45 protein-coding genes and 1 pseudogene (1 of these 46 running past the window's edge) are annotated in these 57,671 nt (G+C 72.2%); 8 read left to right on the forward strand and 38 right to left on the reverse strand.

Translation table 11 applies throughout. The annotated features are described in order from the left end of the window. The 3 genes from ACFYOV_RS30680 to ACFYOV_RS30690 all read right to left on the reverse strand — a co-directional run. Positions 1–337 (reverse strand): carboxyl transferase domain-containing protein (locus ACFYOV_RS30680; RefSeq protein ID WP_389093271.1); only part of this gene is annotated, 337 nt, incomplete at its 3' end. A 154-nt stretch (positions 338–491) separates the two neighbouring features. Then, a complete protein-coding gene (locus ACFYOV_RS30685; protein WP_389093471.1) occupies positions 492–2,780 on the reverse strand; it encodes a polysaccharide lyase 8 family protein in 2,289 nt (762 codons plus the stop codon). Positions 2,781–2,833: 53 nt separating this feature from the next. Continuing rightward, entirely contained in the window at positions 2,834–3,682 is an 849-nt protein-coding gene (locus tag ACFYOV_RS30690; RefSeq protein ID WP_389093273.1) for an SDR family NAD(P)-dependent oxidoreductase, read from the reverse strand. Positions 3,683–3,984: 302 nt separating this feature from the next. Between ACFYOV_RS30690 and hpnR the strand changes: the two genes are divergently transcribed. Together hpnR and ACFYOV_RS30700 are read left to right on the forward strand one after the other, a co-directional pair. Continuing rightward, positions 3,985–5,484 carry a hopanoid C-3 methylase HpnR gene (gene hpnR / locus ACFYOV_RS30695; RefSeq protein WP_389093473.1) on the forward strand — a complete coding sequence of 500 codons (1,500 nt, stop codon included), beginning with the start codon at positions 3,985–3,987 and terminating at the stop codon, positions 5,482–5,484. A 25-nt stretch (positions 5,485–5,509) separates the two neighbouring features. Next, positions 5,510–6,385: a DMT family transporter gene (locus ACFYOV_RS30700; RefSeq protein ID WP_389093275.1), complete on the forward strand. Its 876-nt coding sequence runs from the start codon at positions 5,510–5,512 to the stop codon at positions 6,383–6,385. Positions 6,386–6,400: 15 nt separating this feature from the next. On the opposite strand, the gene ACFYOV_RS30705 is transcribed toward ACFYOV_RS30700, so the two are convergent. After that, positions 6,401–7,720, reverse strand: coding sequence for a glycosyltransferase (locus tag ACFYOV_RS30705; RefSeq protein ID WP_389093278.1), 1,320 nt, complete (start codon positions 7,718–7,720; stop codon positions 6,401–6,403). A gap of 133 nt (positions 7,721–7,853) precedes the next feature. On the opposite strand from ACFYOV_RS30705, the gene ACFYOV_RS30710 reads away from it, so the two are divergent. Continuing rightward, on the forward strand, positions 7,854–8,480 hold the full coding sequence (locus tag ACFYOV_RS30710) for a YceI family protein (RefSeq protein WP_389093283.1): 627 nt from the start codon (positions 7,854–7,856) through the stop codon (positions 8,478–8,480). Between the two features lie 68 nt (positions 8,481–8,548). On the opposite strand, the gene ACFYOV_RS30715 is transcribed toward ACFYOV_RS30710, so the two are convergent. The 11 genes and pseudogenes from ACFYOV_RS30715 to ACFYOV_RS30765 all read right to left on the reverse strand — a co-directional run bounded on the left by ACFYOV_RS30715 (position 8,549) and on the right by ACFYOV_RS30765 (position 20,180). Next, positions 8,549–9,181 carry a YdeI family protein gene (locus ACFYOV_RS30715; protein WP_389093285.1) on the reverse strand — a complete coding sequence of 211 codons (633 nt, stop codon included), beginning with the start codon at positions 9,179–9,181 and terminating at the stop codon, positions 8,549–8,551. Between the two features lie 131 nt (positions 9,182–9,312). Beyond that, positions 9,313–10,671 carry a hypothetical protein gene (locus ACFYOV_RS30720; protein ID WP_389093288.1) on the reverse strand — a complete coding sequence of 453 codons (1,359 nt, stop codon included), beginning with the start codon at positions 10,669–10,671 and terminating at the stop codon, positions 9,313–9,315. A gap of 94 nt (positions 10,672–10,765) precedes the next feature. Further along, positions 10,766–12,370 carry a citramalate synthase gene (gene cimA, locus ACFYOV_RS30725; protein WP_389093290.1) on the reverse strand — a complete coding sequence of 535 codons (1,605 nt, stop codon included), beginning with the start codon at positions 12,368–12,370 and terminating at the stop codon, positions 10,766–10,768. A gap of 455 nt (positions 12,371–12,825) precedes the next feature. Further along, positions 12,826–13,425, reverse strand: a complete 600-nt coding sequence (locus ACFYOV_RS30730) for a TetR/AcrR family transcriptional regulator (protein ID WP_389093292.1) — start codon at positions 13,423–13,425, stop codon at positions 12,826–12,828. 11 nt (positions 13,426–13,436) lie between these two features. Next, positions 13,437–14,477 (reverse strand): agmatine/peptidylarginine deiminase, encoded by a 1,041-nt coding sequence (locus ACFYOV_RS30735; RefSeq protein ID WP_389093294.1) that lies wholly within the window; start codon positions 14,475–14,477, stop codon positions 13,437–13,439. 84 nt (positions 14,478–14,561) lie between these two features. Beyond that, a pseudogene (locus ACFYOV_RS30740) lies at positions 14,562–15,819 on the reverse strand (urease subunit alpha). Next, on the reverse strand, positions 15,816–16,514 hold the full coding sequence (gene ureA, locus ACFYOV_RS30745; protein WP_389093296.1) for an urease subunit gamma: 699 nt from the start codon (positions 16,512–16,514) through the stop codon (positions 15,816–15,818). The pseudogene ACFYOV_RS30740 and the gene ureA overlap by 4 nt, the downstream one beginning before the upstream one ends. A 195-nt stretch (positions 16,515–16,709) precedes the next feature. Continuing rightward, positions 16,710–17,798 (reverse strand): branched-chain amino acid aminotransferase, encoded by a 1,089-nt coding sequence (locus ACFYOV_RS30750; protein ID WP_389093297.1) that lies wholly within the window; start codon positions 17,796–17,798, stop codon positions 16,710–16,712. Positions 17,799–18,048: 250 nt separating this feature from the next. Further along, positions 18,049–19,092 carry a 3-isopropylmalate dehydrogenase gene (locus tag ACFYOV_RS30755; protein ID WP_389093300.1) on the reverse strand — a complete coding sequence of 348 codons (1,044 nt, stop codon included), beginning with the start codon at positions 19,090–19,092 and terminating at the stop codon, positions 18,049–18,051. Positions 19,093–19,214: 122 nt separating this feature from the next. Continuing rightward, positions 19,215–19,346 (reverse strand): hypothetical protein, encoded by a 132-nt coding sequence (locus tag ACFYOV_RS30760; protein WP_389093301.1) that lies wholly within the window; start codon positions 19,344–19,346, stop codon positions 19,215–19,217. A gap of 288 nt (positions 19,347–19,634) precedes the next feature. Continuing rightward, entirely contained in the window at positions 19,635–20,180 is a 546-nt protein-coding gene (locus ACFYOV_RS30765; protein WP_389093304.1) for an aminoglycoside 2'-N-acetyltransferase, read from the reverse strand. Between the two features lie 139 nt (positions 20,181–20,319). Here ACFYOV_RS30765 and ACFYOV_RS30770 point away from each other — a divergent pair, with 139 nt between their 5' ends. Further along, on the forward strand, positions 20,320–21,207 hold the full coding sequence (locus ACFYOV_RS30770; protein WP_389093305.1) for an alpha/beta fold hydrolase: 888 nt from the start codon (positions 20,320–20,322) through the stop codon (positions 21,205–21,207). Positions 21,208–21,319: 112 nt separating this feature from the next. Here ACFYOV_RS30770 and pruA read toward each other — a convergent pair whose 3' ends face one another. Both pruA and ACFYOV_RS30780 read right to left on the reverse strand, forming a co-directional pair. After that, the gene (pruA, locus tag ACFYOV_RS30775) at positions 21,320–22,951 is read right to left on the reverse strand and encodes an L-glutamate gamma-semialdehyde dehydrogenase (RefSeq protein WP_389093308.1); all 1,632 of its coding nucleotides are present in this window, start codon (positions 22,949–22,951) and stop codon (positions 21,320–21,322) included. 41 nt (positions 22,952–22,992) lie between these two features. Next, positions 22,993–23,919 (reverse strand): proline dehydrogenase family protein, encoded by a 927-nt coding sequence (locus ACFYOV_RS30780; protein ID WP_389093310.1) that lies wholly within the window; start codon positions 23,917–23,919, stop codon positions 22,993–22,995. 139 nt (positions 23,920–24,058) lie between these two features. On the opposite strand from ACFYOV_RS30780, the gene ACFYOV_RS30785 reads away from it, so the two are divergent. Further along, complete coding sequence (locus ACFYOV_RS30785) at positions 24,059–25,306, forward strand: PucR family transcriptional regulator (RefSeq protein WP_389093313.1); 1,248 nt, start codon at positions 24,059–24,061, stop codon at positions 25,304–25,306. 135 nt (positions 25,307–25,441) lie between these two features. Here the strand turns inward: ACFYOV_RS30785 and ACFYOV_RS30790 are convergent, their stop codons facing one another. Then, a complete protein-coding gene (locus tag ACFYOV_RS30790; RefSeq protein WP_389093315.1) occupies positions 25,442–26,017 on the reverse strand; it encodes a TetR/AcrR family transcriptional regulator in 576 nt (191 codons plus the stop codon). A gap of 95 nt (positions 26,018–26,112) precedes the next feature. On the opposite strand from ACFYOV_RS30790, the gene ACFYOV_RS30795 reads away from it, so the two are divergent. Then, complete coding sequence (locus tag ACFYOV_RS30795) at positions 26,113–27,678, forward strand: MFS transporter (RefSeq protein ID WP_389093317.1); 1,566 nt, start codon at positions 26,113–26,115, stop codon at positions 27,676–27,678. 70 nt (positions 27,679–27,748) lie between these two features. On the opposite strand, the gene serA is transcribed toward ACFYOV_RS30795, so the two are convergent. From serA to ACFYOV_RS30825, 6 genes are all read right to left on the reverse strand, one after another. Next, positions 27,749–29,338, reverse strand: a complete 1,590-nt coding sequence (gene serA, locus ACFYOV_RS30800; protein WP_389093319.1) for a phosphoglycerate dehydrogenase — start codon at positions 29,336–29,338, stop codon at positions 27,749–27,751. Positions 29,339–29,594: 256 nt separating this feature from the next. Then, complete coding sequence (gene ilvC / locus ACFYOV_RS30805) at positions 29,595–30,593, reverse strand: ketol-acid reductoisomerase (protein ID WP_389093322.1); 999 nt, start codon at positions 30,591–30,593, stop codon at positions 29,595–29,597. A gap of 118 nt (positions 30,594–30,711) precedes the next feature. After that, positions 30,712–31,236, reverse strand: a complete 525-nt coding sequence (gene ilvN, locus ACFYOV_RS30810) for an acetolactate synthase small subunit (RefSeq protein ID WP_030614411.1) — start codon at positions 31,234–31,236, stop codon at positions 30,712–30,714. 30 nt (positions 31,237–31,266) lie between these two features. Further along, positions 31,267–33,117: an acetolactate synthase large subunit gene (locus ACFYOV_RS30815; RefSeq protein ID WP_389093324.1), complete on the reverse strand. Its 1,851-nt coding sequence runs from the start codon at positions 33,115–33,117 to the stop codon at positions 31,267–31,269. Between the two features lie 229 nt (positions 33,118–33,346). After that, entirely contained in the window at positions 33,347–36,331 is a 2,985-nt protein-coding gene (locus ACFYOV_RS30820; RefSeq protein ID WP_389093327.1) for a putative bifunctional diguanylate cyclase/phosphodiesterase, read from the reverse strand. 420 nt (positions 36,332–36,751) lie between these two features. Continuing rightward, positions 36,752–37,702, reverse strand: a complete 951-nt coding sequence (locus tag ACFYOV_RS30825) for a 2-hydroxyacid dehydrogenase (protein WP_389093328.1) — start codon at positions 37,700–37,702, stop codon at positions 36,752–36,754. A gap of 77 nt (positions 37,703–37,779) precedes the next feature. Between ACFYOV_RS30825 and ACFYOV_RS30830 the strand changes: the two genes are divergently transcribed. Both ACFYOV_RS30830 and ACFYOV_RS30835 read left to right on the forward strand, forming a co-directional pair. After that, positions 37,780–38,778, forward strand: a complete 999-nt coding sequence (locus ACFYOV_RS30830; protein ID WP_389093331.1) for an aldo/keto reductase — start codon at positions 37,780–37,782, stop codon at positions 38,776–38,778. Between the two features lie 184 nt (positions 38,779–38,962). Further along, positions 38,963–40,126 (forward strand): PQQ-dependent sugar dehydrogenase, encoded by a 1,164-nt coding sequence (locus ACFYOV_RS30835; protein ID WP_389093333.1) that lies wholly within the window; start codon positions 38,963–38,965, stop codon positions 40,124–40,126. On the opposite strand, the gene ACFYOV_RS30840 is transcribed toward ACFYOV_RS30835, so the two are convergent. The 14 genes from ACFYOV_RS30840 to ACFYOV_RS30905 form a co-directional block, all read right to left on the reverse strand. After that, the gene (locus tag ACFYOV_RS30840; protein WP_389093335.1) at positions 40,123–40,416 is read right to left on the reverse strand and encodes a DUF6191 domain-containing protein; all 294 of its coding nucleotides are present in this window, start codon (positions 40,414–40,416) and stop codon (positions 40,123–40,125) included. The two genes, ACFYOV_RS30835 and ACFYOV_RS30840, sit on opposite strands and share 4 nt — an antisense overlap. 37 nt (positions 40,417–40,453) lie before the next feature. Continuing rightward, on the reverse strand, positions 40,454–43,504 hold the full coding sequence (locus ACFYOV_RS30845) for an AAA family ATPase (protein WP_389093337.1): 3,051 nt from the start codon (positions 43,502–43,504) through the stop codon (positions 40,454–40,456). Positions 43,505–43,605: 101 nt separating this feature from the next. Then, a complete protein-coding gene (locus ACFYOV_RS30850; protein WP_389093340.1) occupies positions 43,606–43,791 on the reverse strand; it encodes a hypothetical protein in 186 nt (61 codons plus the stop codon). 288 nt (positions 43,792–44,079) lie between these two features. Beyond that, positions 44,080–44,655, reverse strand: a complete 576-nt coding sequence (locus tag ACFYOV_RS30855) for a GNAT family N-acetyltransferase (RefSeq protein ID WP_389093342.1) — start codon at positions 44,653–44,655, stop codon at positions 44,080–44,082. Next, positions 44,633–46,891, reverse strand: coding sequence for an MMPL family transporter (locus ACFYOV_RS30860; RefSeq protein ID WP_389093344.1), 2,259 nt, complete (start codon positions 46,889–46,891; stop codon positions 44,633–44,635). Before ACFYOV_RS30860 ends, ACFYOV_RS30855 begins: the two co-directional genes overlap by 23 nt. A gap of 265 nt (positions 46,892–47,156) precedes the next feature. Then, positions 47,157–47,630 carry a hypothetical protein gene (locus tag ACFYOV_RS30865; protein WP_389093346.1) on the reverse strand — a complete coding sequence of 158 codons (474 nt, stop codon included), beginning with the start codon at positions 47,628–47,630 and terminating at the stop codon, positions 47,157–47,159. Between the two features lie 154 nt (positions 47,631–47,784). Then, positions 47,785–49,299 carry an Asp-tRNA(Asn)/Glu-tRNA(Gln) amidotransferase subunit GatB gene (gatB, locus tag ACFYOV_RS30870; protein ID WP_389093348.1) on the reverse strand — a complete coding sequence of 505 codons (1,515 nt, stop codon included), beginning with the start codon at positions 49,297–49,299 and terminating at the stop codon, positions 47,785–47,787. Between the two features lie 15 nt (positions 49,300–49,314). Then, positions 49,315–49,554 (reverse strand): hypothetical protein, encoded by a 240-nt coding sequence (locus tag ACFYOV_RS30875; protein ID WP_389093351.1) that lies wholly within the window; start codon positions 49,552–49,554, stop codon positions 49,315–49,317. Continuing rightward, the gene (gene gatA, locus ACFYOV_RS30880; protein ID WP_389093353.1) at positions 49,551–51,044 is read right to left on the reverse strand and encodes an Asp-tRNA(Asn)/Glu-tRNA(Gln) amidotransferase subunit GatA; all 1,494 of its coding nucleotides are present in this window, start codon (positions 51,042–51,044) and stop codon (positions 49,551–49,553) included. Before gatA ends, ACFYOV_RS30875 begins: the two co-directional genes overlap by 4 nt. A gap of 6 nt (positions 51,045–51,050) precedes the next feature. Next, complete coding sequence (gatC, locus tag ACFYOV_RS30885; RefSeq protein WP_031117542.1) at positions 51,051–51,347, reverse strand: Asp-tRNA(Asn)/Glu-tRNA(Gln) amidotransferase subunit GatC; 297 nt, start codon at positions 51,345–51,347, stop codon at positions 51,051–51,053. A 123-nt stretch (positions 51,348–51,470) separates the two neighbouring features. After that, positions 51,471–53,726, reverse strand: coding sequence for a putative bifunctional diguanylate cyclase/phosphodiesterase (locus tag ACFYOV_RS30890; protein WP_389093356.1), 2,256 nt, complete (start codon positions 53,724–53,726; stop codon positions 51,471–51,473). A gap of 260 nt (positions 53,727–53,986) precedes the next feature. Beyond that, a complete protein-coding gene (gene ligA, locus ACFYOV_RS30895; RefSeq protein WP_389093358.1) occupies positions 53,987–56,182 on the reverse strand; it encodes an NAD-dependent DNA ligase LigA in 2,196 nt (731 codons plus the stop codon). 14 nt (positions 56,183–56,196) lie between these two features. Then, positions 56,197–57,204: a methionine synthase gene (locus ACFYOV_RS30900; protein ID WP_389093360.1), complete on the reverse strand. Its 1,008-nt coding sequence runs from the start codon at positions 57,202–57,204 to the stop codon at positions 56,197–56,199. A gap of 31 nt (positions 57,205–57,235) precedes the next feature. Further along, positions 57,236–57,671, reverse strand: partial view of an SDR family oxidoreductase gene (locus ACFYOV_RS30905; protein ID WP_389093362.1) — the 3' portion only. 263 nt of this gene lie beyond the right edge of the window; only the last 436 of its 699 coding nucleotides appear in the window; the start codon falls outside the window, past its right edge; the stop codon is at positions 57,236–57,238.

The following is a 57,671-nucleotide window of genomic DNA, read 5'->3' on the forward strand; positions in this document are numbered from 1 at the left end:
GCGCCCCGCCGAAGATCCGGAAGTCATGGGCGTAGACGAAGACCGTGCGGCCCTCCACCGTGCCCCAGCCGGTGATCACACCGTCGGTGTACGGCTTCTTGGCCTCCAGACCGAATCCCGTGGCCCGGTGCCGGCGCAGCTGCTCGACCTCACGGAAGGACCCGGGGTCCAGCAGCAGCTCGATCCGCTCCCGTGCGGTCAGCTTGCCCTTGGCGTGCTGCGCCTGGGTCGCCTTCTCGCTCGGGCCGGCCAGTGCCTGCGCACGGATCTCGTGCAGTTCGGCCACGCGTCCGCGCGCGTCGGTCGGCTCACCCGGCACCTCATCCAAAACGGTCATGTAGTGACCTTACGAAGCCCACCGCGGAATGCGAGCCGTCGACTCCTCACAGTCTCCGGGGGGTTTTCCTGGTGCACCTGAACAGAACCACGGCGGCATGCAGCCGTTCCGACTGCTCAGAGGGCGTCGGCCTTGTACGTTCCCCACAAAGCCGTCAGCCGAGAGTCACCTCACATCGGTGCGTGGCGCATACCTCCCCCGGAGTGACGCGCAGCCTCAGCCGAGGCCCGGTGGCGAGGATCCGCACCGTGTCGTCGGCCCGGACCGCGTCCCCAGTGGGCCGGTCCCAGACGATCTCCAGCGGTTCGCCCGTTCGAGTGGGTCCGCTCACGCAGAGGGTAGCGGTACGGCCCCGGCGGCGGACCAGCACGCTCGCCGCGGACGTCGCGGTGAGCGCCCCCGCGGTGCCCGGCCGCCAGAAGTTGGCGGCGGTGAGGCCGAGGGGAGGGACCGCGACCGCCTGCCGGACGGGGTCGTTGGCGAGGATCCGCAGCCTGCGCCGGTCGGCGGCACGGCGGGCGACGGCGGAGCGGGTGGCGCCGGGCAGGAGGACGTAGGCGTAGCCGGCGTCCACCGGGTCGGTGCCGTGGTTCAGCCAGAGGGTCTGCCAGCGGCGGGTGCGGCGCTCGCGGGTGCCCCCGGTGTTGATGTCCGACCAGGCGCCGGTGCGGTCCTCACGCAGCGTCTCCAGGTCGCCGTCCAGGACGAGCCAGCCGCCATGGCCCTCCAGGTGGGCCCAGTCGGGACCGCGGTGCAGGGCGGCGGTGCCGGACGCGCCCAGGGTGCGGTTGTCGACGATCGTCTCGACCGGGACGCCGTCGGCGCAGGTGATGCCGGCGCCGAGGCAGACCACCGCGTCCGCGAGGCAGAACCAGGACTTGCGGGCCTCCAGGGTGGAGCCGAGGCCCTTGAGGTGCTGGCCGATCGCCGCGTACACCCCGTCGGTGGTGCCGCCGACCCAGCGCACGTCCGGCTTCGGGGCGCCCCACTCGCCGCCGGCCCCGTCGGGCAGGCGCTTGGTGGAGACGGTGGTGCCGGGCAGGCGGTACCAGTCGACGGTGGGCCAGAACCAGTCGGTGTACTGGCCACCGTGGCCGGGGGCCCACCAGGAGACCATGCCGGCGCCGGTGTGCCAGCCGCGCGGGTTCTCGCCGTTGCCGCACTCGTAGTGGGCGATGCGGTCGCTGGCCATGGCGATGTTCACGGTGAAGCCCGGACGGCGGTGCACGGCTCGGTCCATGCCGGCGAAGAGGTGGTGGCCGGTGGGTTCGGGCGCGGCGGGGACCGGCGAGGCGGCGACGGCGTGCAGCCTGGCGAGGTCGCCCACGTCCACCTCGGGTGCCGTGAGGATCGGGGCGACGGTGTCGCGCTCGATCCAGCCCTTGACGCGTGCGTGCCAGCGGTCGCGCTCGGTGGGGCTCGCCGCTTCGGCGAGGAGGGCCACGGCGGCGATGAGCCGGTGGCCGTGGACGTGGTCGGAGCGCGTCAGCGGCCGGTCGTCGCCGGTCTGGGCACCCCGGCTGATGGCACGGCCGTTGACGCTGTCCATCACCAGGCCATCGTGGACCAGCGGGGCGTAGGCGCGCTCGACACTGTCGAGGACGAGTTGCCTGTTCGGGTCCGTGACCTCCCAGTCGGAGCCGGCGAGCAGCGCGAGGAGCCGGCCGAGGCCGTCCAGCAGGACCTGTCCGTACGTGCCCGAGTAGGCGACCCAGGTGTGCTGGACGAAGGAGCCGTCGGCGTGGAGGCCGTCACCGCGGGTGACGTGGGGGAAGACCGGGGAGAGCGCGTCCCGGGCGCGGGCGAGTCCGGCGGCGTCACGGCCGAGGACTCCGCGCAGGGCGACGGAGCGGCACAGGTCGACGCGGTTGGCGCCGGTGGAGGTGCCGGAGTAGTCGGCAAGGACCGAGTCGGGGACGAAGTGGCCGACGGCGGCACAGGCCGCGGACACCCGGTCGGGCCCGAGGTGGTCGTGGAGCGCCGCGGTGATGTCGGTCAGGAGCCGGGGGGTGCCGATCTGCCACTCCCACCAGTTGCCGTAGGGGGTGATGGCGGGGTGGTAGACGGTGGCGGACAGGTGGTCGAGGCCGCGCAGGATGCCGGTCAGGAGGTGCGGGTCGCCGGTCGATCCGGTGCAGCGCCGGACGTACGCCTGCGTCATGGTCCACAGGCGGCCGTAGCCGTGGGTGATCCCGGCGGGCGGGTCGAAGGTGCGGCCGGGCCACAGCGAGTCGGGCGTGGGATTCATGGCCGCGAGGAAGGCCCGGGCCCGCTCCCCCGTCTCGGCGAGCCGTGCGGCGAAGGGCTCGGCGGTGGGGTCGTACCCGGTCCCTAGGGCGAGGTCGAGCCAGCGTGCCCGGAGGGCGTCGTAGGGGTCGGTGCGGCCGGTCGCCGGGGCACGCCGCCACGGGGCCGGGGCCGTCCGACGGCCGACGGCGGTCACGCAGTGGCGCCCGGACAGTTCGTCCGGACGGGTGCCGGCCCGGCCGCGTCCCCTCACCCGAAGCGGTCCAGGAGTCTGCGGTAGACGCCGGGTGCCAGGCCCCGTACGCGTTGCGGCAGCGTCAGCCAGCCGGGGACGTAGGTGTCGTCGCGGTCGCGGCGCACCGCGTCCCAGACGGCGTCGGCGACCCGGCCGGGGGTCGTGGGGCGGGGGTGGGAGCGGGTGTAGGGGCGACCCCGGCGGGTGAAGAAGCCCGTGTCGACCGGGCCGGGGACGACGAGGGTCACGCCCACCCCGGTGCCGCGCAGTTCCTGGCGCAGGGCCTGCGCGAACACGGCGATCCCGGCCTTGGCGGCGGAGTACACCGCCTCTTCCCGCACGCCCACCTCGCCGGCGATCGAGCCGACGAGCACCACCCGGCCGCGCCCGGCCGCCACCATCGAGGGCAGGACCTCGCGGACCAGGTGGAGCGTGGCGTTGAGGTCCAGGGACAGGACGCGGTCGATGTCGGTGTGCGGCATGGTGACGAAGGGCCCCGCCCAGCCGATGCCCGCCCCGGCGACCAGGACGTCGATCCGTCCGGCCGACCGGAGCGCGGACTCGGCGAGCAGGCGCGGGCCCTCGGGGGCGGCGAGATCGGCGGGCAGCACGACCCCCCACGTGCCTGCGGCCGTCTCCTCCAGGCGACGCCGGTCCCGGCCGCTGAGCAGCAGATGCCAGCCCCCGGCGGCGAAGCGCCGGGCGGTGGCCGCGCCGATGCCCGAGGACGCTCCGGTGACGAGGGCCACCGGGCGGTCCGCGCGCGGCACCGGGCCGTGGCCCCGCGTGGCGGTGGCAGCAGTGGCGGGTCGGTGTGCGACGGGGGCCGCGGGACGGGTGGAGCCGGAGCCGGTGTGGGTCACGAGTCGGTCTCCCTGCGCTGTAGTCCGCTCTGGTCGCGTCTTCGCTTCGGGTCCCCCTTCCAGGACAACCCGGTCACCGCGCACCGCGCCAGCGCAGGATCCGTTCGCCCCGGCGGGCTCACCCGACCCGCCCCGCCCGGCAGCCCGCGCCCGGCTCCCGGCCCGGTGTCGCGGGGCCACCCCTGCGGGCCGCGCGGTGCCGCCAGGCGGCCGTACGGGGCGGTACTCCGCCCGGTGTGCCGGGATACGAAGGGGGCACCCATCCGTATCCGGTTCCGTCCGGCTTCCGTGGCGAGGTGACCATGCGCGTGCTGCTCGTCCACCCCAGCGCCCTGATGTACTCGGAGATCTTCCTGCGGCTCGAACCGCTGGGCCTGGAGCGGGTGGCGGCCGCCGCGCGCGAGGCCGGGCATGAGGTGCGGGTCGTCGACCTCCAGGTGCTCGGCACGGGACGGCTGCGTGCGGAGGTACGGTCCTTCCGCCCGGAGGCCCTCGGCATCTCCCTGAACTACCTGGCGAACATCCCGGAGGCGATCGCGCTGGCCCGGCGCGTCAAGCAGGAGGTGCCGGGCTGTTTCGTGTTCCTGGGCGGACACAGTGTCTCCTTCGTCGCCGAGGAGGTGCTCGAACAGGGGCGGGGCGCGGTGGACGCCGTCGTCCGCGGCGAGGGGGAACCGGCGGTCGCTCCCCTGCTGGAGGCGGTGCGCGACGGCGGGGTGGACGGCGTGCCCGGTGTCGTCACGGCCGCCGGGCGCGGACCCGCTCCGCTGATGCTGCACGGGATCGACACACCGCTCCCGGCCCGCGACCTGATGCGCGGCCGGCGGCGCTACTTCATCGGCGAGCTGGACCCGTGCGCGTCCGTCGAGTTCACCCGCGGCTGCCCCTGGGACTGCTCGTTCTGCTCCGCGTGGACGTTCTACGGCCGCAGCTACCGAAAGGCCTCCCCCGAGGCGGCCGCCGAGGACCTGGCGACCGTCCGTGAGCCGAACGTGTTCATCGTGGACGACGTGGCGTTCATCCGGCCCGAGCACGGGGACGCGATCGCCGCGGAGGTGGAGCGGCGGCGGATCCGCAAGCGGTACTACCTGGAAACCCGTTCCGACGTCCTGCTGCGCCACCCCGAGGTGTTCGAGCGGTGGGCGCGGCTCGGTCTGCGGTACATGTTCCTCGGCATGGAGGCCATCGACGCCGAGGGCCTGGACCTGTACCGCAAGCGGATCAGTCCCGACGAGAACCTCAAGGCCCTCGAGACCGCCCGCCGGCTGGGCATCAAGGTCGCCGTCAACCTGATCGTGGACCCGGCCTGGGACGAGGAGCGCTTCCGGGTGGTGCGGGAGTTCGCGCTCGCCGTCCCGGAGATCGTGCACTTCACGGTGATGACGCCGTATCCGGGCACCGAGATCTGGCACACCGAGTCGCGCCGGCTCACCACCCGCGACTACCGCCTCTTCGACATCCAGCACGCGGTGGTGCCCACCACGCTGCCGCTGGAGCGGTTCTACGAGGAGCTGGTACGCACCCAGGCGGTGATCAACCGCAAGCACCTGGGCCTGCGCACGGCGTTCGGCGCGGCCCGGGTGCTCACCCGCAACCTGCTGCACGGGCAGACCAACTTCGCCCGCATGCTGTGGAGGTTCAACCAGGTCTACAACCCGCGCCGGCAGCTCGCCGACCACGCCCGGCCGGTGCGCTACGAGCTGCCGCTCCCCCAGCATGCCGACGTCGGCGACCGGCGCCGGATGTACGTCCACACGCGGGGCGCGACCCTGGGGGCGTCGTCCCGCGGGACGCCCGACTAGCCCGTTCCGGGAAGGCCGCCGCGTCATGGTGATCGCCGTCCTCGCCTCGCTCGCCGCCGGTGTCTGCTTCGCGGTCGCGGGCGTCATGCAGCAGTGGGCGGCGGCGGCCCGGCCGGACGCAGAGGCGTTCACGGCGCGGCTGCTGGGGCGGCTGGTCCGGGATCCGCTGTGGCGGTGCGGGATCGGGCTGGCGGTGGTGGCGTACGGCTTTCAGTCGCTGGCGCTGGCGTACGGGCCGCTGAGTCTGGTGCAGCCGCTGATCGTCGCCGAACTGGTCTTCGCGGTGCCGCTGTCGGCGCAGCTGCACCGGATGCGGCTGGGCCGGCGGGAGTGGCTGGGCACCTTCGCGGTGGCCTCGGGGCTGGCCCTGGCCCTGGTGTCCGCCCGTCCGCACGGCGGCGATCCGCGCACGGCCGGCGCGCCGGCCTGGCTGCTGACCGTCGGCGTGGTCACGGCCGTGGTGTGCGCCGCCCTCGCGACCGCGCGACGGCTGTCCGGACCGTGGCGTGCGTCGGCGACGGCACTGGCGGCCGGGGCGGTGATGGGAACGCAGTCGGTGCTGCTCGCCTCGACGGTGGACCGGCTGCGGTACGGGCTGCCGACCGCCCTGGCCGCCTGGCAGACGTACGCGCTGGTCGCCACCAGCGTGGGCGGGCTGCTGCTGATCCAGAGCGCGTTCCAGCAGGGTCCGCTGGCCGCGAGCATGACGGTGCTCGACGCGACGGAGCCGGTGGTCGCGGTGACCGTGGGCACCCTCGTCTTCGGCGAGGCGGTGCACACGGGCTGGCCGCTGTCCGTGGTGACGATGGCCGGGCTGGCGCTGGTGGGAGCGGGGATCGCGGGCCTGGACTCGTCCCCGGTGATCGCTGCGCTGCACGGGCGGGAGCGGGGGCGGGGCTGACGGCCAGACGGTTCGTCAGCCCGGCCCGCGTCGGCTGCCCGGTGTGGGGCGGCAGCGGCCCGTCCACACCGGGAGGAGGTCCTCCGCCAGCACCCGGTCCCAGGAGGGGTGGCTCTTCCTCGCCGTCGTCGCGGCCCGCCGGCGCACCGCCTCCCGCTGGGCCGGCCGGTCGGCCAGCGCGCCCAGGGCGTCCGCCCAGTGCCGGGGGTCGTCGGGGCGGACGACGACACCGTCGCGTCCCGGTGCGGCGAGCCAGCGGGTGGTGTGCGCGCCCTCGGGCAGGACCACCGCCAGGCCGCTCGCCATGGCCTCGGCGACGACGTTCCCGGCGGTCTCCGTGCGGGAGGGGAACGGGAAGACGTCGCAGCCGGCGTACACCCCGGCCAGCCGGTGCTGCGGGAGCGGCCCGAGCAGGGTGACGTCGGGGCCGAGGGCGCGGCGCACGGCGCCCTCCTCCCGGCCGGAGCCCGCGAGGACGAGGTGGACGGGGCTGCCCCGGGAGCGGAGCAGCCGCACGCTCTCGGTCAGCAGCGGCACCCCCTTCGTGGCGTCCAGCCGGCCGGCGAACAGCAGCAGTACGCGGTCGGCCGGCACGCCGTGCTCCCGGACGAGGCGGGCCCGGGCGGTGTGGTCGGGCCGGAAGAGCTCGTGGTCGATGCCGCGGCGCAGCAGGGCGACGCGGGGCGGGCCGAGGGTGCGGGCGAGTTCGGCGCACCCCTCCGGCGTGGGGGCCAGGATGCGTTCGCAGGCGTCGAGCAACCGGTCCCGGCGTCGGCGCAGCCCGTTCTCCGCACGGGCCGCGAGGAACGCGCCCACCGCGTCGGGGGCACCCGGCAGCCACCGGTCGGCCAGGTAGCGGGCGTAGACCGAGGCGAGCAGCGGCACGTCGGTGTGCACGGAGGCGACCAGGCGCGGGAGCGGGACGCCGGGACGGGTCGCCGCGCGGCGGGCGAGGCGCACGGCGGTGGTGGCGAAGGCGAAGCCGTGCGTCAGGTGCCAGACGTCGTGCCGGGGCAGCAGGGCAGCGAGGCGGGGGTGGTGGGGAGCCAGGTCGCAGACGTCCTCGGCGCCTTCGGCGGAGCGTGCCGCGGCGGAACTGAGCACGGGCCGGAGCGTCATGTACCGCACATGCGGGGACAGGGGTTCGACGTGTTCGCGCTCGCCGAGGAAGTAGACGGTCAGGTCCAGGTCCGGGCCGCCGGGGGCGGAGCCGTCCGCGACGGGTGAGCGGCGCGGGAGTCGGGCGGCGCTCTGCGCGAAGTGCTCCCAGCACTTCACCTGGCCGCCCGAGGTGTCGCGCCGCAGCAGCTCCACCAGGACCGCGACGGAGGTCACGGGGGCCGGGTACCACCCCTTCGAGTGATCCACGCGAAAAGAACGCCCGGAAGATGTTGAAAGTTGAACGGAATAGGTCTACGGTGGATTCCGTTCAGTTAGTTGAACATTCAACGTGATCAGGAGGAACACCATGGGCATCTTCGGCCGCAGGAACGACATCGCCACCGCCACCGCCACGGCCACCGCCACCGCCACGGCCACCGCCGTGAGCCCGGACCTGGCCGCGCTGACCGGCGACTACACCATCGACCCGTCGCACACGACCATCGGCTTCGTGGCCCGGCACGCCATGGTGACCAACGTCAAGGGCAGCTTCCAGGACTTCACCGGCACCCTGCACCTCGACGGCTCCGACCCGTCCCGTTCCACCGCGTCGCTGGACGTGGTCATGGACAGCATCGACACCGGCAGCGCCGACCGTGACGGCCACCTGAAGAGCTCGGACTTCTTCCGGACCGAGGAGTTCCCGACCATGACCTTCCGCTCCACCAAGGCGGAGGCCCTGGGCGGCGACGACTACCGCATCACCGGCGACCTGACGATCCTCGGCACCACCCGCCCGCTGACCATCGACCTCGAGTTCAACGGCGCCGCCAAGGACCCGTTCGGCAACGAGCGCGTCGGCTTCGAGGGCAAGGCGGAGATCCTGCGCTCGGAGTGGGGCCTGACCTGGAACGCGGCGCTGGAGACCGGCGGCGTCCTGGTGTCCGACAAGATCAAGCTGAACTTCGACATCTCGGCCATCCGCAACGCCTGACCCGGCCTGCGGGCCCCGAGCCCGCCGACGGCGTCCCGCGACGCCGCCCCCTGAGCGCGCCCGCCCCCCTACTCCCCCGTACGGGAGGGCGGGCGCTCGGCGTGCCCGCGCCCCGGCTGCCCGTTCTCCGAGGGACCGCCTTCCAGCCTCTCGACCGCCGCCCGCGCCCGGGCCGCCCTGGCGGGCGGGGTCGCCGCACGCAGCACCCCCAGCACGGCGAGGTAGCGCTCGGTGCGTCCGAGCGCCTCGAACCGCGCCGCGGCCCGCGGACTGCGCTCCAGCTCCCGGGCGAACTCCGCCGGCACCACCGCCTCGCTCTGCGACGCATACGCGGCCTCCCAGCGCCCGTCCGCCCTGGCGGCGTCGATCTCCGCGAACCCGGCGGCCCGCATCCGCCCCTCGCCGATCAGCTCCTCGACGCGGCGCACGTTGACCATGGACCACAGGCTCCCGGGCCGGCGCGGAGTGATCCGCTGGAGGAAGTACGACTCGTCGAGCCGCCTGCGCTGCCCGGTGATCCAGCCGTGGCACAGGGCGACGTCGTTGACGTCGGCGGCGGTGACGGAGGCGATGCCCGAGCCCTTCTTCGCGACCTTCACCCACAGACCCGGATGAGGTGCCGGGTGGGCGGACAGCCAGGCGTCGAGCCGGGCGGGCGTCTCGAAGGCGCGGGCGGGTCCGGGGATCTCTGAGGTCGTCATGGCGCTAGACGGGATGGAGGACAGTTCCTGTCCTCCTCGTGCTCCTCGTGCTCCTCGTTCCCCTGGTTCCCCTCGTCCTGCTCGTTCTGCTCGTTCTGCTCGTTCTGCTCGTTCCGCCGTTCCCCTCCGGCTCAGAAACCGCCACCGAAGTCCCCGCCGCCGCCACCGAAGTCGCCTCCGCCGAAGCCTCCGCCGCCGAAATCGCCGCCGAAATCGCCGCCGTCGAACTCGGCACCGGAGACGTCGCCGCCCTCGAAGCCGCCCCCGAAGTCGCCGTAACCGGCGCCGTAGTCGGCCGAGTAGGCCGGGGTGGCCATCATGCCGCCGAGCATCGTGCCGATGAGCAGGCCGGGCAGGATGCCGCCGCCGAAGTAGCCGCCGGCCCAGGGGCCGTAGGCCGGGCCGGCCTCCCAGTACGGGCGGCGGCCGTAGTCGGTGTCGACCTCGCGGATCACCGGGTCCCGGCCCTCGGCCAGGCGCGTGCGGTCCGCCGCGCACACCGGCACCTCGCGCGGGGCTCCGCCCGGTGGGGTCCAGGAGGCGTCGGCGACCGAGGGGCCGTGGCGCGGGTCGAAGAAGCAGGGCGGGCGGCGCTCCGGCAGCGGGCGGCCCTCGCGGCGGGCGGCGAGGCTCGCCAAGGCGAAGCGCCCGTCCTCCAAGGCCTGGGTGACGGCCCGCACGTCCTCGGGCCTGCCCGCGACGGCCATCAGCTGCTTGGACTGCTCATAGGCGTCCAGGGCGTGTTCGTAGTCGGTGCGCATCGCGTCGTCGGCGCCGGGTTCGGCGGGGTGGAAGTCGAGGCGGTCGAGTTCCTCGCCGAAGGCGGTGATGTCCTCGTCGACCACCACGCGCAGCTTCTCCAGCGCGGCCCGCTGCTCCTCCTCGTGGCGCCGCCGGTTGCGCCGCGCCAGGGCGTAGGCGCCCGCGCCGCCGGCTGCCAGCACCGCGCCGACGGTGATCAGACCGCCGACCGGCACGTCACCGCCGCCGCCGTCGCTCCAGCCGCTCGGGGCCGAGCCGCCGAGGTTGCGCAGCGCGTCGTCGACGAAGTCGTTCAGTTGGGCCTTGGCGTCACCGGACCCCTGCACGGCGGTGACCAGGTTCTGCACGCCCTGGCGGCTGAGCACGCTGCTGTCGGCGCGGGCGTCGAACCCGTCGCCGAGGCGGATGCCGTACAGACCGGTGATGCCCGTCTCGGTGCGCAGGTTGCGGAAGAGGTTGTCGGTGGGGTAGTCGGCCGGGAGCACCGCGACGAACACGGGCTTGTCGGCGTCCTCGATCTTGTCGGCCAGGGCCTCGGCGTCGGACTCCGGGAGGATGTCCTGGGCCGCGGGGTCGACGTAGACGGGACTCTCGCGCAGGGCCTGTGCGACCACCGAGATGTCCGTGGCCGCGCCCGCTCCGGGCGCACCCGCCATCAGGACCGCCAGCGCGGCGGCCACCGGCACGATCAGCAGGCGTACGAGGGTACGCGTGGGCGCAGCCTTCATACGTTCGAAGCTACCCGAATACGCCCGGAAACGGGCATGGGGCCCGTATCGGATTTCCAGGTGGGATTCCGACCGGGCCCGGCACCGGTGTCCCCTACGCCGCCGGTTCGACCCCGGCGCGCAGCAGACCGTAGGTGTAGGCGTCCTCCAGGGCCTGCCAGGACGCCGCGATCACGTTGTCCGCGACCCCGACCGTGGACCACTCGCCCGTGCCGTCGGACGTGGAGATCAGGACGCGGGTGGTCGACTGGGTGCCGTGCTTGCCCTCCAGGATGCGGACCTTGTAGTCGACCAGCTCGAGCTTGGCCAGCTGGGGGTAGATCTTCTCCAGGGCGACGCGCAGGGCCCGGTCCAGGGCGTTGACCGGGCCGTTGCCCTCCGCCGTGGCGACGATGCGTTCGCTCTTGGCCCACAGCTTGACCGTGGCCTCGTTCGCGTGGGTGCCGTCGGGGCGGTCCTCGACGATCGCGCGCCAGGACTCGACGTCGAAGTACTTCAGCGGCCGGCCCTCGGCCTCCTCGCGCAGCAGCAGCTCGAAGCTCGCGTCGGCCGCCTCGTACGAGTAGCCCTTGAGCTCGCGCTCCTTGACCCGCTCCACGACCCGGCCCACCAGTTCGCGGTCGCCGCCGAGGTCGATGCCGAGCTCCTTGCCCTTGAGCTCGACGGAGGCGCGGCCGGCCATGTCGGAGACCAGCATCCGCATGGTGTTGCCGACCTGCTCGGGATCGATGTGCTGGTAGAGGTCCGGGTCGACCTTGATCGCGGACGCGTGCAGGCCGGCCTTGTGCGCGAACGCCGAGACGCCGACGTAGGGCTGGTGGGTGGAGGGGGTGAGGTTGACGACCTCGGCGATGGCGTGCGAGATGCGGGTCATCTCGCGCAGCTTGCCGTCGGGCAGGACCTTCTTGCCGTACTTGAGTTGCAGGGCCGCCACGACCGGGAAGAGGTTGGCGTTGCCGACCCGCTCGCCGTAGCCGTTGGCCGTGCACTGGACGTGGGTCGCGCCCGCGTCCACGGCGGCGAGGGTGTTGGCGACCGCGCAGCCGGTGTCGTCCTGGGCGTGGATGCCGAGCCGGGCGCCGGTGTCGGCGAGCACCGTGGACACCACGGCCTGGATCTGGGCCGGGAGCATGCCGCCGTTGGTGTCGCACAGCACGACCACGTCGGCGCCCGCCTCGGACGCGGCGCGGACGACGGCCTTGGCGTACTCGGGGTTGGCCCGGTAGCCGTCGAAGAAGTGCTCGCAGTCGACGAAGACGCGCCGGCCCTCGCCCTTGAGGAAGGAGACGGTGTCGCGGACCATCGCCAGGTTCTCGTCCAGGGTGGTGCGCAGCGCCAGTTCCACGTGCCGATCGTGCGACTTGGCGACCAGGGTGATCACCGGTGCGCCGGACTCCAGGAGCGCCCTGACCTGCGGGTCCTCGGCGGCGGTGGCGCCGGCGCGGCGGGTGGAGCCGAACGCGACCAGCTGGGCGTGCCGGAAATCGATCTCCTGCCGGGCGCGGGCGAAGAACTCGGTGTCACGCGGGTTGGCGCCGGGCCAGCCGCCCTCGATGAACCCCACGCCGAACTCGTCCAGGTGCCGGGCGATGGCGAGCTTGTCGGCGACCGTGAGGTTGATGCCCTCGCGCTGGGCGCCGTCGCGCAGGGTGGTGTCGAAGACGTGGAACGAGTCGTCGAGCTCGCTGGTTGCGGTCATGGTCTTGAAGGCTCCTGTGTTGGATCTCGGTCTACCGGAATGACCGGCTCCACCGTCCCCCCAATGGTCCCTCGCGCTCGGTCCCCGGCCGTGGGTGGGCCAGAAACACAAAAACCTCTCGCGGGTGCGAGAGGTCTGCGCGCGGGTCGAGGACGACGGTGTCCGCCCGTACGTTGTCGTACGTGCGGTCACTGCGGACCGGCGCGCCTGCTGCCAATAATCGTGGCGAACGAGAGCACGGGGGCAGTGTGGCACAAGCCGCCCCCGTGCTCACGGTCCGTCTCAGGATGCGGGCGGTGGGTGTTCGGCGCTCAGCACGTGCCCGGAGTCGACGCCGGACACGTGTTCCCCCGTTTCCCCGGGGGGCTTCCCGCCCGGCGCCGAGGGTCCCGGAGCCGAGGGCATCACCGGCCACCCGGTCGATCCGCCGCATTGCGTACGACCGGGCCGCGGGTTCAGGCGTTTGCGAGGAGCGTCTCGGCGAGGAACTCCCGTATGTGGCCGAGGACGTGGGACCGGTCCGTGCCGCGCAGGCCGATCGCCACGTGGAGGGAGAGACCGTCGAGCAGGGCGCGCAGGCGGGCGGCGAAGCGGTCGGGGTCGACCGGCCGGAACTCGCCCCGGGAAACACCCTCCGCGAGCAGGGCGACCAGGTCGCGGTGCCAGGCGCCCTCGATGGCCGCCTGGCGGTCGCGGGCCGCCTCGTCGGCGTTCTGCGAGCGGTTCCAGACCTCGAGCCACAGCGTCCAGTGCGGGTCGTGGTGGCCGCGGGGCACGTACAGGCCCACGAATGCGTCGAGGCGTTCGCGGGCGGTCTCCGGGCGGGCGAGCAGGCGGGAGCGCTCGACCCCGAGGCGCCCCTCGCTCCACTCCAGGGTCTGGAGCAGCAACTCGTCCTTGGAGTGGAAGTAGTAGACGAGGTGGCCGCTGCTCATGCCGACCTCACGGCCGAGCGCGGCCATGGTGAGCTTCTCCAGCCCGCGCTCGGCGATCATCGCCATGGCGGCGGCGAGCACGTCCTCGCGGGGCGGGGCGTTCCTGCGCGCTCCGGCCATCCGACGGCTCCCTAGATCCTCGGCTGCTGCTGGGTGATGCAGTGGATGCCTCCTCCACCGGCGAAGATCGTACGCGCGTCCACCAGGGTCACCGTGCGGTCGGGGAAGAGGCGGCGGAAGATCCCGGCGGCGATCTCGTCGCGGGGGTCGTCGAAGCCGCAGAGCACCACACCGCCGTTGCAGAGGTAGTGGTTGATGTAGGAGTAGTCGGCCCAGTGGCCGTCGGCCTCCAGCACGGTCGGGGCCGGCACCTCGACCACCTCCAGGCGGCGGCCCCGCGCGTCCGTCTGCGCCCTGAGCAGGCCGATGACCTCCTTCGTCACCTCGTGGTCCGGGTGCGCCGGGTCCGGCTGGTGGTGGGCGACGACCACGCCGGGGCGGGCGAAGGCGGCCACGATGTCGACGTGGCCGAGGGTGCCGTAGCCGTGCGGAGGGTAGTCGGAGGTGAGGCCGCGCGGCAGCCAGATCGCCTTGCGGGTGCCGAGGTGGGCGTGGATCTCCGCCTCGACCCGCTCGCGGCTCCAGTCCGGGTTGCGCTCGGGACCCAGCTGGACCGTCTCGGTGAGCAGCACGGTGCCCTCGCCGTCGACGTGGATCCCGCCGCCCTCGTTGACCAGCTCCGAGGTGTACGTCCGTGCCCCCGCGAGGTCACCGACGTACGCGGCGATCTTCGCGTCGTGCTCCCAGCGGGCCCAATGCTGGGCGCCCCAGCCGTTGAACGTCCAGTCCACGGCGGCCAGTCGCCCCGCGCCGTCGGTGAGGAAGGTGGGCCCGATGTCGCGCATCCACGCGTCGTCGAGGTCCCGCTCGACGGTGTCGACGCCGGGGCCGAGCAGGGCGTGTGCCTGCGCGGACTGCCCGGGGCCGCACACCACCGTGACGGGCTCGAAGCGGCGCACGGCCCTGGCCACCGAGGCCCAGGCGGCCCGGGCGGCGGCCAGTTGCCCGGGGTCGTCGAAGGTGGGGTTGGGGCCCGGCCAGGCCATCCAGGTGCGCTCGTGCGGGGCCCACTCGGCGGGCATGCGGAAGCCGTCGGCGACGGGCGTGTTCATGGGAGGGGTCCTCGGGGATCGGGGAAAACAGGGGTGACAGGTGACGGCCGATGGGCGAGGGGTGACGGATGGCGTCCGGGTGGATCAGAGGAAGTACAGGCGGTTGAGTGACACGGAGTCGGCCGGTTCGGACCGCACCGGGTCGCCGTCGAGGGTGACCAGCCCGGTGCGCTGGTCGACGTCGACCGTTCCGGTACGGGAGTTGAGCCGCAGGTCGGCCGGTCCGATGCCGCGCGTGCCGCGCACGGCGACCCTCCGGCGGCGGGTCGGCATCGTGTCGTTGCCCTGTTCGAGCGCGGCGCGGGCGACGAACGCGACCGAGAGGTCGGCCGGGGTCGCACCGTGCGCCCCGAACTGCGGCCATGGCGGCGTCACCGGGCAGGTCGGTCTTCAGGTCGTGGACGGAGACGATCATGCCGTAGTGCTCGGCCACGGCGTCCCGGCCGAAGGGCAGGGTGGGGTTGGTGGAGGAGCCGATGACGTTCGGGACGCCGGCCATCTTCAGGACGTTGGGCACGTGCCCGCCGCCGCAGCCCTCGATGTGGAAAGCGTGGACGGTGCGGCCCTCCAGCACCCGCAGGGTGTCCTCGACCGACAGGCACTCGTTCAACCCGTCACTGTGCAAGGCCACTTGAACGTCGTGCTCCTCGGCGACGCGCAACGCCGTGTCGAGCGCCCGCGTGTGCGCGCCCATGTCCTCGTGCACCTTGAAGCCGGACGCCCCGCCCTCGGCCAGGGCCTCGACGAGCGGCGCCGGGTGGGACGACGAACCCCGCCCCAGGAAACCGATGTTGACCGGCCAGGCGTCGAACGCGTTGAACGCGTGCCGCAGCGCCCAGGGGGAGTTGACCCCGACGCCCCACACGGGCCCGAACTCCTGCCCGATGATCGTCGTCACCCCGGACGCCAGTGAGGCCTCCATGACGCGCGGCGACAGCAGGTGGACGTGGGTGTCGACGGCGCCCGCGGTGGCGATGAGCCCCTCGCCGGACACGATCGACGTGCCGGTGCCGATCACGACGTCCACGCCGTCGAGGGTGTCGGGGTTCCCGGCCCGCCCGATGGCGCTGATGCGGCCCTCGCGGATGCCGATGGAGACCTTGCGGACGCCCTGCACGGCGTCGATCACCACCACGTTGCTGATCACGACGTCGCAGGTCTCGCGCACGGCCGCGGCCTTCAGGTGCAGCCCGTCGCGGGCGGTCTTGCCGAAACCCGCGAGGAACTCGTCCCCCGGCCGCTGCGCGTCGGACTCGACGCGGATCACGAGTCCCGAATCGCCGAGGCGGATGCGGTCGCCGGCCCGGGGGCCGTGGGTGGCGGCGTACTCGTGGGGGTTCACCGGTCACCTCCCGGAGCTCCGGCTCCCCGATATCCACAGGCGGCAGCCCTGCGCAGGGCCTCTTCCCGGGCGCCCGGCGCGTCCAGCGGCCCGTCGACCAGCCCGGCGAAGCCGATGGCGATCCGGTCGCCGCCGATGGGGACGAGCCCCACCTCGGCCCGCTCGCCCGGCCCGAACCGCACCGACGACCCGGCGGGCACCGCGAGCCGCATGCCGTAGGCGCGCCCGCGGTCGAAGTCGAGACGCGGGTTGGCCTCGAAGAAGTGGAAGTGCGAGGTGACGGAGACCGGCACGGCCGCGGTGTTGACGACCGTCAGCCGCAGCACCGCCTCCGGCTCGCCGCTTCCGGCCGGTCCCGGCAGCAGCGCGCCCGGCGCCCGCTCGCCGAGGCCGCCGCCGATCGGGTCGGAGACCACCGCGAGTCGTGAGCCGTCGTCGAAGACGGCCTCGACGTGCACCTCGGTGACCACGTCCGCGACGCCCGGCAGGACGTCACCGGGACCCAGCACCGAGCGGGCCCGCTCGATCGCCTCGGCGAGCCGGGCGCCGTCGCGGGCCGCCTCGCACACCGTGTCCGCGATCAGCGCGGTCGCCTCCGGCACGTTGAGCCGCAGACCCCGCGCCCTGCGGGCCCTGGCCAGCTCGGCGGCGCCGAAGAGCAGCAGCCGGTCGCGTTCGGTCGGGGTGAGCCGCATGCCGTCTCCTTCCTGACGACGAGGCGTCGGATGAGTTATTAGAGCGCTACTCTAATGCGATCAGCAGGGCGCTGAAAGACTGGAGACGACGTCTTTTGAGCGAGAGTCAAACCTGCTGGGCGGTCGGGAACGCCTCAGGGCCGCCGCCGACCACGGGTCGGCGGCGGCCCTGAGGGAGCAGGGGGACGGGACGCCCTAGCCGAGCGGGCGCATCCAGCCGTGCTTGTCCTCGCTGATGCCGCGCTGGATGTCGAGCAGGGCCCGGCGCAGGCGCAGAGTGACCTCGCCCGGCTCGCCGCCGCTCTGCTGCCATTCGGCACCGGCGCGCTTGACCGTGCCGACGGGGGTGATGACTGCGGCGGTGCCGCAGGCGAAGACCTCGGTGAGGGTGCCGTTCTCCGAGTCCCGCTGCCACTGCTCGACCGAGACGCGCTCCTCGACGGCCTCGTAGCCGAGGTCGCGGGCGACGCTCAGCAGGGAGTCACGGGTGACGCCCTCCAGGATGGAGCCGGTGAGGGTCGGGGTGACGATCCTGTCGCCGTACACGAAGTACAGGTTCATGCCGCCCAGCTCCTCGACCCAGGTGTGCTCCACGGCGTCGAGGTAGCAGACCTGGTCGCAGCCCTTGGCGGCGGCCTCGGCCTGGGCCAGCAGGGAGGCCGCGTAGTTGCCGCCGGTCTTGGCGTCGCCCATGCCGCCGGGGACGGCACGCACCCGGTCCTCGGAGACCCAGATGGAGACGGGCTTCACGCCGCCGGGGAAGTAGGCGCCGGCCGGTGAGGCGATCACCAGGAAGAGGTACTCGTTGGCGGGCTTGACGCCCAGGCCGACCTCCGTGGCGATCATGAAGGGGCGCAGGTACAGGGACTCCTCGCCCCCGTGCGCCGGCACCCACGCCTTGTCCTGCCGGACCAGGGCGTCGCACGCCTCGATGAACGTCTCGACCGGCAGCTCGGGCATGGCGAGGCGGCGGGCGGAGCGCTGGAAGCGCTTGGCGTTCTGGTCCGGGCGGAAGGTGGCGACGGAGCCGTCGGGCTGCCGGTAGGCCTTCAGGCCCTCGAAGATCTCCTGGGCGTAGTGCAGGACGGTGGTCGCCGGGTCGAGGGAGATCGGCGCGTACGGGACGAGCTGGCCGTCGTGCCAGCCCCGGCCCTCGGTCCACTTGATCGTCACCATGTGATCGGTGAAGTGGCGGCCGAAGCCGGGGCTGGTCAGAATCGCCTCCCGCTCTGCGTCGCTGAGCGGATGGGCGGAGGGCTTGAGCTCGATCGTGGGCGTCGTCATGAGTGGTTGTCCTTCACCGGTTGTAGTGACGGGCCGCCTCGCTCGGTACGGCAGCGGGACGGCCAGTGCTAGGACGTCCGAGCATTCCCTCATTTCGCGGCTCCGCGTTCGATTATCGCCCGGAGACGACAGCGGACGGAACAGGGTGAATGCGGCCCGGTGGTCGATGGTGGCACCCGGCGGGGACATGCGGAAGCCGCCGGATGCTGGTGCGACCCGGCGGCTTCGAGGGTGTCGAGGTGCGCGCCGGTCAGCCCGCTACGCGTACGGCGAGCGCGTCGCCGATCTCGGAGGTGCTGCGGGCGGGCAGGTCGCCGCGCTCCGCGAGGTCGGCGGAGACGGCGTCCTCGATGCGGGTCGCCTCGGTCTCGTGACCGAGGTGGCGCAGCAGGAGGGCGACGGACAGGACCGTGGCGCTGGGGTCTGCCTTGCCCTGGCCGGCGATGTCCGGGGCGGAGCCGTGCACCGGCTCGAACATGGACGGGTACGCGCCGGAGGGGTTGATGTTGCCGCTCGCGGCGACACCGATGCCGCCGGAGACGGCCGCGGCGAGGTCGGTGATGATGTCGCCGAAGAGGTTGTCGGTGACGATGACGTCGAACCGCTCGGGCTGGGTGACCAGGTAGATGGTCGCGGCGTCCACGTGGATGTAGTCGGTGGTGACCTCGGGGTACTCCTCGGCCACCTTGTTGAAGATGTTCGTCCACAGGTGGCCCGCGAAGGTCAGCACGTTGTTCTTGTGGACCAGCGTGAGCTTCTTGCGGGGGCGGGCCTGCGCGCGGGCGAAGGCGTCGCGGACCACGCGCTCCACACCGAAGGCCGTGTTCACGGAGACCTCGGTGGCGACCTCGTGCGGCGTGCCCTTGCGGATGGTGCCGCCGTTGCCGGTGTAGGGGCCCTCGGTGCCCTCGCGGACGACCACGAAGTCGATCTCCGGCTGGCCGGCGAGCGGGGTGGCCACGCCCGGGAGCAGCTTGCTGGGCCGCAGGTTGACGTGGTGGTCGAAGGCGAAGCGGAGCTTGAGCAGGAAGCCGCGCTCGAGGACGCCGGAGGGCACGCTCGGGTCGCCGATGGCGCCGAGCAGGATGGCGTCGTGCTGCTTCAGCTCGTCGAGGTCGGCGTCGGTGAGGGTCTCACCGGTGGCGTGGTAGCGCTTGGCGCCGAAGTCGTACTCCTTGGTCTCCAGCTTCACATCCTGCGGAAGGACGGCGGAGAGGACCTTCAGACCTTCGGCCACGACCTCCTGGCCGATGCCGTCACCGGGGATCACTGCGAGATTGATGCTGCGAGACATGCGGGCACCCTACTCCTCGTCCCATGCTCTGACACGGACCGTCCGGGATGCGGACACCCACGAGGCGTACGGCCGTACGACGGTCGCCGGGCCGGCCCGGCGACCGGACCGCCCGGGGGCGCTCAGTGACCGGTGGAGCCGCCGTTGTCCCGGCGGTCGAGGGCGCGCTGGAGGGCGGCTGCGGCGTTCTTGCGGTCGGACTCGCTCGTGCGGGAGAGGTGACGGACGCGGCGGCGGACGGTCGTCTCGGCCATGGAGAATCGACTCCTTCGACGTAACTTCGACGGAACAGAGCGCGGAAAGGGGTTGTCGAGACGCCGGAAAGGGGCGGGGAGCTGCGGGCCGCAGGGGTTGCCTGCACGGGGCCCGGCTCACGACCGCCCATCGCTTGATCGAGCGAGACGTTCGACTCCTACAAAGCTAGGCGAGAGGCACGCTCCTGTCTCCACAATTACTCGGACTTCCTACTATCTGAGACAGTGGAGTGCCTCACACACTGTTGACCTGCGGCGATGTCAGCGGAGTGGTCTACAGCACGTCCTCTACAGCACGTCCCCGTCCCGCCAGTCGAAGAGGAGCTCACCAGCGGCGTCGAGCGGGCCCGCGAGAGCGGGCCGGACGTAGGTGCTCCCCTCCTCGTCCGGCAGGTGCACCACTCCCTGCGGCCCGAGCGCGCACACGCGACCGCCCCACGACTGCCAGCCCCTCGCGGCGTACAGCAGCGCCCCGTCGTCGCTCGCCGACAGCATCCCGGCGTCGTACGCCCGGTCGACGATCCGCTCCAGTTCCTCCATCACCCGCCCGCCGAGCCCGGTGCGCCGCACGTCCGCCCGCACGGCCACCGCCTCCACGTACCCGACCCGCAGCCACCGCTTCCCGTGCCGCACCCGGCGCATCACCACGGCACCGTGCGCGGCGAGCCCGGCCGGGTCGTGCACCAGGACGTGCATGCCCCCGAGCCCGTGCTCCCAGTCCTCGTCCCCGAAGTCCCCCTCGAAGGCAGCGACCAGCAGGGCGCGCACCGCGTCGAGTTCGGCGGACGCGAGGTCGGCGGTGTGAGCGGTGCGCAGGCGTACGGAGGCGGTCATGGACCCAGTATCCGGGCACGCACGCCACCCGGTAACCCCTGAAGCGGGCTTGACGGGTTAGCACCGGCGTGATGCACTCCCCCTAACCATCTAAGTGCATGTCATCGGTTAGAATAGAAGAGAGACGCAAGGAGGGGTCATGTTCACGCACCAGTTGCGCCCCCAGGTGCACCACCGCACGACCACCGTCCGCGGACACGAGATCGCCTACCGCGAGGCCGGACCGGCCGGCGCCCCCGTGCTTCTGCTGCTGCACGGCTTTCCGAGCAGCTCGCACATGTTCCGCGACCTCGTCCCCCTGCTCGCTGACCGCTACCGGGTCGTCGCCCCCGACCACATCGGCTTCGGCCGCTCTGCCACTCCCGCGCACACGGAGTTCACCTATACCTTCGACGAACTGGCCGTCATCACGGACGAGTTCACCGAACATCTGGGGCTGCGCAGGTATGCCCTCTACGTCCAGGACTACGGCGCCCCCATCGGACTGCGCCTCGCCCTCGCACATCCGGAGCGGGTCACCGCGATCGTCACGCAGAACGGCAACGCCTACGAGGAGGGACTGGGCGAGGACGCCTGGGCCCCCGTGCTCGACCTCATCGCCCACCGCACGCCCGAGACCGAGGGTCCGGTGCGGGAGATCTACACCCTGGACGGCATCAAGTGGCAGTACCTGCACGGCGTCGTGGACCCGAGCCTGGTCAGCCCGGACGCCTACGAGCAGGACGCGGCCTTCCTCGCCCGCCCCGGCCAGACGGAGATCCAGCTCGACCTGATCTCCGACTACGGCTCCAACATCGCCCTGTACCCGGCGTTCCAGGAGTACTTCCGCTCCGGGCAGGTCCCGCTGCTCGCCGCCTGGGGCGCGCACGACGAGATCTTCGTCCCGGCGGGCGCCCTCGCCTTCCAGCGCGACCTGCCGCGCGCCGAGGTGCACCTGCTGCCCACCGGCCACTTCGCACTGGAGACCCACGCGGGTGCGATCGCCACGCTGATGCGGGACTTCCTCGCCCGCAACGTCACCCGGTGAGGACCCCGCGACCTCTCCGGTCGGGGACCTCTCGACGTCACCCGCTCGAGGGCCCCGCGGACACGCGAACGGGCCAGGTCGAGGGACCTGGCCCGTGGCGCGCGGACGGATGTCAGCCCATGTGCGGGTACGTGTAGTCGGTCGGCGGGACCAGCGTCTCCTTGATGGCCCGGGTCAGGGTCCAGCGCATCAGGTTCTGCGGGGCGCCGGCCTTGTCGTTGGTGCCGGAGGCACGGCCGCCGCCGAAGGGCTGCTGGCCGACGACGGCGCCGGTCGACTTGTCGTTGATGTAGAAGTTGCCCGCCGCGTAGCGCAGCCTCTCCATCGTGTACGCCGCCGCGGCGCGGTCGTTGGCGATGACCGAGCCGGTCAGCGCGTAGTCGGACACCGACTCCATCTGGGTCAGCATCTCGTCGTACGCGTCGTCCTCGTAGACGTGCACGGCGAGGATCGGGCCGAAGTACTCGGTGCGGAACACCTCGTTCTCCGGATCGGTGCACTCGATGACGGTCGGGCGGACGAACCAGCCCACCGAGTCGTCGCAGGAGCCGCCCGCCACGATCGTGCAGGACGGGTCCTCCACGGCGCGGTCGATCGCGGCCTTGTTCTTGGCGAAGGACCGCTCGTCGATGACGGCGCCGATGAAGTGGGACAGGTCGGTGACGTCGCCCATGGTGATGCCGTCGACCTCGGCGGCGAACTCCTCACGGAAGCCGTCGTTCCAGATGGACGCCGGGATGTAGGCGCGGGACGTGGCGCTGCACTTCTGGCCTTGGTACTCGAAGGCACCGCGGGTCAGCGCGGTCTTCAGGATGGCGCGGTCGGCGCTCGGGTGGGCAACGACGAAGTCCTTGCCGCCGGTCTCGCCGACCAGACGCGGGTAGGAGCGGTACTTCTCGATGTTGGCCCCGACCGTCTTCCACAGGTACTGGAAGGTCTTGGTCGAGCCGGTGAAGTGGATGCCGGCGAGGTCGCGGTGGACCAGGGCGACCTCGGAGACCTCGATACCGTCGCCGGTGACGAGGTTGATGACGCCCTTGGGCAGCCCGGCCTCCTCGAGCAGCTCCATGAGCAGCACGGCGGCCAGGGTCTGCGTCGGGGACGGCTTCCACACCACGACGTTGCCCATCAGCGCGGGCGCGGTGGGCAGGTTGCCGGCGATGGCGGAGAAGTTGAACGGGGTGATCGCGTAGACGAAGCCCTCCAGCGGGCGGTGGTCGAGACGGTTCCACACGCCCGGGGAGTTGGCCGGGGGCTGCTCGGCGAGGATCCGGCGGGCGTAGTGCACGTTGAAGCGCCAGAAGTCGACCAGCTCGCAGGGCGTGTCGATCTCGGCCTGCTGGGCGGTCTTGGACTGGCCGAGCATGGTCGCGGCCGCGATCGTCTCGCGCCAGGGGCCGGCCAGCAGCTCCGCGGCGCGCAGGATGATCGCGGCGCGGTCGTCGAAGGACATCGCGCGCCAGGCCGGGGCGGCGGCGAGGGCCGCGTCGATCGCGTCCTGCGCGTCCGCCCGGGTGGCGTGCCGGAAGGTGCCGAGGACCGCCTTGTGGTTGTGCGGCTGGACGACCTCGAAGGGCTCGCCGCCGCCCATCCGCTTCTCACCGCCGATGGTGCAGGGCAGGTCCCTGGAGTTCTCGGCCAGCTCCTTGAGCCTGGCCTCCAGCCGGGCGCGCTCGGGCGAGCCGGGGGCGTAGCCGTGCACCGGCTCGTTGACGGGGGTGGGGACCTGGGTCACAGCGTCCATGGGTTCCGTAACTCCTTGACTTGAGCGGTGGGTGTCCGGGCTCAGCCCTTGCTGACCATCGAGCGGAGGAAGAACCGCAGGTTGGCGGGCTTCTCCGCGAGGCGGCGCATGAAGTAGCCGTACCAGTCCGTGCCGTAGGCGGTGTAGACGCGCATGCGGTGGCCCTCGGCGGCCAGCCGCAGGTGCTCGTCGCTGCGGATGCCGTACAGCATCTGGAACTCGTACTCGTCGAGCTTGCGCCCGGCAGTGCGGGCCAGCTCCTGGGCGATGGTGATCAGACGCGGGTCGTGGGACCCGATCATCGGGTAACCGTCGCCCTCCATCAGCGTCCGCAGGACGCGGACGTACGCCTTGTCGATCTCGTGCTTCTGCTGGTACGCGACGGAGGCGGGCTCCTTGTAGGCACCCTTCACCAACCGTACGCGGCTGCCGCTCGCGGCGAGGCGGCGCGCGTCCTCCTCGGTCCGGAACAGGTAGGCCTGGATGACGCAGCCGGTCTGCGGGACGTCCTTGCACAGCTCCTCGTGGATGGCGAACATCGAGTCGAGGGTGGTGTGGTCCTCCGCGTCGAGGGTGACCGTCGTGCCGATCTCCGCGGCGGCCTCCACGACCGGGCGGACGTTGGCGAGGGCCAGCTCGTGACCGCCGGGGAGGGCCTGGCCGAACATGGACAGCTTCACCGACATCTCGGCGCGGGTGCCGAGCTCCAGCGGGCGGAGCCGATCGATCAGCTCGAGGTAGGCGTCGCGGGCGGCGGCGGCCTGCTCGGGGGTCGTGATGTCCTCGCCGACGACGTCCATCGTCAGTTCCAGGCCCTTGCCGGTGAGCTCCTGGACGACGGGCAGGATCTCGTCGACGGTCTCGCCGGGGATGAAGCGGTCGACGACCTGCTTGGTCACCGGGGCCGCCGAGATCAGGCGTCGCATCCGGTCGCTGCGCGACGCGGCGAGAATCACGGGACCCAGCACGGGGCACCTCCACAAGCATCGGAATGGCCGCTGCCCGACGCTGCGGGTACGGCACGGAGAACCACCGTGAAACCTAAGGATCCCTCCGATGGTGGGCCATCGACAGCTGTCACGCATCCGTGCCGGAGATCTCAGACAGATGTCTGAAGGCCTCGCGGTTTTGCGGGAGAATGCCCGGGTGACGTCGGAATACAGGGGTGACTACCAGGAACTGGTGGACGAGATCTCGGAGCTGCTCGGCGCTCCGGCGACGCTGGAGAACCGGGACTTCGAGCTGATCGCCTTCGGCGCCTACGACAGCGAGGGCGACCTCGATCCGTCCGCGCTGGACCCGGTGCGCACCCGTTCGATCCTGACCCGCCGCTCCACGGCCGCGGTCCGCGCCTGGTTCGAGGGCTTCGGCATCACCCGGGCGACCGGCCCCGTGCGCATCCCGCGCACTCCGGAGGCGGGTGTGCACCGGGGCCGCATCTGCCTGCCGGTGCGCCACCGGGGCGTGGTGCTCGGCTACGTCTGGCTGCTGGACTACGACCCGGGACCCACCGAGCGGCAGCTGAGCGCAGCCATGCAGGTGACGGCCCGGATCGGCGCGCTGCTCGCGGACGAGGCGCAGCACGGCGCGGACCTCACCCGTGAGCTGCGGGCGGTGCTCACCGCGGACCGCGACTGGCAGCGCGACATGGCCGTCGCCGAGCTGCGCACCGCCCTCGGCACCCGGGCCGACGGTCTGCACACGGTCGTCTGCGTCGCCCCGTGGCCCTCCGCCGACCCGGACGACGCGCCCTCGGTGCGTACGGTCCCGGGGGCGACCGCACTGTGCACCCTGCCGTGGGGCACGACGGCGCTGTCCCTGGCCCTGCTGCTCCGGCTGCGCGCGTCGGACGTCCTCGCGCCGGCGACGACGGCGGCCTCCCGGCTGCTGGAGCGGGCCCGCGGCACCGGCCCGGCGGACCGGGGCGGTGCCGACAGCGGCCCGGCGCCGGCCGCCGGGATCGCCGCGCCCCGCGTCGGACTCGCCGAGCTGGGCGTGGCCTGGGGCGAGGCGTCGGCGGCGGCCCGGGCGGCGCTTGCCGAACCCCGGCTGGGACCGGTGGCCCGATGGGCCTCGATCGGCCCGTTCCGTCTGCTGACCGCGCTGCCCCCGCGGATCGCCCACGACCCGGTCGTCGGCCCCCTGCTCTCCCCCGCCCAGCACGAACTGGCCCGCACCGCCGAGGTCTACCTCGACCGCGCGGGCCAGGCCGGCCGCACCGCCGCCGAGCTGGGCATCCACCGCCAGACCCTGTACTACCGCCTGTCCCGCATCGAGCAGCTCACCGGCCTGGACCTGGACGACGGCGAGGACCGGCTGCTGCTGCACATGGCCCTGAAGGCCCACCGCCTGTGACGGCACCGGATCGAGGAGTGCCCCGGCCGCCGTGACGGTCGGTGCTGCCGGCGGAGGTGCTGCCGGCGGACGGTGTCCGGTCGTTCGAGCGGCAGATCGCCAGGACGATTGCGCGGCTGCCCGCCGAGGGGCCGGTCAGTTCCGGGTGGCCGCCTCGATCACCCGGCGCAGGCCCTCGGTGATCCGGTCCGCTCCGGGCGCGGTGCGCGGGTCGAAGGTCCACTGGGCGATGAGCCCCGTCATCAGGGTCACGTAGAACATCCCGAGAGTGTCCGCGGTCTCGTCGGAGACGTCCTCCTCACGCCCGCCCGCCAGCAGCGGGACCAGTCCACGGCCGGCCTGCCGCTGGGCCACGGCCAGATGGTCGCGCACCTCGGGCAGCCGGTCGCCGAGGGCGAGGACCTCCATGCTGAGCCGCCAGACGGAGCCGGGTTCCTTCATGGTGCCGATGATGTTGGACCACACCCGTTCGAACCGCTCCAGGGACCCCGGTTCGGTACCGTCCACGTTTCCCTCGAAGGCGCCGCCCGTGTCCTCCACCAGGGAGACGTAGGCCTGGGCGAGCAGCGCGTCCTTCGACCCGTAGTGGTAGCCGATGGACGCGAGGTTGGTCCCCGACTCCCTCACGATGTCCCGCGCCGTCGTGCGCACGAACCCCTTCTCGAGCAGGCAACGCTTGGCGCCCTCGAGCAGATCCTCACGGTGTCCCATGGCGACACCCTACCGCTGCCCGTACAAGTGTCCCAGACGCCCGTCATGTACAGCCGTCCTAGACGTGCGTTTCATACGCACGTATATTCTCCGTCATGACGAACTCGACGAGCCCCGCACCGGCCCCCGCACGCGCCGGTCGCCGCGAATGGACCGCGCTCGGTGTGCTGATGCTTCCGCTGCTGCTGGTCTCCATGGACGTCTCCGTCCTCTACTTCGCTGTCCCGGAGATCAGCGCGGACCTGGAACCGACCGGCACCCAACAGCTGTGGATCTTCGACATCTACGCCTTCGTGCTGGCCGGTCTGCTAATGACGATGGGCTCGCTCGGCGACCGCATCGGCCGCCGCCGGCTCCTGCTGATCGGCGCGGGCGCCTTCGGCGCCGCCTCGCTGCTCGCCGCCTACGCCCACAGCGCCGAGACGCTGATCGCGGCCCGCGCGCTGCTCGGCATCGGCGGCGCCACCCTGATGCCGTCGACGATGGCCCTGGTCCGCACGATGTTCACCGACCCCGACCAGCGGGCGAAGGCGATCGGCCTGTGGTCCGGCGTGATGACGGCGGGCATCGCACTCGGCTCGGTGACGAGCGGGGTGCTGGTCGAGTACTTCTGGTGGGGCTCGGTCTTCCTGGTGAACCTGCCCGCGATGGCGCTGCTGCTGGTGCTCGGCCCGCTGCTACTCCCGGAGTCGAAGAACCCCTCCCCCGGCCGGTTCGACCTGCTGAGCGTCCCGCTGTCCATGGCGGCGGTCCTGCCCGTGGTCTACGGCCTGAAGGAGCTTCCGTCCGAGGGATGGAACGTCCGGTACGTCGTCTCGGTCACCGTCGGTCTGCTGTTCGCGGCGCTCTTCGTGCACCGGCAGCGCACCGCGGCCTCGCCCATGATCTCGCCCGCCCTGTTCCGGGGGCACGGCTTCACCCCGGCGGTCGTCCTCAACACGATGTCGGCGTTCGGGATGATGGGCTCGGCCTACTTCACCACCCAGTACTTGCAGTCGGTGCTCGACAGAAGCGCACTGGAGGCCGCGCTGTGGAGCCTGCTGCCGTCGGTGTTCATCGGCTTCGCCGCCCCGGTCACCACCCGGCTGGTCCAGCGGGGCGTCGACCGGGCCCACGTCGTGACGGGCGGCTTCCTGGTCGCGGCGGGCGGCTACGGACTCCTCGCCCTCGCCGGCACGGACTCGCTGTGGCTGGTGCTGGCCGCGTGCGGCGTCCTGGCCTGCGGCATCGTCGCCGTGCTGGCCCAGCTCACCGACCTGGCCCTGAGCTCGGCCCCGGTCGAGAGGGCGGGCGCGGCCTCGTCACTGATGGAGACCGGCACCGAGTTCGGCGGTGCCCTGAGCATGGCGGTGCTCGGCTCCGTCGGTACCGCCGTCTACCGCCACGAGATTCCGTCCTCGGCACCGGGTCCCGCCCGGGAGACCCTGGGCGGCGCGCTCGCCGTCGCGGACCAGTTGCCGGGGCGCGCGGGAAACGTCCTGGCGACGGCGGCCCGGGAAGCGTTCACCAGCGGGATGCAAGGCGCCGCGATCACCGGCGCACTGCTGCTGGCCGCGGCGGCCGCGCTGGCGGCGAGGGGGCTGCGCGGCATCCGGGTGCGGGCGGAGCGGAGCACGCGAAACGCCGGACGGGCCGACCATGTCAGCCCGTCCGGCGTGTGAGGACCTACGGGGAAGTACCCGCCCGGCACAGCAGCGGGGGTCCGGGGACCGCCGCCCCCGGACGGTCCCCTCAGACCAGGTTCACCGAACGTGCGGAGGTCGCGCCGATCTCGGAGGCGACCTCGGTCAGCACCCCGGCGGGCACCGTGTCGTCGACCGTCAGCACCGCCAGTGCCTCTCCGCCGACCGTGGCACGGGCGACCTGCATTCCCGCGATGTTCAGGCCCGCCTGGCCGAGGATGCGGCCTACGGTGCCGACGACACCGGGACGGTCCTCGTAGCGCAGGACGACCATGTGGTCGGCGAGCGCGAGGTCCACGTCGTAGTCGCCGACCGCGACGATCTTCTGGACGTGCTTGGGGCCGGCCAGCGTGCCGGAGACCGAGATCTCCTCGCCGTCCGACAGGGTGCCGCGCACGGTGACGACGTTGCGGTGGTCGGCCGACTCCGAGCTGGTCGTCAGCCGGACCTCGACACCGCGCTCCTGGGCGAACAGGGGGGCGTTGACGTAGGACACGGTCTCGTCGACGACGTCCTCGAAGACGCCCTTGAGCGCGGACAGCTCCAGCACCTTCACGTCGTGCTGGGTGATCTCGCCGTAGACCTCGACGTCGAGGCGGACGGCGACCTCACCGGCGAGCGCGGTGAAGATCCGGCCGAGGCGCTCGGCGAGCGGCAGGCCCGGCTTGACGTCCTCGGCGATGACACCGCCCTGGACGTTCACCGCGTCCGGCACCAGCTCACCGGCCAGGGCGAGGCGCACCGAGCGGGCGACGGCGATGCCGGCCTTCTCCTGCGCCTCGTCGGTGGAGGCACCGAGGTGCGGGGTGGCCACGACCTGGTCGAACTCGAACAGCGGCGAGTCGGTGCAGGGTTCCTTGGCGTACACGTCCAGGCCCGCGCCCGCGACCCGGCCCTCCTTGAGCGCCGAGTACAGCGCCTGCTCGTCGACGATGCCGCCGCGCGCGGCGTTGATGACGCGTACGCCCGGCTTCACCTTGCGCAGCGCCTCGTCGCCGATCAGGCCGAGGGTCTCGGGGGTCTTGGGCAGGTGGACGGTGATGAAGTCGGAGACCTCGAGCAGCTCGTCCAGGGACAGCACCTTGACGCCCATCTGCGCGGCCCGCGCGGGCTGCACGTAGGGGTCGTAGGCGACGACCTTCATGCCGAAGGCGGACATGCGCTGCGCGACGAGGGCGCCGATCCGCCCCAGACCCACGACACCGAGGGTCTTCTCGGCGAGCTCGACGCCCGTGTACTTGCTCCGCTTCCACTCGCCGTTCTTCAGCGCGGCGTTGGCCTGCGGGATGTTGCGCGCGGTCGCGATGATCAGGCCGCAGGCCAGCTCGGCCGCGGTCACGATGTTCGAGGTGGGGGCGTTGACGACCATCACGCCCGCCTTGGTGGCGGCGGAGACGTCGACGTTGTCCAGTCCGACGCCGGCCCGCGCGACGACCTTCAGCCTGTTCGCGGCGGCGATCGCCTCGGCGTCGACCTTGGTGGCCGAGCGGATCAGGATCGCGTCCACGTCGGCGATGGCCGGCAGCAGTTCGGCTCGGTCCGCTCCGTTGCAGTGCCGGATCTCGAAGTCCGGACCAAGCGCGTCCACGGTGGCGGGCGACAGCTCTTCAGCGATGAGTACGACGGGTTTCGAGCTCACGTGAGTCCTCACAAGTCCAATGCGGACGGCCGTCCCGACGGCCGCTGGCGGTGGAGGGATGCTTGCCGCGTGGAAGACGCACGACGCTGTGGGCCTGACGCGTATTAATGCAGCAGTGTAGTGGCGCCGGTGGGGTCGTCTTACGCCGCTTCGGAAGGATCACCCGGACGAGAAACGCCATTGTGTACGGGGGGTCCGGGGCGAAGCCCCGCGGCGGTACCCCGCTGCCGGGGGCACCGCCACGGGGCACGGAGACTCACGCCTCCTCGTTCACCCAGCTCATCAGCTTGCGCAGCTCCTTGCCGGTGGTCTCCAGCAGGTGCTCGGAGTCCTGCTGCTTGTACTCGTTGTACTTCTTGAGGCCGCCGTGGTACTCGTCCATCCACTGCTGCGCGAAGGTGCCGTCCTGGATCTCGGCGAGGACCTTCTTCATTTCGGCCTTGGTGGCGTCGGTGATGATGCGCGGGCCGGTGACGTAGTCGCCCCACTCGGCGGTCTCGGAGATCGACCAGCGCATCTTCTCCAGGCCGCCCTCGTACATGAGGTCCACGATCAGCTTCAGCTCGTGCAGGCACTCGAAGTAGGCGATCTCCGGCTGGTAGCCCGCCTCGGTCAGCGTCTCGAAGCCCGCCTTGACCAGCGCCGCGGCGCCACCGCACAGCACGGCCTGCTCGCCGAACAGGTCGGTCTCGGTCTCCTCGGTGAAGGTCGTCTTGATGACGCCCGCGCGGGTGCCGCCGATGCCCTTGGCGTAGGACAGGGCCAGCGCGAAGGCGTTGCCGGAGGCGTCCTGCTCGACGGCCGCGATGCAGGGAACGCCGCGCCCCTCCTCGTACTGACGGCGCACGAGGTGGCCCGGGCCCTTCGGGGCGACCATGCAGACGTCCACGCCGGCCGGGGGCTTGATGAAGCCGAAGCGGATGTTGAAGCCGTGGCCGAAGAACAGCGCGTCGCCGTCCTTCAGGTTCGGGGCGATGTGCTCCTCGTAGACCTGGGCCTGGATCGGGTCCGGGACGAGGATCATGATGACGTCGGCCTCGGCGGCGGCCTCGGACGGGGTCACCACGCGCAGGCCCTGCTCCTCGGCCTTGGCCTTGGACTTCGAGCCCTCGTGCAGACCGACGCGCACATCGACGCCGGAGTCGCGCAGCGACAGGGCGTGGGCGTGGCCCTGGCTGCCGTAACCGATGACCGCGACCTTGCGGCCCTGGATGATGGACAGGTCGGCGTCGGCGTCGTAGAACAGCTCGGCCACTTTGGGTTCTCTCCTTGGGTGCAGGTGTTGCGTCCCACCGTATGACGGTGGGGGGAGGGGAAGTCTCGGGGTCTCGGAATACGGGCGGCCGGTCGTGTCCGGCCGCCCGTTTCGGGTCTTACGCCGACCGGTCCAGGGCGCGCAGCGACCGGTCGGTGATCGAGCGGGCACCGCGTCCGATCGCGATCGTGCCGGACTGGACCAGCTCCTTGATGCCGTACGGTTCCAGCATCTTGAGCATGGCGGACAGCTTGTCGCTGCTGCCGGTGGCCTCGATGGTGACCGCCTCGGGGGAGACGTCCACGGTCTTGGCGCGGAACAGCTGGACGATCTCGACGATCTGGGAGCGGGTCTCGTTGTCCGCGCGCACCTTCACCAGAACGAGTTCGCGCTGAACGGCCTGCCCGGGCTCGAGCTCGACGATCTTCAGCACGTTGACGAGCTTGTTGAGCTGCTTGGTGACCTGCTCCAGCGGCAGGTCCTCGACGTTCACCACGATGGTGATGCGCGAGATGTCGGGGTGCTCGGTGACACCGACGGCGAGGGAGTCGATGTTGAAGCCGCGGCGGGAGAACAGGGCGGCGATCCGGGCGAGGATACCGGGGGTGTTCTCCACCAGGACGGAGAGCGTGTGCTTGGACATGTCTGGGGTTTCCTCTTCGCTCTTCCCGGCTCAGTCGTCTTCGTTGTCGCCGAAGTCGGGGCGGACGTCCCGGGCGGCCATGATCTCGTCGTTGGAGGTGCCTGCGGCGACCATCGGCCACACCATCGCGTCCTCGTGGACGATGAAGTCCACGACGACCGGACGGTCGTTGACGGAATTCGCCTCTTCGATGACCTTGTCGAGGTCGGCCGGGTCCTCGCAGCGGATGGCGTAGCAGCCCATGGCCTCCGACAGCTTCACGAAGTCGGGGACACGGGTGCCCCGGGCCTCCGGGTTGACGTCGTCGGGGCCGGAGTGCAGCACCGTGTTGGAGTACCGCTGGTTGTAGAAGAGGGTCTGCCACTGGCGGACCATCCCCAGGGCACCGTTGTTGATGACGGCGACCTTGATGGGGATGTTGTTCAGCGCGCAGGTGGTGAGTTCCTGGTTGGTCATCTGGAAGCAGCCGTCGCCGTCGATGGCCCAGACCGTGCGCTCGGGCACGCCGGCCTTGGCGCCCATGGCGGCGGGGACCGCGTAGCCCATGGTTCCGGCGCCGCCGGAGTTCAGCCAGGTGGCGGGCTTGTCGTACTCGATGAAGTGCGCGGCCCACATCTGGTGCTGGCCGACGCCCGCGGCGAAGATCGTGCCCTCGGGCGCGAGCTGCCCGATGCGCTCGATGACCTGCTGAGGGGAAAGCGAGCCGTCCTCGGGCTGGTCGTAGCCGAGGGGGTAGGTCTCGCGCCAGCGCCTCAGGTCGTTCCACCAGGCGGTGTAGTCGCCCTGGTGGCCCTCGGCGTGCTCCTTCTGCACCGCCTGGATCAGGTCGGCGATGACCTCGCGGGCGTCACCGACGATCGGCACGTCGGCGGCGCGGTTCTTGCCGATCTCGGCCGGGTCGATGTCGGCGTGGACGATCTTGGCGTACGGGGCGAAGCTGTCCAGCTTGCCGGTGACCCGGTCGTCGAAGCGGGCGCCGAGGGCGACGATCAGGTCGGCCTTCTGCAGACCGGTGACCGCGGCCACGGATCCGTGCATGCCCGGCATGCCGAGGTGCTGCGGGTGGGTGTCGGGGAAGGCGCCGAGCGCCATCAGTGTGGTGGTGACGGGCGCTCCGGTGAGCTCCGCGAGCACCTTCAGCTCAGCGGTGGCGCGGGCCTTGAGGACACCGCCGCCCACGTACAGCACGGGGCGCTTCGCGGAGGTGATCAGCTTCGCGGCTTCGCGGATCTGCTTGGCGTGCGGCTTGGTGACGGGCCGGTAGCCGGGCAGGTCCATGGTGGGCGGCCAGGAGAAGGTCGTCTTCGCCTGGAGGGCGTCCTTGGCAATGTCGACCAGCACCGGGCCGGGACGGCCGGTGGAGGCGATGTGGAACGCCTGGGCGATCACCCGCGGGATGTCCTCGGCCTTGGTGACGAGGAAGTTGTGCTTGGTGATCGGCATGGTGATGCCGACGATGTCCGCCTCCTGGAAGGCGTCCGTCCCGATCGCCTTGGAGGCCACCTGCCCGGTGATCGCGACCAGCGGCACGGAGTCCATGTGCGCGTCGGCGATCGGGGTGACCAGGTTGGTGGCGCCGGGGCCGGAGGTCGCCATGCAGACGCCGACCTTGCCGGTGGCCTGCGCGTAGCCGGTGGCCGCGTGGCCGGCGCCCTGCTCGTGGCGGACCAGGACGTGCCGCACCCGGGACGAGTCCATCAGCGGGTCGTACGCCGGAAGGATCGCACCGCCGGGAATGCCGAATACCGTGTCGGCGCCGACCTCCTCGAGAGAGCGGATGAGGGACTGCGCACCCGTGATGTGCTCGACGGGAGCGGAGTACTGTCCTCCGGATCGGGGCCGGGGCTGCGGGTGAGGGGCCCCGGTGGCCTGCTCGGTCATCGGCATTCTCTTCTCGATGCTGAGGGTTTTTGCGAGGTTTGTACGGTGTACGCGGGGTGTGCGGCAGGTGCTGGTGCAACAAAAAACCCCTCGTGCCATAAGGCAAGCGAGGGGAGCGCGCCGGGAGTGGTCGCTGAGCGGTCGAGGCCCAGCGTCAGCCGACGCGCTTTCCAAGTACGAGAATTCGGGTGCGCATGGCACTGACCCTCCCCCCGGCACGCACTCACTGTCAAGTGGGTGGGACGGGAGTCTCATTATGTGAACGCAGGGCCGTTCCACCCCTGAGGACGGCGGTCACCCCCGTGGAGTACACGCCGGAACCGCCGCCGACGAAAGCGGGTTCCGCGGGGCCGTGCGGCACCGGATAGCGGCCGGTGGTGAGCGCGCGGCGCAGCCGGTACTCGTCCAGTGGACCGGAGAAGGCCAGGCCCTGTCCGTGCGTGCAGCCCATCTCGCGCAGGGCGACCACCTGCTCCGGCAGGTCCACCCCGTCGGCCACGGACTGCATTCCCAGGTCGGACGCGATGCGCAGCAGCCCGGCGGTGATCTTGTACAGCCGCGCGGACTCCAGCACGCCGTCGACCAGGCCGCGGTCGAGCGTGAGCACGTCGACGGGGAGCCGTCTGAGGGCCGTGATCGCCGCGTGGCCGCTGCCGAAGCCGTCGAGCGCGATCCGCACGCCGACGCGCCGGAGCGCGTTCAGCCGGCGCTCCAGCTCGTCCGAACAGGCCCGGGGATCGGTGTCGGCCAGCTCGATCATCAGTGACCCGGAGGGCAGCCCGTGCCGGGTGAGCAGGGCCTCGATCGGGCCGAGCGGCGTCGAGCGGTCCAGCAGCCGACGGGCGCCGAGCCGGACGACCACCGGCACGGACACCCCGGTCGCCTGCCGCTCGGCGGCCTGCTCGACGGCCTCCTCCAGGACCCACCGGTCCAGCTCGGCGGTCCTGTCGCTGTCCTCCGCCACCCTCAGGAACTCGGCAGGGGTGAAGAGCACCCCCTGGGAGGAACGCCAGCGCGCCTGCGCGCGAACCGACATGATCCGGCCGTTCTCCAGGGACACCACGGGCTGGTGCAGCAGCGTGAACTCGCCGTCGTGCAGCGCGGCGCGCAACCGGGTGGCCAGCTCCGCCCTGCGGACCACGTCCTGCTGCATCTGCGGCCGGTACAGCTCGACGCGGCCCTTGCCGCCGGCCTTGGCCCGGTACATGGCCAGGTCGGCGTTGCGCAGCAACTCACCTGCGCCGAGGCCCGGTTCGGCGAAGGCTACGCCGATGGAGGCGTTGACCCGGACATCGTTGCCGTCGATGACGTAGGGCTGGGACAGGGTGACCCTGAGCCGGTCGGCGAGCTCCAGGATGTTGCGTTCCCGGGCGTCCCTGTCGCGGGCGCCGTCCCCGACGATCAGGGCGGCGAACTCGTCGCCGCCGAGCCGGGAGGCGGTGTCGCCCTTGCGGACGGACTCCGCGAGTCTGCGGGCGGCCTGGACGAGCAGTTCGTCCCCGGCCTGGTGTCCGATCGTGTCGTTGACGGCCTTGAAGCCGTCCAGGTCGATGAAGAGCACCGCCGTGCCTCTGAGGGCGGCGCCCCGGTCGGAGGCCCGGCGGCCGGAGAGGGCCTGCTGGACGCGCTGGGTGAACAGGGCGCGGTTGGGCAGGTCGGTGAGCGGGTCGTGCTCGGCGTTGTGCTGGAGCTGGGCCTGGAGCCGCACTCTCTCGGTCACGTCCCGGCTGTTGAAGATCAGGCCGCCGTGGTGCCGGTTGACGGTCGACTCCACGTTCAGCCAGCCGCCGTCTCCGGAGCGGAAGCGGCACTCGATGCGGGTGGTGGGTTCCTCGACCGGGCTGGCGGCGAGGAAACGGCGTACCTCGTGCACCACGCGACCCAGGTCCTCCGGGTGGATCAGATGGGCCAGCTCTGTGCCCACCAGCTCCTCCGCCGGGCGGCCGTAGACCCCGGCGGCGGCCGGGGAGACGTAGCGGAGGATGCCGCTGGGCGCGGCGATCATGATGACGTCGCTGGAGCCCTGCACCAGGGAGCGGAAGTGGTTCTCCTTCTGTGCCAGTTCCTGGGTGAGGGTGATGTTGTCGAGCAGCATGATGCCCTGGCGCACCACCAGGGCGAGGACCACGGTTCCGCCGGTGAGCAGCACCACCCGGTCGACGCTGCGGCCGTTGAGGACGTTGTAGAGGATCCCCAGGGTGCACACGGCCGCGGCGAGGTAGGGCGTGAGGGCGGCGAGGGAACCGGCGATGGGCCGGGCCGCGGGATAGCGGCTGTGCTCGCCGGGCGGGACGGGCGGCTGGGGGCCCGCCGCGCCGGGTCGCCCGGGCAGGTTCCCGCGGACCACGCGCGTGTGCCCCTCGTCCTCCGTGCGCCCGCTCCGGGGTCCGGTCCACGGGGCGTAGGCCAGCAGGAGCGAGCCGGCGAACCAGCCGGCGTCCAGCAGCTCACCGGAGCGGTAGGTGTCGCGCATCAGCGGCGAGGTGAACAGGGCGTCGCACATCACCGTCAGCGCCAGCGCGCCGATCGCCGTGTTCACGGCGGAGCGGTTGACCGCCGAACGTCGGAAGTGCAGCGCGAGGACCATGCTGACCAGAGCGATGTCGAGCAGCGGGTACGCCAGTGACAGGGCGGTGTGGGCCACATCCGGGCCCTCGGCCTGCGCGGCCTGAGCGAGTGCGAGGCTCCAGGCCAGGGTCAGCAGGGAGCCGCCGATCAGCCAGGCGTCCAGGGCGAGACAGACCCAGCCGGCCTTGGTCACGGGGCGTTTGGCGAGCACCAGCAGCCCCACGATGGCGGGCGGGGCGAAGCACAGGAAGAACAGGTCGGCATAGCTGGGGGTGGGCACCGGCCGGCCCAGGACGACCTCGTACCAGCCCCAGACCAGGTTGCCCAGGCAGGCCATCACCGAGGAGAGCCCGAACAGCAGCCAGGCGGGCCGAAACCGGGTGCGCCGGCGGCGGGCGTAGACGACGCAGGACACCGCGGCCGCACCGGCGGCTGCGCTCAGTCCGAAGTCCCCCATGAAGAGGGCCACTTGACGCGAGCCCCAGCCGATCGCGGCGCCGACGGCGTAGGCCGCGCAGACCAGGGCCAGGACGAGCTGGGACATCAGGCCGGGCCGCCGACGGGTGGCCGGCGGGCGGGGTGGCGGCGCCTCCGACGAGGGCTGCGGACGCAGCGCTCCGTCGAGGGTCGGGGTCGGCGCGCTCACCGGGTCCTCCCGCTCCGCGCGGCTCCAGGGTCCCTCTGGCCCCGGTGCACCGGGGGGGCGTGCCTCCTGCGGCCGCCGTGCCCACCGTGGCGGCCGGCACCGACACGAGCGGAACACGGGCCCCCGCCGTGCGGCCCGTGGTGGGAGTGGTGACCGCGTCCGCGCGCGGCCGTGCGCCAGGATCGCCGTCGGCGGCTCCGCCGCGTCGGATCGCTCGTCCCCAGGCCGTGCATCGCCCGTCGCCCCCCTCGCAGTTCGCAGTGTCCGTCCCCGGCGCCGATCGGTCAGCGGCGCAACCCCTGTCGGGACGATACACCAGTCCCGTCACTCAGGGACATAGGTTCTCTACGCTCCGTGACGATCACCGAAGGTATGAGTACCCACCGCGCGCGGAGAAACGCGGACGGTACTCGAAGCGGATTACACGCCTTCCGTTCCCGTCACCAGGATCACGTTCCGGAGCTCCTCCTGGTTCACGAAACGGTGCAACTGGTCCACCAGGAGCCGCTTGGCGCGCGGCAGGAAGGCTGAGGTGGGGCCGCCGACATGGGGGCTGATCAGGACGCCCGGCGCACGCCACAGGGGGTGCTCGGCGGGCAGCGGTTCGGGGTCGGTGACGTCGAGTGCGGCCGTGATCCGGCCGGTCTCCAGCTCGGTGAGCAGGGCCTTGGTGTCGACGACGCCCCCGCGGGCGACGTTCACCAGCAGCGCGCCGTCCTTCATCCGGGTCAGGAAGGCGGCGTCGACCAGGTGACGGGTGGTCTCGGTCAGCGGCGTGGAGAGCACGACGACGTCCGCCTCCGGGAGCAGAGAGGGCAGTTCGGTGAGCGGGTGCACCGGACCGCGCGCCGTGGTGCGCTCGGAGCGCGCGACGCGCGCCACCCGCGCGAGCTCGAACGGAACGAGCCGATCCTCGATGGCGGAGCCGATCGAACCGTAGCCCACGATGAGCACGGTCCTGTCGGCGAGCGCGGGCCGGAAGCCGCCGAGCCACTGCCCCTCGTCCTGCGCCCGGACGAAGTCGGGGATGCCGCGCAGGGAGGCGAGGATCAGCGCCAGCGTCAGCTCCGCGGTGCTGGCCTCGTGCACTCCGCGCGCGTTGCACAGCCGCACCCCCGGGGGCAGGTGGCGCAGGCCGGGCTCCACGTGGTCGGTGCCGGCGGACAGGGTCTGCACGACCCGGACGGCACTCATCCGCGGCATCGGCCGTGTGCCGATCCCGCTGGGCTTCATGTACGGCACGACGTAGAAGGCGCAGTCGGCCGGGTCCGCGGGGAAGTCCTCGCCGCCGTCCCAGAATCGGTACTCCGGTCCCTCGGGGAGGCCCTCGATCTCGTCCGGCGGGATGGGAAGCCACACGTCTGCAGTCATGCTTCGGAGGCTATGTCAGGAGCCCGCGAGCGCAGAGGTTAGGTTGGGGTGGCCAGGAGAGGGAGGGTCACGACCAGGTGGAGCGCAGGACGATCGGCGCGGCGGCGCTCGCGGTGGGGGCCGTCGGACTCGGGTGCATGCCGATGAGCTGGGCCTACAGCACGTCGCGGCAGCGTGGCGAGGAGTCGCTGAGGGCGGTGCACCGGGCGCTCGACCTGGGCTCGACCCTGCTGGACACCGCCGACATGTACGGACCGTTCACCAACGAGCTGCTGCTGGGACGGGTGTTGAAGGAGCGGCGCGCGGATGCCTTCGTGTCCACGAAGGTCGGCCTGCTGGTCGGCGACCAGCACATCGTGGCCAACGGCCGCCCCGGGTACGTGAGGAGGGCCTGCGACGCGTCGCTGCGCCGGCTCCAGACCGACGTCATCGACCTGTACCAGCTGCACCGCGCCGACCCGGAGATCCCCGTCGAGGAGACCTGGGGCGCGATGGCGGAGCTGGTACGGGCCGGGAAGGTGCGGGCGTTGGGGCTGTGCGCGGTGGGGGCGCGATCGGCCCGGCGGCCGGGGGCGCGGCTGCACGACGCCACGATCCGGCAGTTGGAGCGGGTGCAGCAGGTCTTCCCGGTGAGCGCGGTGGAGGCGGAGCTGTCGGTGTGGTCCCCGGAGGCGCTCCAGGCGCTACTGCCGTGGTGCGAGTCCCGCGGCGTCGGCTTCCTCGCCGCGATGCCGCTCGGCAACGGCTTCCTCACCGGGACGCTGACGCCGGGCGTCGGCTTCGAGGCGGACGACCTGCGGGCGCGGCACCCCCGTTTCACGGCCGAGATGATGGCCGCCAACCAGCCGATCGTGGTCGGCCTGCGCCGGATCGCCCGCCGGCACGGCGAGGACGTCACCCCGGCACAGGTGGCCCTGGCCTGGGTCCTGGCCCAGGGCCGGCACGTGATCCCGGTGCCGGGCACCAAGCAGGAGCGCTGGGTCACCGAGAACGCGACGGCCGCGGCCGTGCGCCTGACGACCCAGGACCTGGCCGAGGTGAGAATGCTGCCGGCGGCGCAGGGGTCGTGGGACTGACCGCCGGTGGGTGCGGGCGCGCTCCCCGTCCGGCTGGGGGCGAGGCCGGCCGGGCGGGTGCCGGGGGCGGGGCCGGCCGGTGAACGGACGGTGCGGAAAGGTTCCGGCTCGGCGGATCGGGAACCTGGGAGGCGCGGGCGGTGTATGACAAGTGAGAAACCGCCGCGTCGAAGGGAACAAGATCGTGCGACATCGAGCCGTGACGGCCCTGCTGGCCGCCGCCGCGCTCCTGCTCACGGCCGGCTGCTCCACCGACGACGGAGGATCACCCGCCGGGGACGACAGCGCCTCCCCGAGCCGTACGACGCCGGGGTCGTCGCCCCCGGACCGGGCCGCCGGGGAGGTTCCACCGGCGAAGGGCACCGTGAAGGTGGTGCGCACCGTCGCCTCGGGGCTGAAGAGCCCCTGGGGCCTCGCCCCACTTCCGGACGGCGATCTCCTCGTGTCCTCGCGGGACGAGGGCACCATCAGCCGGGTCGACGGCAGGACGGGCCGCAAGACGGTGCTGGGCGAGGTCCCGGGGGTATCACCCGCCGGCGAGGGCGGCCTCCTCGGCATCGCCCTCTCCCCCGGCTATGCCTCGGACCACATGGTCTACGCCTACTTCACCTCCGCCTCGGACAACCGCATCGTCCGCATGGTCTACGAGGAGAAGCGGTCCCCCGGCGACCAACTGGGCGCCCCCGACACGGTGTTCCGCGGCATCCCGAAGGGCGTCGTCCACAACGGCGGCCGGATCGCGTTCGGCCCCGACCGGATGCTCTACGCGGGCACGGGCGAGGGTGGTGACACCAGTCTGTCGCAGGACAGGAAGTCCCTCGGCGGCAAGATCCTGCGGCTGACCCCGGAGGGCGAGCCGGCGCCGGGCAACCCCTTCCCCGACTCCCCCGTGTACTCCTTCGGACACCGCAATGTGCAGGGCCTGGCCTGGGACCGCCGACAGCGCCTGTTCGCCTCGGAGTTCGGCCAGGACACCTGGGACGAGCTGAACGCGATCAAGCCGGGCGACAACTACGGCTGGCCGGAGGCCGAGGGCCGGTCCGACGAGGGGGACTTCCACCAGCCGATCGACCAGTGGCGCACGGACGAGGCGTCCCCCAGCGGCATCGCCCATGCCGAGGGTTCGATCTGGATGGCCGGTCTGCGCGGCGAGCGACTGTGGCGGATACCCCTGAGGGGCACGGAGGCGTCGGCGGAGCCCCAGGCGTTCCTGGAGGGCGAGTACGGCCGGCTGCGCACCGTGGTCCCGGCGGGCGGCGACCGCCTGTGGCTGGTCACCAGCAACACCGACGGCCGCGGCGACCCGGCCGGGAGCGACGACCGCATCCTGGAGCTGAAGGTGGGCTAGCGCGGCTCCCTGACCGCGTCGGCCGCCCCACCGCCCGCGTCGTCCGGCCCGCCGTGCACGCGTCCGTCCCCGTCGTTCCCGCCCGCGTCCTGGTCCTTGCCGCCTCCCCCGTCCCGCTCGTGTTCGGTGCCGGCCGGCGGGCGGACGACGACCCTCCCGGACGCCAGGTCTATCGGGCCGCGCCCGGGGTCGGCGTCGCCGACGTCCTCGCGGGTCAGCTCCAGCCGCTTGCGTTCGTCGTGGGTGTGCTTGCGGCCGGGGGCGAACAGTTCCTCGAAGGCGTTGAACACGGAACCTCCTACGGCCGGTGTCCTCCCACCCTAAGTGTCAGCCCACCGTTCCGGGCGCGAGCGATGCGGACGAGAACAGACCACGCCGGTGCGCCACCGCCGCCGCCTCGCCGCGCCCGGCGACGCCCAGCTTGGCGAGGATGTTCGAGACGTGGACGCTCGCGGTCTTCGGAGAGATGAACAGTTCCTCGGCGATCTGCCGGTTGGTGCGGCCCTGGGCGACCAGGCGCAGCACGTCCCGTTCCCGGCTGGTGAGACCGAGTGCCTCGGCCGGATCGGCCGGCTCCGCCGGGCCGCTGTGCCGGGGACCGGCCGCCAGCGGGATCCGGGCGCGCTGCGCGAGCAGGGTGACGGCGTCGGAGAGCGGACGCGCGCCGAGGTGGGCGGCGACCGCGTGGGCGAGGCGGAGCAGCTCGGTGGCGCGGGCCCGTTCCTCCTCGCCGCCGGCGGCCAGCAGCGCGGCGGCGAGGCGGTGGCGGACCCGGGCGAGGTCGTAGGGCCGTTCCAGCGACTCGAAGGCGGTGACCACCTCCGACCAGAGATCGGGGTCGTCGAGCCCCTCGGCGCGCAGGAGTTCGGCGCGGACCCACTTGTCGTGGGCGCTCCAGACCGGCGCGCCGGTGGTGAGGTGCTTGGCGACCTCGAGGATGCGGGTGAGGACCCGGGCGCGGTCCGGCGCGGCGACGGGCAGGGGGCGGGCGTCGGCCTCGCCGCTCGCGGCGGCCAGCAGCAGTGGCCAGCCGTAGCGCTGGGTGCCGGGCGGGAAGCCGCTGCCCAGAGCGCGATCGAGTTCGGCCCGGGCGTCCAGGACGCGGCCCTCGGCGCCGGCGATGCCGATGGCGAGGCGGGCAAGGGGCAGGTTGTTCTGCGGCACCGGGTCGTGGCTGCCGTAGGAGGACCGGGCCTCGTCGAGCAGTCGGGCGGCCTCGGCGGTCTCCCCGCGGGCGAGGGCGACGCAGGCCCGCTGGAGGCAGGCACCGCCGCGGGGCTTCGCGCCCTGTCCCTGGGACAGCGCCCGGGTCGCCGCGTCCACGGCCTCGTCCCAGCGGCCCAGGGAGATCAGCGACTCGGCGAAGTTGACCCATACCCAGCCCTCGGACTCCAGCAGGCCGAGGCGCCGTGTGACGCGGGTGCCCTCGCGCATGATCTCGGCCGCCTCGGCGGAGCGGCCGACCCCCTCGAGGACGGAGGGCAGGTTGATGTGGCAGCGCCCCAGTACGGCGGACCGGCCCTGGGCCTCGGCCAGGTCGTGTACCGCCCGCATCTCGGCGAGTCCGGCCTCGATGTCGCCCGCGTCGACGGTCAGCCCGCCGAGCGTGAGGCGGGCGTTGAGCTCGATGTCGGCGGCGCCGACCATGCGCGCGTACTCCACGGCCCGTTCGGCGGCGGCGACGGCCTCGGGGCCGGGTTCGTGGAGCATGGACCAGAGCGCGGCGGTGGCGAGGACCTCTGCGTGCACCTCGGAGGGCGGCAGCCCGCGCACGAGGTCCTGGGCGGTGCCGATCTCGCTCCAACCGTCGCCGCGGCCCAGGGCCTGGACGAGCCGGGAGCGCTGGATCCAGAACCAGGCGGCACGCAAGGGGTCGGGTTCCTCGTCGAGGAGGCGCAGCGCCCGCTTGGTGATCTTCAGTGCGCGTTCCCGCTCCCCGCACCGCCGCCCCGCGACGGCCGCCTCGGCCATCAGGTCGAGGTAGCGCAGGGGCCTGGTGGCCGGGTCGCAGCCGCAGGGGGGATAGACCTCGGTGTAGTCGACGGGGCGCAGGGTCGCGCGCACCTCGTCGGGTACGGCGTCCCACAGCTCCATTGCCCTTTCCAGCAGCCGCAGTTGCTCGGAGTGGGCTTGGCGGTGGCGGGCCTCGACGGAGGCGTCGAGGACGGCCGGCAGGGCCTTGGCCGGGTCGTGGGCGTGGTACCAGTAGCTGGCCAGCCGCATGACACGGGCGTCGGCCGGCACCAGGGACGGGTCGGCCTCCAGGGCCTCGGCGTAGCGGCGGTTGAGGCGGGAGCGCTCGCCGGGCAGCAGGTCGTCGGCGACGGCCTCGCGGACCAGGGAGTGCCGGAAGCGGTAGCCGTCGCCGTCGGGCGCGGCGGTCAGGATGTTGGCGTTCACGGCGGCCCGCAGCGCCTCGATCAGGTCGTCCTCGGCGAGCCCGGCGACGGCGGCGAGCAGGGGGTGCTCGACGGTGGAGCCGCCCTCGGCGGCGAGCCGGGCGATGCGCTGGGCACTCTCGGGCAGCGCCTCGACGCGGACGAGGAGGAGGTCGCGCAGGGAGTCGGTGAGGCCGGTGCCGCACCCCTCGTGGGAGGCGACGGCGAGTTCCTCGACGAAGAAGGCGTTGCCGTCGGAGCGTTCGAAGATGTCGTCGACCTGGGCGGGATCGGGTTCGGCGGCGAGGATGCCGGCGATCTGCCGGCCGACCTCGTCGCGGGTGAAGCGGTCGAGTTCGAGACGGCGGACGGTGCGCAGCCGGTCGAGTTCGGCGAGCAGGGGGCGCAGCGGGTGGCGGCGGTGGATGTCGTCGCTGCGGTAGGTGGCGAGGAGGACGAGGCGGCCGGTGCGCAGGGTGCGGAACAGGTAGGCGAGCAGGTGGCGGGTGGAGGCGTCGGCCCAGTGCAGGTCCTCCAGGGCGACGACGACGGTGCGGTCGGCGGCGAGACGTTCCAGGAGGCGGGCGGTGAGTTCGAAGAGGCGGGCCATGCCGTCCTCGTCGTACCGTCCGGCGGGGGCCGCGCCGAGCTCGGGGAGCAGCCGGGCGAGTTCACCCTCCTGTCCCTCCGCGGCAGCGGTCATCAGGTCCGGCAGCACGCGGCGCAGGGCGCGCAGGGCAGTCGAGAAGGGCGCGAAGGGCAGCCCGTCGGCGCCGATCTCGACGCAGCCGCCGACGGCGGCGACGGCGCCCCGACGGCGGGCCGCGGCGGCGAACTCCTCGACGAGGCGCGTCTTGCCGACGCCGGCCTCGCCGCCGAGCATCAGGGCCTGCGGCTCACCCGACTCGGCCCGGGTGAACGCCTCGTGCAGCATGTCCAGTTCGGCCGCGCGACCGACGAACACGGGACTGACTGACCTGGTCTCCACGGTCCCGAGCATCGCATGCGCGTCCGACGGTGCGGCACAGGTTTTCGCCGAGAGCGCGACGGCCGCACGGCGGTGTCCCGCCGTGCGGCCGTTTTCCTCCCCCGCCCGGACGCTCATGCGGCCGGGGTGAACCAGTGTCTGCGGAACCGGGGCGTATGGCTCTCGGCACCGGTCGCTCGCGGATCGGCTGCCCGGCGCCGGGAGCGGCGGCCGGCGAGGGCCTCGCGGGCCAGGCGCTCGTGGGCGGCGCGGCGGACGAGGTCCGCGATGCGGTACTGGTGGAGTTCGTACTCGAACATGGTGGATCCCTCACAGGAGTCGGCCGGGGCTTCGCTTTCTGCGTGCCTCCAGCTTCGTCCCGCGGGGTGCCCCGCCACATCGGGAGAGTTCCGCATCTTGGGCGGTCCCCGTGGCCTTAGACGAGCCCAAGGGGCCTCAGGGCGCCCGTAAGGTGCTCACGGATGCCCTAGGACCTCTTGCGGACCGTGGCGGCTCAGCCGGTGGGGGGGCGGTCCCGGCAGCACGTCGGTGTACGTGAGGACGGCCGGCGGCAGGCCGAGGGCGGCCGGGGCGACGCCGGCCCGGGATCAATGGTCGTGGTGAGCGGTGCCGGCGCGGGCCGCGCGCCACTCGGGGGCGAGCACCGACCACACCTCGAGGTCGTGGCGCACTCCCTGGTGCAGGTGGGCCTCGCGGCGCACCCCGTCCCGGGTCATGCCGAGCCTGGCGGCGACGGCGATGCTGGGCCGGTTGCCGGCGGCGGCGACCCACTCGACCCGGTGGATGCCGCGCTGCTCGACCGCCCAGTCGATGAGCACCCGCATCGCGCGCGTGACGAGCCCGCGACCGGTGGCGGCGGGCTCCAGCCAGCAGCCGACCTCACTGGTGCCGTTCGCCGCGTCGAACTGGAGGGTGAGGACCCCGCCCACGAGCCTGCCGTCCAGCCACAGCCCGTGCAGCGAGCCGGTGTCGGCGGCGCGCAGGTCGGCGTACCGCTGGAGCACCTCGTGCGCTCCGGCGACGTCGGTGGCCCGGGAGCCGAAGGGGACGTACTGGTTGATGAAGTCCCGGCCGCGGTCGAGATGGGCGAGGAACTCCTCGGCGTGCCAGGGCTCCAGGGGGCGCAGTTCCGCTCCGTCGTCACCCAGTCGTATCGCGTACATCCCGCTGTCGCTCCTCCTCGGCCAGCACGTCCGCCACCTCGGCGTCCGTGGCGGCGGCCAGCCTCTCATGGGTGGCACGGCACTCGGGCGGCTCGATGCTGATCCGCGGCAGGATCCGGTCCAGCGAGCGCGGCAGCCACCAGTTGGCGCCGCCGAGCAGGTGCATGAGGGCGGGGACGAGCAGGGTGCGCAGCACGAAGGCGTCGAGGGCGACGGCGGCGGCGAGCGCGATGCCGAACATGGCGATCACCCGGTCGCCGCTGAGGACGAAGGCGAGGAACACCGAGATCATGATCACTGCGGCGGAGTTGATCACCCGGCTGGTCTCGGCGAGGCCCACCCGGACCGCGCGTCGGTTGTCGCCCGTCTCCAGCCACTCCTCGTACATCCGGCTGACGAGGAAGACCTGGTAGTCCATGGAGAGCCCGAAGAGCACCGAGACCATGATCACCGGGAGGAAGGGCTCTATCGGGCCCGCGCGGCCGAGGCCGAGCAGTTCACTGCCCCAGCCCCACTGGAAGATCGCCACGACGACCCCGAAGGCGGCGGCGACGGCGGCGACGTTCATCGCGGCGGCCTTCAGCGGGATGCCGATCGACCGGAAGGCGAGCAGGAGCAGCAGACAGCCGAGGCCGACGACGACCCCGACGAACAGCGGCAGCTTCCCGACGATGACGTCGGCGAAGTCGTCGTATCCGGCGGTGACGCCGCCGACCCGGATGTCGAGGGAGGTGCCCGCCTCGGCCCGCGGCAGCACCTCCGAGCGCAGCCGGTCGACGAGTTCGCTGGTCTGCGTCGACTGCGGTGCGGACTCCGGTACGACGGTGAGGTAGGCGGTGTCGCCGCCCGAGCCGTAGGTCACCGGCGACACCGCGGCGACGCCCTCGGTCTGGCGCAGCGTGGCGTCCAGGGTGCCCAGGGCAAGCCGGTCGGCGGCGCCGTCGACCTCGGTGACCAGGGTGAGGGGGCCGTTGACGCCGGGGCCGAAGCCGTCGGCGAGGAGGTCGTAGGCCTGTCGGGTGGTGGTCGTCTCGGGATTGTTGCCCTGGTCGGAGGTGCCCAGGTGGAGGGAGAGGGTGGGCAGCGCGAGGAGCGTCATGACGACCAGCGCGAAGGCGCCGAGCGCCTTGGGGTGGCGTTCCACGAACGCCGACCAGCGCGCGGCGAATCCGGTCGGCAGCTCCGGCTGGGGTCCCTGCTCGGCCAGCCTGCGCCGCTCGCGCCGGCTGAGCGCCCGGACGCCGATGCACGACAGGAGGGCGGGCAGCAGCGTGACGGAGGCGGCGACGGTCAGCACCACGGTGAGCGAGGCGGCGACGGCGACGCCGTTGAGGAAGTTCAGGCGGAGGATCAGCATGCCCAGCAGGGCGATGCAAACGGTGGCACCCGCGAAGACGACCGCCCGTCCAGTGGTGGCGACGGCGTTGGTGGCGGCCTGCGGGACGGTGAGGCCGCGCTTCAGTCCGCGCCGGTGCCGGGTGACGATGAACAGCGCGTAGTCGATGCCGACGCCGAGCCCGATGAGCATGCCGAGCATGGGCGCGAAATCGGCGACGGTCATGACGTGCCCGAGGAGCACGATGCCGGCGTAGGCGGTGCCGACGCTCACCAGCGCGGTGGCGATGGGCAGCAGAGAGGCGGCGAGCGAGCCGAAGGCGAGGAACAGCACGACGGCGGCGACGACCACACCGACGATCTCGGCGAGGTGTCCGCCGGAGGACGACTCGGTGAGCCCGAGGGCGCTGCCGCTGAGCTCCACCCGCAGATCGTCCGTCTCGGCGGCCCGGGCCGTGTCGACCACGGCCGTCGCCTCGGTCACGTCGATGTCCTCGGCCTGGTCGTCGAAGGTGACCGTGGCGTAGGCGGTGCGGCCGTCCGCGCTGATCCGGCCCGCGCCGCGGCCGTCCCGGTCGCCGTAGGGGCCGGTCACGTCGGCCACGCCGGGCAGGTCCGCGATCCGTTCGAGGGCGCGGGTCATGGTCTGTTCGACGCCGGGGTCGCGGACGCTGCCGGCGGAGGTGTGCCATACGACGGTGTCGCTGTCGCCCCCCAGATCGGGGAAGCCCTCCCTGAGCAGCTCGTCGGCCTGTCCGGACTCGGTGCCCGGGACCTTGTAGTCGTTCGAGTAGGCGGTGCCGGCGGCGACGGCACCCGCGGCGGCCCCACCGAGGGCGAGGAGCCAGAGCAGGATCGCCATCAGGCGGTGTCGGACACACCAGCGTGCCAGGGCTGCCACGAACGTGCTCCCAAGGTGACTTGCGTGGATCTTTGACCGGGAACAGTCGTCCGTGAAGCGAACGGCCCGCAAAGAACGCATGAGCAATGCACTGCCACTCTTGCAGGCAAAAGTGATCGTTTGTCGCCCTCGGGGTCTTCTCCGCAGGAATGGGAGGCAGCTCACAGGACCGTCACAGGACCGGTGTCACCGGACGTGGCGCCTCTCACGCGATGGGGGCCGAACGGCGGGAACCTTCCGGGGGCCGGGAGCGTTCCGGCGCGGTTCAGTCGATCTGGTCGCCCAGTGCCATCACCATCAGCCCCGCGACGAGCAGCCACAGCGCCCTGCGGGTCCGCCCCCGCGAGCCCAGGACCGCTGCGGCGGCACAGACGGCGGCGCCGCAGGCGTAGGCCACCGGCACGAGGACGGGCGCGGAGCGGGTGAGGCGCAGCAGCGCCGCGGCCAGCCCCGCCAGGGCCAGCACGGCTCCGGTGCCGACCGCGGCCCACCGGGCGCGGCGCGCTTCCCGCGCGGCCCCTTCGGCGTCCTCGGTGTCTTCGGCGTCCTCGGCGTCCTCGGCGTCCTCGGCGTCCTCCGGCACCGTGGTCATGTCCTCCGTGCCCTGCGCCGTGGTCATGTCCTGGGCCGTGCCCCTGGTCGCGTCCTCGATCAGGTCCTCGGTCAGGTCCTCGGTCAGGTCCTCGGTCGTGCCCTCGGTTATGTCCGAGTGCGTATCGGAATCGGAGCGTCCACTCATGCCGCGGGAGCGTAGCGCGACCGCCGGACACCGTGCACGGCGACCACCCGACCGCGCGCCTGCCCACCTCATGGCCGGCTGACCTCGAGCCACGCGACCGCATGAGAAAGGGGACGCGTCCTACCGGACGCGTCCCCTGGAGCCTGCCGTCGGATCAGCCCTCGGTGACGCCCAGCTTCTCGAGGATCAGCTCCTTGACGCGGGCGGCGTCGGCCTGGCCACGGGTCGCCTTCATGACCGCGCCGACCAGGGCGCCGACCGCGGCCACCTTGCCGCCGCGGATCTTGTCCGCGATGGCCGGGTTGCCGGCGATGGCCTCGTCCACGGCCGCGGTGAGCGCGCCCTCGTCCGAGACGACCTTCAGGCCGCGCTTGTCGACGACCTCCTCCGGCGTGCCCTCACCGGCGAGCACGCCCTCGATGACCTGGCGGGCCAGCTTGTCGTTGAGCGAGCCCTCGGACACCAGCGCGGTCACCCGGGCGACCTGCTCCGGGGTGATCGCCAGCTCGTCCAGGGCCTTGCCGGACTCGTTGGCACTGCGGGCCAGCTCGCCCATCCACCACTTGCGGGCGGAGGCCGCGTCGGCACCGGCGTCGATCGTGGCGACGATGAGGTCGAGCGCACCGGCGTTGAGGATCGCCTGCATGTCGGTGCCGGAGACGCCCCACTCCTCACGGAGCCGGTTGCGGCGCACCAGCGGCAGTTCGGGCAGTCCGGCCCGCAGCCGCTCGACCCAGTCGCGGGACGGGGCGACCGGCACGAGGTCGGGCTCCGGGAAGTACCGGTAGTCCTCCGCCTCCTCCTTCACGCGGCCCGAGGTCGTCGACCCGGTGTCCTCGTGGAAGTGCCGGGTCTCCTGCACGACGGTGCCGCCGGACGACAGCACGGCCGCGTGCCGCTGGATCTCGTAGCGGGCCGCGCGCTCCACGGACCGCAGCGAGTTCACGTTCTTGGTCTCGGAGCGCGTGCCGAACTTGTCCGCGCCCTTCGGCATCAGCGACAGGTTCACGTCGCAGCGCATCTGCCCCATCTCCATGCGGGCCTCGGACACACCGAGCGCCCGGATGAGCTCGCGCAGCTCGCGCACGTACGCCTTCGCCACCTCGGGGGCGCGCTCGCCGGCGCCGACGATCGGCTTGGTGACGATCTCGATCAGCGGGATGCCGGCCCGGTTGTAGTCGAGCAGCGAGTGGGACGCGCCGTGGATACGGCCGGTGGCGCCGCCGACGTGCGTCGACTTGCCGGTGTCCTCCTCCATGTGGGCGCGCTCGATCTCCACGCGGAAGGTCTCGCCGTCCTCCAGCTGCACGTCGAGGTAGCCGTTGAAGGCGATCGGCTCGTCGTACTGGGAGGTCTGGAAGTTCTTCGGCATGTCCGGATAGAAGTAGTTCTTCCGGGCGAAGCGGCACCACTCGGCGATCTCGCAGTTCAGCGCGAGACCGATCTTGACGGCCGACTCGACGCCGGTCGCATTGACGACCGGGAGCGCGCCGGGCAGGCCGAGGCAGATGGGGCAGGTCTGGGTGTTCGGGTCGGCACCGAGTGCGGTGGAACAGCCGCAGAACATCTTGGTCCTGGTGCCGAGTTCGACATGGACCTCGAGGCCCATGACGGGGTCGTACGACGCCAGCGCGTCCTCGTACGACACCAGGTCGGTCGTGGTGGTCACGGTGAAACTTCCCTCTCAGCCCAGCAGGACGTCGTCGTCGCCCAGCCGCTTCAGCTCGCGGTAGAGGATGGCGAGGCCGGTGACGATCGCGGCGGCGGACACGGTGGCGTCGATCAGGACCAGGGTGTCCTTCTCGAGACGGGCCTTCTTCAGCCGCTTGGCGACACCGATCGCGCCGAAGGCGGTGGCGGCCATGGACAGGTACGTACCGGACTTGGACTTCTTGAAGCCCTTGGCCTTGGTCAGTGCACTCACAGCGACGGAGCCTCCTCGAGCAGCGGATGGCCCCACTTTTCCACGAAGGCGGCCTCGACCGCGGCACCCACCTTGTAGAGGCGGTCGTCCTTCATGACCGGGGCGATGATCTGGAGTCCGACCGGCAGGTTGTCCTCGGGCGCGAGGCCGCAGGGCAGCGACATGGCCGCGTTGCCGGCCAGGTTGGTCGGGATGGTGCACAGGTCGGCGAGGTACATCGCCATCGGGTCGTCGGCGCGCTCGCCGATCGCGAAGGCCGTGGTGGGCGTCGTCGGGGAGACGATCACGTCGACCTGCTCGAACGCCTTGTCGAAGTCCTGCTTGATCAGCGTGCGGACCTTCTGGGCGCTGCCGTAGTACGCGTCGTAGTAGCCGGAGCTGAGCGCGTAGGTGCCGAGCATGATGCGGCGCTTGACCTCGGGGCCGAAGCCGGCTTCGCGGGTCAGCGAGGTGACCTCCTCGGCGGAGTGCGCGCCGTCGTCGCCGGTCCGCAGGCCGTAGCGCAGGCCGTCGAAGCGGGCGAGGTTGGAGGAGCACTCGGAGGGGGCGATCAGGTAGTACGCCGAGAGGGCGAGGTCGAAGGACGGGCAGTCCAGCTCGATGATCTCGGCGCCCAGCTCCCTCAGCAGTTCGACGGACTCGTCGAAGCGCTGGATGACGCCGGCCTGGTAGCCCTCGCCGCGGAACTGCTGGACGACGCCGACGCGCATGCCCTCGACCGAGCCGTTGCGGGCGGCCTCGACGACCGGGGGGACCGGGGCGTCGATGGAGGTGGAGTCCATCGGGTCGTGCCCGGCGATCACCTCGTGCAGCAGCGCGGCGTCCAGGACGGTGCGGGCGCAGGGCCCGCCCTGGTCCAGGGAGGAGGAGAACGCGACCATGCCGTACCGCGAGACGGCGCCGTAGGTCGGCTTCACGCCGACCGTGCCGGTGACGGCGGCGGGCTGACGGATGGAGCCGCCGGTGTCGGTGCCGATGGCGAGCGGCGCCTGGAACGAGGCGAGCGCGGCGGACGAGCCGCCGCCGGAGCCGCCGGGGATCCTGGTGAGGTCCCAGGGGTTGCCGGTCGGGCCGTAGGCGCTGTTCTCGGTCGAGGACCCCATGGCGAACTCGTCCATGTTGGTCTTGCCGAGGATCACGACGTCGGCGGCCTTGAGCCGCTTGGTGAGTGTCGCGTCGTAGGGCGGGATCCAGCCCTCGAGGATCTTCGAACCGACGGTGGTGGGGATGCCCTCGGTGGTGAAGATGTCCTTGAGCGCGAGCGGGACGCCGGCCAGCGGGCCGAGCTTCTCGCCGCGCTCCCGCTTCTCGTCGACGGCACGGGCCTGGGCGAGGGCGCCCTCGCGGTCGACGTGCAGGAAGGCGTGCACCTTCTCGTCGACGGCCTCGATGCGGGCCAGGTGCGCCTCGGCGACCTCGACGGCCGTGAGCTCGCCGGAGGCGATCTTCTCGGCGGTCTCGGCGGCCGTGAGCTTGATGATGTCGGTCATGACTGCTTAGTCCTCCCCCAGGATCTGCGGCACCTTGAAACGCTGCTGCTCCTGGGCCGGGGCGCCGGAGAGCGCCTGCTCGGGGGTGAGCGAGGGACGGACCTCGTCCGGCCGCATGACGTTCGTCAGCGGGAGCGGGTGGGAGGTCGGCGGTACGTCTTGGTCGGCGACCTCGCTGACGCGGGCCACCGCGCCGATGATGTCGTCCAGCTGGCCCGCGAAGTGGTCGAGCTCTTCGGGCTTCAGCTCCAGACGCGCCAGCCGGGCGAGGTGGGCGACCTCCTCGCGCGTGATGCCAGGCATGCAGCGATCCTCTGGGGTGAGTGTGTGTGGTTTGGAGCCAATCCTATGGGGCTCCGCCACATGACCGTGCAACGCTCTGCCGGGCCCCGTAGTGCGGGCCGGCGCCGACCGGAAGGCCGGGTCCTAGCCGACCCGGCCCGAGTCGTCGCCCGCCGCTGCCGGGAGGGCCGCTGCCGGCCGCTGCCAGCCGCGCGAACCGCGTGCCAGTAGCCACGCCGTGGTCTCGTCGGGCGGCATCGCGGCGGCGACCAGCCAGCCCTGGACCGCGTCGCAGCCGAGGTCGCGCAGGCGTTCCCAGGTCTCGTCGTCCTCGACGCCCTCGGCGACGACGAGCAGGCCCAGGGAGTGGGCCAGGTCGACGGTGCAGCGGACGATCTCGGCGTCCTCGGTGTCGACGGCCAGCCGGGCCACGAAGGAACGGTCGATCTTCAGCTCACTGACGGGCAGCCGGCGCAGGTGCACCAGCGAGGAGTAGCCGGTGCCGAAGTCGTCCAGGGACATCTTCACGCCGTGCCCCGTCAGGGCGTTCAGGGTGTCGGCGGCGCGCTGCGGATCCTCGAGGAGCACGTGCTCGGTGATCTCCAGCTGGAGCGCCCCCGCCGGAACGCCGTGCCGGGCCAGGCGCGCCGCGACGGAACCGGCGAAGCCGGGGGTGTGGACGTCGCGCGGGGAGACGTTGACGGCGACCGGCACGTGCAGGCCCTGCGAGCGCCACTCGGCCACCTGGCCGAGGGCCGTCTCCAGTACGTACTCGGTGAGGTGCGGCATCAGGCCGGAGGACTCGGCGATCGCGATGAACTCGTCCGGCGGCACCTTGCCCCGCTCCGGGTGGACCCACCGCACCAGCGCCTCCAGGCCCGCCACCTGACCGTCGAAGCGGACCTTGGGCTGGTAGTGGAGCTGGACCTCGTGGGCGTCCAGGGCCCGGCGCAGGTCGCCCAGCAGGGCGAGGCGGTCGGGGGTGTTGGAGTCCCGCTTGGACTCGTAGACCTCGACGCCCGTACGGTCCCGCTTGGCCTGGTACATCGCCACGTCCGCCCGCCGCAGCAGTCCCTCGGCGTCGAGCGCGTGGTCGGGGAAGACGGCGACGCCGGCGCTGGCCTCCAGGACGAGGGTCAGGCCGTCGAGGTCGAGCGGTGATCCGAGGGCCGCCACCAGGCTCCGGGCGACGCGGGTCGCGGACGTCGTGGAGTCGGCGACCGGGAGTAACACGGCGAACTCGTCACCGCCGAGCCGCGCGGCCTCGGCGCCGCGCGGCAGGGCCAGCCGGAGCCGGTCGGCGATCTGGAGCAGCAGCCGGTCACCGGCGAGATGACCCAGGGTGTCGTTGACCGATCGGAAGCGGTCGAGGTCGATCAGCATGAGGGCGGCGCGGGCGCCCAGGCGTTCGGCGTCGTCCAGCGCGGTCCAGATGCGTTCGAGGAGCCACTGGCGGTTCGGCAGTCCCGTCAGCGGGTCGCGCAGCTGCTCCTCCGCGCGGGCCCTGGCGATCCACAGGGTGGAGTCGAGGGCGATGAGCGGGATGGCGAACAGCGGCAGCAACACCGGCTTGGCGTCGGCGACCACACAGATCAGGGGCGCTATGCCGAGCAGGGCGATGGCGACCAGTCCCTGTCTGACCAGGGCGGTGCGGGCGACGGTGGGCAGTCCGGCGCGCGGGGCGTGCAGATACCACAGGAGGGTGCGGCTGACGCCGAGATAGGCGGCGGCAACCAGGGCCACGCCGGGCGCGGTGTAGAGGGTCCAGGTGTCCGGGGTCGACGGGGACTCGACGGACGGTACGCAGCCGAAGGCGGCCAGCACCAGGGCGCCGGCGCCGATGCCGAGCAGGTCGACCGCGCCGTGCAGCACGCCCTGCCGCCAGCGGCCCCGGCGGGCTATGCCGACCAGCACGACGACGGTAAGACTGACCATGCCGGCCGGCACCCAGCCGTACAGCAGCAGCACGGCGAGGGTGAGGGCGGCGCCCGAGCCGGTGCCGCCCCACCAGCGGGAGCGGCCCAGCATCACGAGGTGGCCGACGACAATCCCGGTCAGCACGGCCAGGGACCAGCCGGCGGTGCCGGACGGGAAGAGCGCGTGACCGCCGGTGAACGCCCGCAGGAATCCGGCGCCCAGCACGAATCCGGCCGCGGCGACGACCGCCGCGGGCAACGCGGGCCAGGACAGGTGCCGTTCCGCGCCCGCCTCGGACAGACCGGGGTCCTGCCCGGCGGCCGGCCGTCCGGCGCCGCGCCCGTCCACGGTCCGCCCGCCGGGGCGCTCCTGCGCAGCCGGATGCCCCGCGGGACGCACTGCCCCACGGATGCGCCGCCGTACGCCGGCGATGCGGCGCAGGCGCAGCCGTGAGCCCGGGGCGGCGCTCTCGGTCGGTTCCATTCCCGTCCCTCTCACAGCCGGCGGTGCCCACGCCACGCGGCCCGATGCCCGACAAACCCTCAGCGGCTCCGCGTTGGAAAGCCCTTCCCCGGACCCTCCACGAACACGGGGATGCCCCGACCGCAGCTGGGCACGGCAGGCGCACATCTCAACAGTAGGCCGCGGAAGGGATCCACGGGCACCGGTCGCCGACGGTTGCCCGATTGCGCCCGGGCCACCCGTATGCATCTGATATGCGCCGATCGGGTGGCCTTCAACCGCTACTCCTCAGCCGAAAGCGCGACGTCGGCCGCCACCTCCGGGCCTTGTTCCAGAAGGACGTTGAAGCCCTCTTCGTTCAGAACCGGCACCTTGAGCTGCATCGCCTTGTCATATTTCGACCCGGGATTTTCACCCACGACGACGAATGACGTCTTTTTCGAAACCGAACCGGTCACCTTGGCGCCCCTGCTCTGGAGCGCATCCTTCGCGCCATCCCGGGTGAAGTGCTCCAGGGTGCCGGTCACCACGACAGTGAGCCCTTCCAGCGGACGGGGCCCCGCGTCCTCGCCGGACCCCTCGTCCTCCATCCGGACACCGGCGGCCTTCCACTTGCGGATGATCTCGCGGTGCCAGTCCTCGGCGAACCACTGCTTGAGCGAGGCGGCGATGGTCGGGCCGACGCCCTCGGTGCCGGCCAGTTCCTCCTCTGAGGCCAGCTCGATGCGGTCGATGGAGCGGAACTCACGGGCCAGCGCCTCCGCCGCGACGGGGCCGACGTGACGGATGGACAGGCTGGTGAGGATGCGGGCCAGCGGGCGCTCCTTGGCCGCCGCGATGTTCTCCAGCATGGCGAGCGCGTTCTTCTTCGGCTCGCCCTCCTGGTTGGCGAAGACGGTGACGACCTTCTCCTCGCCGGTCCTGGGATCCCGCTTGGGCAGACCGCTGTCCTGGTCGAGGACGTACGCCTTGATGGGCAGCAGCTTGTCGACGGTGAGGTCGAACAGGTCGCCCTCGTCGCGCAGCGGCGGCTCCTCCGGCTCCAGCGGCTTGGTCAGCGCGGCGGCCGCGACGTAGCCGAAGTGCTCGATGTCCAGCGCCTTGCGGCCGGCGAGATAGAACAGGCGCTCACGCAACTGGGCCGGGCAGGTACGGGCATTGGGGCAGCGCAGGTCGACGTCGCCCTCCTTCATCGGCCGGAGCGGAGTACCGCACTCCGGGCACTCGCCCGGCATCACGAACTCGCGCTCGCTGCCGTCGCGCAGGTCGGCCACCGGGCCGAGGATCTCCGGGATGACGTCGCCGGCCTTGCGCAGCACCACCGTGTCGCCGATGAGGACGCCCTTGGCCTTGACCACGTCCTGGTTGTGCAGCGTGGCGAACTCGACCTCCGAACCGGCCACATGGACCGGCTCGACCTGGGCGTACGGCGTGACCCGGCCCGTGCGGCCCACACCGACGCGGATGTTGACGAGCTTGGTGTTGACTTCCTCCGGCGCGTACTTGTACGCGATGGCCCAGCGCGGGGCGCGCGAGGTGGTGCCCAGGCGGCCCTGGAGCGGAATCTCGTCGAGCTTGACCACCACTCCGTCGATCTCGTGCTCCACGGAGTGCCGGTTCTCGCCGTAGTACGCGATGAACTCCCGTACGCCATCGAGGCCGTCGACGACCCTGTTGTGCCGGGAGGTCGGCAGGCCCCACTCCTCGAGCAGGTCGTACGCCTGCGACAGGCGGGTCAGGCCGGTGAAGCCCTCCAGGGCGCCGATGCCGTGGACGACCATGTGCAGCGGGCGGGTGGCGGTGACGCGCGGGTCCTTCTGGCGCAGCGAACCAGCCGCCGCGTTGCGCGGGTTGGCGAAGGGCTTGTCGCCGGCCGCCACCAGGCGGGCGTTGAGCTCCTGAAACTTCTCCATCGGGAAGTAGACCTCGCCGCGGATCTCCACGAGGTCGGGGACCTTGTCGCCCTTCAGCCGGTCCGGGATCTCGGCGATGGTGCGGACGTTCGGCGTGATGTCCTCGCCGGTGCGGCCGTCGCCCCGGGTCGCCGCGCGGGTGAGCCGGCCGCGCTCGTACGTGAGGTTGACGGCGAGGCCGTCGACCTTCAGCTCGCACAGGAAGTGGTACTCCTGCTCGCCCAGCTCCCGGTGGATGCGCTCGGCCCAGGCGGCGAGTTCGTCGTCGTTGAAGGTGTTGTCCAGGGAGAGCATGCGCGAGCGGTGTTCGACGGCGGTGAACTCCGTGGCGTAGGAACCGGCGACCTTCTGGGTCGGCGAGTCCGGGGTGCGCAGCTCCGGGTGCTCCTCCTCCAGCGCCTCCAGCTCGCGCAGCAGCCGGTCGAACTCCGCGTCGCTGATGACGGGAGCGTCCTTCACGTAGTACCGGAAGCGGTGCTCCTCGATCTGCTCAGCGAGCTGTGCGTGCTTCTCCCGTGCCTCGGCGGGCACGCTCGTCGTCTCCGCCTGCTGGTCGCCGGCCACCGTGTGTCCTCCCGTTACTCTGGGTTGTCCGCGAGGGATCTCGCCGCCCGGACGCAGTGGGCGAGAGCCGTGCGCGCGTACTCCGGGGAGGCCCCCGCGAGCCCGCACGCCGGGGTGACCGTGACGGCCTCCGGGAGAAGTCCCGGCCGCAGCCCCAGCCTGCGCCACAGCGTCCTGACACCCATGACGCTACCGGCAGGGTCTGACAATGGGCCGTCCGTGCCCGGGACGACACCGGCGAACAGCCTGGTGCCGCCCTCCACCGCCTCCCCGATCGCCTCGTCGTCACGCTCGGTGAGGAGGGAGAGGTCGAAGGAGACCGCCGCCACGCCCGCCCGGCGCAGCAGGGCGAACGGGACGTCCGGTGCGCACGAGTGCACCACGACCGGGCCGCCGTCGTGCACCCCGGCGACGTCCCGGAGCACGGCCTCCACGAGCTGCCGGTCCACGGCGCGGTGGGTGCGGTAGCCGCTCGCCGTCCTCACCCGTCCGCGCAGGACCGCGGTGAGGGAGGGCTCGTCGAGCTGGAGGACGAGGTGGGCGCCCGGGACGCGCCGCCGCACTTCGGCGAGGTGCAGGCGCAGCCCCTCGGCGAGCGAGGCGGCGAGGTCGCGGCAGGCACCGGGGTCGGACAGGGCCGCCTCGCCGTTCCTCAGTTCCAGGTTCGCGGCGAGCGTCCAGGGCCCGACCGCCTGCACCTTGAGCGGGCCCGCGTAGTCCTGTGTGAACTCCTCCAGCGCGTCGAGGTCCTCGACGAGCCAGGAGCGGGCCCGCCGGGTGTCCCGCCCGGGCCGGTCCCCGAGCCGCCAGCCGCTGGGCTCCACGCGCGCGTACAGCTCGACGAGCATTCCGGCGGTCCGCCCGATCATGTCCGCGCCGGGGCCGCGGGCGGGCAGCTCGGCGAGGTACGGGAAGTCCTCGAAGGTCCCGGTGACGGTTTTGGCGGCCTCCCGGGCGTCCCCGCCCGGCATGGACCCGACCCCGGTGGCGGGCCCGAACCTGAACTGGCTGTCTTCGCTCACCCCAGCAGCCTACGGAACGACTCGGCCGGGATCAGCGCCCAGGCCGGACCGTCAGGTCGTTGACCTCCGCGTCCCGGGGCAGGTCCAGGGCCGTCAGGATGGTCGTGGCGACCGACTCGGGGTCGATCCACTGCGCGGGGTCGTACTCCTTGCCCTCCTGCTGGTGGACCTTGGCCTGCATCGGGCTGGCCGTGCGGCCGGGGTAGACGGAGGTGACGCGGACGCCGTTGCCGTGCTCCTCGTGGCGCAGGGAGTCGGCGAGGGCCTTGAGGCCGTGCTTGGAGGCCGCGTAGGCGGACCAGCCGGCGTGGGCGTTCAGGCCGGCGCCGGAGTTGACGAAGATCACCTGGCCGCGGCTCGCGCGGAGCTGGGGCAGGAAGTGCCGGGTCAGCTCGGCGGGGGCGATCAGGTTGACATTGAGCTGGTGCCGCCAGGTCTTGGGGGTGAGCTCGCCGACCGGGCCGAGG

Origin of the sequence: Streptomyces sp. NPDC005931 (assembly GCF_042871235.1) — a bacterium.
In the GTDB taxonomy this organism is placed as follows: domain Bacteria; phylum Actinomycetota; class Actinomycetes; order Streptomycetales; family Streptomycetaceae; genus Streptomyces.

Bases quoted from the DNA above. Each gene is read 5' to 3' on its own strand.
- hpnR (WP_389093473.1), top strand. From the start codon at position 3,985: ATGCGCGTGCTGCTCGTCCACCCCAGCGCCCTGATGTACTCGGAGATC.
- ACFYOV_RS30700 (WP_389093275.1), top strand. From the start codon at position 5,510: ATGGTGATCGCCGTCCTCGCCTCGCTCGCCGCCGGTGTCTGCTTCGCG.
- ACFYOV_RS30710 (WP_389093283.1), top strand. From the start codon at position 7,854: ATGGGCATCTTCGGCCGCAGGAACGACATCGCCACCGCCACCGCCACG.
- ACFYOV_RS30715 (WP_389093285.1), bottom strand. From the start codon at position 9,181: ATGACGACCTCAGAGATCCCCGGACCCGCCCGCGCCTTCGAGACGCCC.
- ACFYOV_RS30720 (WP_389093288.1), bottom strand. From the start codon at position 10,671: ATGAAGGCTGCGCCCACGCGTACCCTCGTACGCCTGCTGATCGTGCCG.
- cimA (WP_389093290.1), bottom strand. From the start codon at position 12,370: ATGACCGCAACCAGCGAGCTCGACGACTCGTTCCACGTCTTCGACACC.
- ACFYOV_RS30730 (WP_389093292.1), bottom strand. From the start codon at position 13,425: ATGGCCGGAGCGCGCAGGAACGCCCCGCCCCGCGAGGACGTGCTCGCC.
- ACFYOV_RS30735 (WP_389093294.1), bottom strand. From the start codon at position 14,477: ATGAACACGCCCGTCGCCGACGGCTTCCGCATGCCCGCCGAGTGGGCC.
- ureA (WP_389093296.1), bottom strand. From the start codon at position 16,514: ATGCGGCTCACCCCGACCGAACGCGACCGGCTGCTGCTCTTCGGCGCC.
- ACFYOV_RS30750 (WP_389093297.1), bottom strand. From the start codon at position 17,798: ATGACGACGCCCACGATCGAGCTCAAGCCCTCCGCCCATCCGCTCAGC.
- ACFYOV_RS30755 (WP_389093300.1), bottom strand. From the start codon at position 19,092: ATGTCTCGCAGCATCAATCTCGCAGTGATCCCCGGTGACGGCATCGGC.
- ACFYOV_RS30760 (WP_389093301.1), bottom strand. From the start codon at position 19,346: ATGGCCGAGACGACCGTCCGCCGCCGCGTCCGTCACCTCTCCCGCACG.
- ACFYOV_RS30765 (WP_389093304.1), bottom strand. From the start codon at position 20,180: ATGACCGCCTCCGTACGCCTGCGCACCGCTCACACCGCCGACCTCGCG.
- ACFYOV_RS30770 (WP_389093305.1), top strand. From the start codon at position 20,320: ATGTTCACGCACCAGTTGCGCCCCCAGGTGCACCACCGCACGACCACC.
- pruA (WP_389093308.1), bottom strand. From the start codon at position 22,951: ATGGACGCTGTGACCCAGGTCCCCACCCCCGTCAACGAGCCGGTGCAC.
- ACFYOV_RS30785 (WP_389093313.1), top strand. From the start codon at position 24,059: ATGTCTGAAGGCCTCGCGGTTTTGCGGGAGAATGCCCGGGTGACGTCG.
- ACFYOV_RS30790 (WP_389093315.1), bottom strand. From the start codon at position 26,017: ATGGGACACCGTGAGGATCTGCTCGAGGGCGCCAAGCGTTGCCTGCTC.
- ACFYOV_RS30795 (WP_389093317.1), top strand. From the start codon at position 26,113: ATGACGAACTCGACGAGCCCCGCACCGGCCCCCGCACGCGCCGGTCGC.
- ilvN (WP_030614411.1), bottom strand. From the start codon at position 31,236: ATGTCCAAGCACACGCTCTCCGTCCTGGTGGAGAACACCCCCGGTATC.
- ACFYOV_RS30815 (WP_389093324.1), bottom strand. From the start codon at position 33,117: ATGACCGAGCAGGCCACCGGGGCCCCTCACCCGCAGCCCCGGCCCCGA.
- ACFYOV_RS30825 (WP_389093328.1), bottom strand. From the start codon at position 37,702: ATGACTGCAGACGTGTGGCTTCCCATCCCGCCGGACGAGATCGAGGGC.
- ACFYOV_RS30845 (WP_389093337.1), bottom strand. From the start codon at position 43,504: ATGCTCGGGACCGTGGAGACCAGGTCAGTCAGTCCCGTGTTCGTCGGT.
- ACFYOV_RS30850 (WP_389093340.1), bottom strand. From the start codon at position 43,791: ATGTTCGAGTACGAACTCCACCAGTACCGCATCGCGGACCTCGTCCGC.
- ACFYOV_RS30855 (WP_389093342.1), bottom strand. From the start codon at position 44,655: ATGTACGCGATACGACTGGGTGACGACGGAGCGGAACTGCGCCCCCTG.
- ACFYOV_RS30865 (WP_389093346.1), bottom strand. From the start codon at position 47,630: ATGAGTGGACGCTCCGATTCCGATACGCACTCGGACATAACCGAGGGC.
- gatA (WP_389093353.1), bottom strand. From the start codon at position 51,044: ATGACCGACATCATCAAGCTCACGGCCGCCGAGACCGCCGAGAAGATC.
- gatC (WP_031117542.1), bottom strand. From the start codon at position 51,347: ATGCCTGGCATCACGCGCGAGGAGGTCGCCCACCTCGCCCGGCTGGCG.
- ACFYOV_RS30890 (WP_389093356.1), bottom strand. From the start codon at position 53,726: ATGGAACCGACCGAGAGCGCCGCCCCGGGCTCACGGCTGCGCCTGCGC.